The sequence below is a fragment of the Parapedobacter sp. SGR-10 genome (assembly GCF_011030405.1).
Taxonomy (GTDB): Bacteria; Bacteroidota; Bacteroidia; order Sphingobacteriales; family Sphingobacteriaceae; genus Sphingobacterium.
On the sequence record NZ_JAAJTJ010000024.1, the window covers coordinates 1 to 57,671 of the forward strand.

Genomic DNA, 57,671 nt, shown 5'->3' on the forward strand with positions numbered 1-57,671 from the left:
TGAGTTTTAATTTCTGTATTTCCAATGTTCCCGAATTCCTTCTATCCTTTAGATCTTGGCTCCGAATGAAGAAGACCTCCCATGGCCATCTCCTTCTTTACTTTCGCGTAAAACAGTTGTCATGTATACTAATTAAATACGGATTTATACCACAATTGTTTAGTAAAAGTATCCTTTTGTTCATCTTTGAGCCTCTTGTTTTTAAAAATCTATAATCACCTCACCACTCTCCAAAACAACCACCGGTAACGCTCCATCGCGGATCACGTGGATATCGACTATCTCCGCATTAAATAGTAAGGTTCTGCTATTTGTCCAAAATAATATCAATGATACCGGGATATCTCAATGTCCGGTTGGCATCTTCATTGACCACGCTATAGCCTGCGCCTTTGTAATCAAATGAGGCGTATGCAATATTCCGTTCTTTCAAGATAGCTACGATATCCTTATACCAGTTGGACCGGGCAGGTTCGGGAGTCAGGTTTGCCGTTCCAAACTCACCTACGTATAGCGGCACCCCCAACCTGTCGGCTATATCAAGGCCGCTCTGCATTCTTCTTATCTGCTCGGTCTTATCGTATGTATTCCTGCCTGTCGATTGCCAGTTGGCAGGCAATGCGCTGATCCATTCTTCGGGTACCAGCTGTGCGTGTTCGGGGGTCGGGGTGGGATAATGGATAGGTATATCCGTACGCCCTCCGGTAGTAGAGGAAAAGCCATAGTACGTCAAAAGGAAAGGCCCGTAGTAATGGAATGTAGCTATGATCCGGTGCGTAGAAGGCAGCGTAAGATCATTGTACCTGACACTTCCGTTTACCGTACACACGCCGACGATGATCACACGGTTGGCTTCCTTTGCCCGGATCGCGTTGATCGCCGATGCAGAGACCCTATTCCAGTTTGCCGCACCACCGGCAGATACCGGTTCATTGAGCAGCTCGTAGGCGACCAGGGAATTAGGGTAATCTTTCAATTCGTCCGACAGATCTTCCCATAGCTCGACAAACTTAGCCTCTTGGGCAGGGTCGGTAAACAAGGTGTTTTCTGTATTGGTAAACCGATGATTGCGCGTGACGTGCATATCTACGATCACCCCCATGTCATACTTGTCGCACCACTTGATCGCGTCGTGCAGCAGGTCAAAGCCATAGGACCTTATCTTATTGCCAGATTCATTCCATAGCACCACTTCATCGATGCACAAGCGTATGTGGTCAAACCCCAGCTCGGAAAGCAGCTTTACATCTGCCTCCGTAAAAAATGCCGTTCTTGCTGTCCCCGTATATTTGGGCGTAGACAGCCACGAAGCTATGTTTATACCTTTGGAGATACGGAAATTTTCCGTGTCTTTCTGAATGTTTGCCCGTATGCTGATCTCCTCGGTATTACCGTCGACATTTTGGATCTTGACGACAAACGGGTTCTCCAGGTTGACCAAAGCGGGGATAGCAGTGACTACCTTGATCCCCTCGTTGAAAACGATATCCAGCTTTACCTTTGACAGATCTATTTTTTCGTCGCTCTCTTGCGGGAAATACGAGGGAAAATTGATAAGAATATCTTTTGATTTCAAGGTCGATCCTTCTGCATAGAACTTTTCTTCCGAGCCGTCCAATGTCGCCATGACGCTCAATACAGGGTCTATTCTCTCTGTTACAGTATCGGTCTTTTTTTCCTTTTCGCACGAAGGTGCAAGAAAAACAACTGCGATACTTATTAAAAGTACGAAATAGCCCATATTAAATTTCATTTTCATATCTTTAAGTCTAAAAATCTATAATCACTTCACCGCTCTCCAAGACAACCACCGGGAGCGTACCATTACGGATCACGTGAATATCGGCTATCTCCGCATCAAACTGTACCCACCTTTCCTTTTGATGGGAATCTGTCAATTCGCACAAGCGACCACCGGCAGTCCCGGCCAGATATCCAGTCTGCTTGTCCCGAACAAAGCTGTTTAATGACAACACCCTATTATCCAATGTCTTTCGGAAAATGGTCTCTCCATCGGGCGAAAGGACATAGAATTGAAAACCTTCGGTACCCACCAGAATTTCCGAACCGTTTTTGCCCACCGACAGATCCCGTTTTAACACATTGACTTCGCCTCCTACATTCTTTACCCATCGCTCCAAAACTTTACCTTCGTACTGCACGAGCATGACTTCCCGTTGCTTTGTCCCCAACAGTACGCCCGGCAACCCTTTATCGCCATAGCTGTCGACAAGCTTCGTAAACTTCCATCCCGGCCCACGCAACCTGCCGAATCTCGTTTCCTTTTTGCCTTTCAACACCACAAAATTGTAGTATTCCATGGCTATTACCCCCTCATCTTTACCGTCTCCGTCAAAATCGGCAAATGCCATATCCTCAATACCATAGTAGTACAATAAAGAACGCCCCTTACGCTTACCAGCCAGGTCCAGCTCATACACAAACCTGAACTGAGTACCGACCATCACCGACGGATCGGCATCTTTTCCCTGCAAATATGCTATTCGGACATGGGTCAGCCCCAACAGGTTGCCTTTATACTCGGTTTCAGCCCCTCCACTCGGAAACTGATGCTGCCAAAGCTCGTTCCCCTCTATGTCCAGTGCGTGCAAGTACCAGTTTTCGGTGGCAATGAAAATAAACGACCTGTTTCCCACACGCTGGAACGTAATCTCGTTGACCCGCCCTTTTGCCTTAAACGTCCACCATGTCTTGCCCTTCGCATCGATTGCGGCCACATTACCATTGATACCGGCCAACAAGACAGATTCTTCTACCCCATCACCATCCAGGTCACCTGTGCAACTGCTTGTCACCTGCTCATGCAGACCGCGAAACTTTTGACTATTCTTCACACCTACGGCAGACCTAGCAGACACGATCTCATTGACCGGGAGCGTACCCCTATCCAGAAAACTCTTTGTCAACTGTCTTTGGTCGGACAGGTTCCAGCTCAATTGCCCACTTTGAAGTGGTTTTGCTTCCACCGGATTGCCGGTAGCGTCATAACGCGTTTTGTTCTTCAACACGGAGTAAGCTTTCCATTCACCATTGGTGGCATTCAGCTTAAAGAATACAGGTTTTTCAAAATTGAGCTCTTTCGAGCCGATACGCAGTTTGCTGACGGCTACAGCTATGAATTCTTTCTCTCCGATCAGGTGTAGGTTTCCATTGCTGAAAATCCCTGGCCCCTCCAACCCATCCCGAATAGCCACCCAGCTTTTACCTTGGGAACGTACGACTACCGATCGTGCATCCAACGCATATGACTCGACTGGCGCAGTATCTTCACGATGACTTGAAAGAACATTCACAAACCCCGTACGCTCTCCTTTTTGGTATTCCCGTTCCAATATATCCTGTGACAGTACCGTCTCGCTGTCTGCATGTGGATAGTCGTACACAAGCTTCCAGTATTTTATAAAATGACCATAAATATTCTTTAACCGGTGAATGCCCTGCCCCAAATTCTGAATGAGCATGGTCACTCCCTTTTGCTCCACGTGAAAAGTATTGCCTTTGGTGGTCGCTGTACCCAGAGATTGCCATAGATTTCTCAACAGATAGTGGCCCGACTCTCGGAAGGTCAGATCATCGTATATAATAAAAAACTGACCATCTGGCGAAACAATCGTCCGGTCCCAATCCGTGCCGTTGTAATCCGGCACACTGCTTTTGCTGATGGCCACCCCATCCATGTCCCCTACCCATTGCAATTGGGCAAGTGCCGGCTTTGGATGCTGTTCTCCGTTTTTGACAACCACTACGCCTGTATGATTTTCAGGGGACTTCTGTATATAGTCCCTGTCCACCAGAAATAAACGGCGGTAAGCACTATAGTCCAGTATCGCATTGCCATCGTCATGTCCGTGCTTGCCCGCGGAAAATCCGTCAATGACCAGATAGCTGTCATCCAATCCAAATCCGGCACGAAAAGTCATCTTATGAAAGGTAGTATGTTGCTCTACATTGAGTTCCTGTGTTTTCTTCAGGTCATCGTACACACCTTGCTCCACTTCCAGAGCCTCTACCTTCGCATAGCGGGATGCATCCATCTGGTCAGCCTGGCTGTGTGTTGCCATGTACCGACGGATCGGATACTGCAGATCACTCATTGCCTGTTTAGGGAACGGGCCTCGGTATGCGTTTTCCAGCAAATAATTATATTTTGGATCATTATAGTACCAAGAGGCTGCATACATCACTTGAGAATGCCCCCAGGAATATGCACTGCTTCTACCGAAGGGATAGGTATCCCCTCCCCCCGCCATAGTACCCAGATTGTCGATCATCATGGCCTGCAGATCCGCACTGATACGAAGGGTCTTTTGCAGAAAGGATTCCTGCCCCGTAAACATAGCATAATCTATGGTGACCATCGGGACGTGTACCAGATAATCTGATCCTTCATCCAGTGTCAAGGCTGTTGTATTCCCTACAAAGATCCTATGCCCTTTGTGGCGCCACTCCGCAACTTCGGGCAGATCGTAGTAGGTCTCAAAATAAAAAGAGGAGCCCACCAAAGACATCGCCGGAAATATCTCATGATTCCACCGGGAGGCCTTTTCTTTTGCCCCCTTTAGGTAAGGATCCTGTGCATTGGCCTCACAGGTCAGGTAAAGAGCCGATACGATCTCCTTTCGTTCCTCATCGCTGAATATAGCTGCTCCCTCCAACATCGCATACAATTGAAAAAATTTCTCACCCGCCGACCACATGTTTTTCCAGACCAGCTGATTGTTTGCTTCTTTCGGATAACGGTTGAGGAATCTGGCATAGCCTAACAGCAATTCCCTGTACACGTCCCGATAGCCCGGAGCTCCGGTCAGCACGTAGTACTCACCAAACAGGTTGATCTGCGCACGGACTCTCAATAAGACATTTTTACTCGGCTCATCATACATTACAGGCCGTAGATCGTTCAGCAGTTTTTTGGCTCCGGCAAAAAAGGCCGGATTACTTTTGGGTTTAAAAGACCTTTCATAGTCCCTGAAATACTGCGTCGTAGCCTCTGCAAGGCGTCGTTCCATCAGCCAGGGTATGGAGGGATCCTTTTGTTGCTGCAGCACTTCAAGCAATTTCTGGACGCCCAACTTGGCACCCTCCAGATCACTGGCACCAATGACAATGGTATTGCCTCCATGTCCGAACGGATCGATCACTGTCTGTAACTGATATCCCGCTTTGCCCGGATATACTGCATCTGCGTATGCGTAGCGCATACCGTACAATCGAGCCATCTGTTTATTATTCGCCAAGTTACCCAGCACAATCACATTGCCGGACCAGCCTGTAGCAAACTTTGTTTCGTCCGGCTCGTGGACTTTTACGTCCTTTTTCCAATACCGTTTCAAGGCGCTCGCTATTGCTGTCCCAAGCTTATGCCACTCTTTATCCTTAGGTACGACGATCGTCAGACCATCCGCCGAAGTCGTTCTTTCTATCTTGCGGAGCGGCAATGATTTGTACAGCACGGATTCACCTTTATTTACGTTTTTTAATTGCTGATACTTTGCCAGTTGTTCCGATGTCAATACAGCTTCATAAGCTTTTTGTCTCTTTACATAAATCTGCGATATTTCTGATTTTTTCTTGGACTCGGCGAGCTTTGGATTCTCCCTTATCTTCTTTATATCTGCGGTTGACTGTTGGGTTAACGCCGTGATTTCTGCCTGTTGCTGTTCATTCAACCCAAGCTCATTCATGGTCGCCTTTCTATGGAGGACCACGGTGGTTTTCTGCTGCGCATCTGCTAGCAGGCACACACACAGCAATCCTACCACAAAGAGTAATTTTCTCATTATATTTCTTATCATACTTATTTTCTTTTCAGCCATTTTTTGAAGAACCGCAGGCCTTCTTCTACATGGGCCTCGTGTCCCCCCTCGTTCAGGCTCAGCTCAATACGGTCTGACAGTCCTAAACGATCGTAATGTTCCTTACTGCGTTCAAATTCTTCTACCACAAATGGCCAATAGGCTATACCGTCGTTCTTCCCGTGCTGGATCTGTAGCGGCCGGGGACAGATCAGCGAGACTACGTCGTGATCCGTAAACTCCGTAAGCCAGCCCGTGAAGAAAGCATGCTCTTCTTTATTTCTGACAAAGCTGCTGTACCGTGTATCGGGCACAGCCATTTTATAAATGCGATTGTTGAACCAGCCGGCAACAATACCCGCTTTTATCCGCGGCTCCAACGGCATCCAAAACATCGTAGCCATCCCTCCAAGAGAAACACCCCAGGCACCGACCTGATGCTCATTGATACGCTCATCTTCCAGTATGACATCTAGCAAATGCTGTAGACGTGCCAGCTCAATTCCCGGCAGGCTGACATCGGCCAATCTGGCCAGACGTTCGATATTATTGCGGCGCTCTTTGGTACGCAAGTTCAGCGGAGCCAACACAGCAAAACCAGCATCCAACAAGGCCTGTGCATACGCATGATAGCTCTTACCGTTTTCAAAAGGGGTCTCCGGCCCACTCCCGATTCCATGCAGTGCGATGACCAATGGCACGGGAGATTCTTTTCTTGCCCCCTTGGGATAAGCAATGACTGCCTGGGCAGAGATCCCATCAAGTGGAAGCTCCAACCACTCACCTGGAGTACCCAACAGATCATATGGCTTGCGTGTGAGCGTCCCCGTTTTGCGGAGTACAGGAGGTTTTATTACAGCTTTCTCCCAGCGCAACCTATTGGGATCTACACTACGCAAAAACGCACCTACACTGCTGTAATCTCGATTCCAAGCTTTTGCAGCTCGGGCATCGTATCCGTCCACAAGGTAGTGCGTCAGATATTTTTCCAGTTCTTTTTCGTAGGCATCGATCCGCTCATCATTAACCTGGTCCGTCAACACTTTGGCATGCTGAGCATCAGCAAAGTGAAAACAGACAACAAGCCAAAAAGTTACGGCCAGAAGCATACGGAATGGTTGAATAGTGTTCATATAGCAAATGATTTACACAGGCATCCAACAATGGCCTATGGCGTTACCTTTACTCGCATTAATGAAGGACCATGAGAATAGTAAAGATAGCCATCTGCCTGTACCTCAGCAAAGCGCGCTCCTTTGAGTGAATCGTGCTGGGCCAATATGTGCACACTATGGTTAGACGGATTGATCGCAATCAGGTTTCCTCCAGCACTATCTACCACATACAACAGATCATCGGCTCCGGCCTGTTCGCTCACCACTACTCTTACCCGGGCTGATGCGTCACGACCTTTTACCTCTCCTTGAAAGACTACCTCTCGTTTTACCGGGTTAAAGACATAAAACTTGTTACCAGAGAAACCATAGATGTTGCCATTCGAAGCCCGTACTGTTTTTGAGTAACTTGTCGCTCCACGAATAGGCTGGGCTTTATAAGTCATTTTCTGCGTTTTGGGATCCCATAGAAAGACCCAAGCTTCTTTTTCTGTGGGTTTCGCACTCGTTCCGCCCTGAATGGAAGAAGTAACAAAAATCTCATTGGTCTCCGGAACCGAAGTGACCGAAGTATAACTTTGATCTGGAATAAGATCCTCATGCCGGAAAATAGCGGTCTTCATAGCGACCGGATCGATCTGAAGCAGGGTTCCCCCTATATGCCCTTTGATCGGTGCTGTCGGGGAATATATTTTGCCGTCAGGTCCAAGCACAAGCTGCACCAACCGTTCCTGTTTGGCCAGTCTATGCAGATGAGCCAACAAACGGGGATTGTTTGCAGATCTAGGACGACCGGGCTCAAAGTACTCGATATAGCCTCCCGTATAGCTGCTGACAAACAGTCCTTTGCCATACGACAGCAGGTCATATATTTGTGTAGAACCACGGGCGACACGTCCCATATTGGTGAGCTCGCCGGTCTTGGTATCATAGGAAAACATATTTCCCGGTTTCATACTACTTCCATACAATTTTCCATCATGAATATCACTGATACTAAATACCAATTTGGCTGAAGCTTCAAAGGTACTTTTGATTCGTGTCTGTTCTTTTGTCCGTTCATCTTCCAAGACCAGACTTCCGTTATCATCAATGTGCAGAGCCTTCTTCCCTTTCAAAACGGGGCTATTTTTCGTAAGTGCAGGCTGTGTTTGCCCAATTGTTATCTCGTCTGCCGAACACAGAAATACGGTATTTCCTTTCTTGCCGTACACCTTTCCATCCTCGGCACGCCATATAGACGGCACACCGTAGGTTTGTAGATTTTTGGGCAACAACTGCTTTTTTTCTTTTGTCTTTGGGTCAAAAGACCATAGTTCGCCATGATGCATGCCCATTGGACAATAAATAATCCCATCCGCATCACTCTCGGGCTTAATGATATATTCTATACCGGCATTGGGTGAAATACGGGTCAAGTGCTCCACCTTTTCGGTGGCCGGATCAAAGATCGATAAAGACCCCTGTGGAAAGGTACCTACATAAATCTTACCATCCGGAGCAACCGTAAAACTTCCCCTTACCCAATACGTGGCGATACTGGGCTCGCCAATCGTTGAAAGCTTTCCGCTTGGAATGTCATACTTTAGAAACCTGCCTTTGACACCTGCAAACAAATACAGTACCCGTTCGCTTTGCTTAAACAGCAATACACTATTTGCCTTACCGTAAGGCGTAAGATCTACCTGGGTGAGTTGCCCACTCTCCATATGCACACCTACCAATGCGCTTCTGTCCGCATCGGTAAGGCCTGCCCATGCTATAGGACCGGTTTCAGGAGCATCGGTCACGAGTTCAATAGGAAGGTTCATCCGTATCGGTTTTCCCAAGTCCTCAAAAACAAATTCTTTTCTTTCCTGGGCATAAGCCGCTCCAACCATACAGATGATGAAGCTCAATGCAATTATTTTTTTCTTAATCATTTTATATTTAATTCAGCTAAAAACTTTAAATGTATCTGCTATTATAATTATTCCTTCTCCCATGAAAAAGGCTCTGTACTATCGTTCAACAAGCTTGTTATGTCCCCATAACCGCCACCAAAACCTTTAGACACTGAACAAACATATCCGTGAAAAGTACCCAAAGCAACTTTAGTCGTTATTCGGGAGGAATACGTATTCCCGCTCATCCTTACCTTATCCGTATCTATCCCAAAATTATTCAACAACAAAGCTTTCTTTGCCGCATCTAATCCGGTCTGTAATGTAGTTCCTTCCGCAGCGGTCAGCAAGTAATTCCACCCCGGAGGATCACAACCCATGTGGTAAAACATGACAGCCCTATCGATATTGCTAGATGGATCATTATTGGTGAAAGAATTATTGGTAAAAGAATAGTTGGTAGCGAAATATTCATCTCCCGGATTCACATCATTAAACAAAGGGACAGAAATAAATGGCCGGGGTTGAAAATGCGTGCTTGGATTTCTGACAAAAGTGGAACCTCTTACTATACCATAATCCATATTGTCCCGGAAACGCACATAATCGCCCGTACAGTCTTCAAAATGAGAATCAATAATATAAACATGAGAAGGGCCATACGCATTATAGATATGGTGCGAATGGCTGTCGATCCCGACCCGCTTAAAAGTACAATTCAAATAGGTCACATGGCTTGTGCCTGCATAATGTACACCAGACGCTCCATAAATAATCCCAAGCATATCCGTCCAGGAACAGTTTTCAATCACTACATCTTTGGTTGTTTTACCCGCATCAGAGGCAATCCTCATTGCATACCCCAATCGGCCGTCTCCGGTAAAAGAGAAATTTTTGACATGTACATTTTGTACGTTCCTAAGATCGAGCAAGTTTCCTTTCTCAAGAGCAAGGTCAGCAGGAACATTGAAAATGGTCTTGCCATCAACTCCTTCTAACGTCAATCTATTTTTAGCATTGCCGATTGTATTCAATACCAACGACTTTTCGCTGTATGCTCTTACGTAATCACCTTCGGCAAACCTCACCCGGACCGGAGACTTCAATATGAGCTGAGCTACTTTCCCCCAAAAGGTAGCATTCAGGAAGTCAGCCGCATTGCCGGGGGAATTTCCGCTTCCATCGCCTTGCTTGACATAGGACACATACTGGAATACTTCGGTGACTCCGTCACCTTCATCCAGCTCTACTAAAGTGTCTTGAGGCTGATCAGGACCCTTCGTACACGAAAGGACACATAACGCACTGAATAGGATAAGATATTTTTTCATAATACTTGGTATTAATTAGGCTATAAGTTGAAGCTGTTTTATGAATGGTGCATTAAGTAAATACATTATGGTTCCACCACCACTTTCACCTGCTTAACCACTTTTACCTCCCCTTCTGCATTGACATTGGAAGCCAAAAAAGTAGCAACATATGTTCCCGGAACATCGTACGTGTATTTAAACTCTGTAAGCTGAGGATCGGCATAGCTCTTGACGGGTTCTGCCAAATCGGGGCCTAAATCCTGATCCGTAAACTCGATTTTCTTTGAAATAATCCAGTTATCGTATGCCGGATAGGGTGTACTGCCGCGCGGGAACCAGACAGAGGTACCCGAAGCGTTTGGTCCACCCGGGTTTCCGGGGGCTCCCAATACAACGGATGACCAACCTGCGGTCTGTGTAGTCACCAGATCTTGTCTCCCCAGTACACTATTAGCCGTAATCAGAAACCTGCCAAATGTCCATTGCGTCGGCGCTCCACCACCCGCAGTCTTGTTCCGAAATGCAAAATACAGTCCTTTTTTCTCAGCTGTAATGATATCAGATAAGTTAAAGGGCCCGTTTGGCACACCTTGTTCTCTCACAGGCCCTCTTTCGGGCAACGGGAATTCATCCGTGATATCTATCCATTCACCCGCATCCAGACTAGCCCTGACATGATCAGCAGAAACATCCCCGTTAAATGCTGTAGAAACTAATATGGATATCTGTCCCTGCTCCGTTCCAAACCAGGCATCCGATGTAAAAGAAACCTGCGGATCATACAACTCTAAAGGCCTCCCCTCCCGATACTGGTACTCCTTGCCCATTTCTCCCGAATAAAAGGTAACGATATTGGCATGCCCCCTTAGATCAAAAGTAATTTCTTCTCCTGCCTTTACCTTCTCCTGCGCGAGGGAAGCTTCAAAATCCAATGAAGCGAGCTCCATGGTCTTGCTGCATGCACTGATGATACCGATCAGTAGCAGTACATAGATATATTTTATCCTGTTCATAATTAAATAGTTTTAATGATTAAGGAGTCACCGTCACTTTGAACTGGAAAACGTGTGCTGTCCTATCCTTATTGATTGTCGTGAATGCGACATTATATTCTCCTGGTACAGCATAAGTGTACTTGTATTCTTCTAAAGGGAGGTCAGTGACTCTTTTAATGATAGTACCTTTATCCGGTCCTAGATTAACTTTCGCCTGAAACGCTTTCGTGACAGCCCAAGTATCCATTGCTTCAGTAGAAGGCGAGTTTCTTGCTAAAAACAGACTTGTAGGTGCAGCAGGTGGAGCTGGACTTGGCCGGGGCCCTCTTGTACCGTCCAGCTCTCCTCCCAGATATCCATCCACCACAACCTTCCAATCCGCACCCGCAAATGTAGATATCTCCACAGACTCACCATTTACCCAGCCTGTAAACGACCATTTACCCGAAGGATTCGTGTTATTACTGGCATAAAAATAATATTGCGTTGGTGTGTTACCTGTGGTAGATTGCGCTATATTATTTCTCACAGCCAAATAGTAAGGTTTGTCCTCTTCAATAAACTCCGAAATATCTATCGCTGGAGATGCATAATGAATAAGAGTTGCCCCTGTAGGCTTAGGTATATTAAACTTTGAGGTCATGTCTTTCCAATTAGCCGCCGTAATGCTTTCATAACTGTAATCACCGTTAAAATCTTGTGATAGCAAAATCGACAGCGACTCTTGAGTTCCATAGTTAGAATTGGTGCGAATGCTCAATGTAGGACTTTCAACCGGCACTTCTCTTCCACCGGTATAACTATAATCCTTCCCAAATTCACCAGACCAAAAATACACCGTATCGGCATTGCCTTCCAACCGGAAATTAACCGGTTCACCAAGCTCAACTTCCAATGCATCGGCAGTCACCTTAAACGGGGTAATCTTCAGTGTACCCGGAGACATCCTTTCATTCTCCTTTGTACAGGAAAACAATGCAATGCTTAATAAACCAATATAAAAGATCTTTGTTTTCATAACATTTTTTTTATTAGTGGAGAATTGAAAGTTGAAAGTGGAGAGTTGTTGTCAGTCAACCCTTAAACTCTAAACTTTCAACCCTTAAATTTCCAAATTAACCATTTGCCCTACCATTCCGGATTTTGTGTCAATAGGCGGTTCAAGGCCATCTCACGAACCGGAATGGGGAACAATAAATGTTTTGGCTGCACATTCTGAAAGGCCCTCGAAGCATAGACGGGTGCATTACTGGTGGATATATCGATCTCCATGTCACTCATGACTTTTAGGAAATCTCCCCATCTGATCAAGTCGTACTTTCTCAAGCCTTCAAAACCAAGTTCTCTAGAACGTTCATCTTTTATCAAGGCCAGGAAGTCGTCATGATTCATTCCTGATACGTCCTGATCGGAACCCGGTGTAGTGGGAGGCAATCCAAAGGCCCTTCTTCTTACCTGATTAAAGGCTTCTTCAGCCTCCGGAGAAGGTGCGGCGTTGCTGGCCATGATGTCGGCTTCGGCAAACATGAGCAGCACATCCGAATACCTTAATAACGGGAAGTTTTGCGCACTCAGACTTGTGCTCTTGTCCAACTCGTATTCGCGTCTCCATTTGCCGATATCCCTCACATATATCTCAGTCGCTCCGTGATTGACCTTGCTCGTACCATTATATCTATACGGAGCAATCGTCCAGTCCCGTCTCAGATCCCCGGTCTCAAAGAGCCTATAATATTTCTCTGTCGTCCGGATAATACCATACGAATGCCCCAACGTCGTATTGGTGGTCGCGATACCCAACCGGACGCCGACCCATCCGGCCTCTCTATACGTACCTGCTCCGGTACCCCAGAACTCTACTTCCCAGATACTTTCACCGATATCGTATTCATCTCTGGCATAGTTGATAAAGATCTGTTTATAATCCGGGTTTAGCGCATGCGAGGACTTCATGACCTCAGCAGCCCAGTACCTGGCATCGTGATATTTGTCCACATCCATCAGCGGGTACCCCGCCATGTACAGGCATACTCTCGCCAACACTCCCTGTACGGCAGATTTACTGACCCGGCCCGAATGGCCGATGGCCTGTATGGTACGGACTTTTCTTTCGGCTTCTTTCATTTCCTCAAAAATAAAGTCGTAAACCTCACGGGCAGGGGTTCTCGCGACATTGTTACCGGTCGGCTCTTTGGTCGGATCCAACACCAGCGGTACATCTCCCCAATTGCTCACCAATATAAAATAATAAAAGGCACGCAGGAACTGCGCTTCTCCGATAATCACATTACGGGAGCTTTCGCTCATGTCGGGTTTATGGGCACTGGCCAGGAGCAGATTGGCACGATGTATGCCCTGGTACAGCTTTTGCCAGGGTGTGCGTATACGGGTATGGGCGGATGTATAATCGTATACCTGCGGCCCGTCCCCCGTCGAACGGGCATAGTACCCTTCGTCTGCCTCCGTGCCCCAAAAACTGCTGATATTGTACGAATACAGATCTGTCGACCCCAACGGGTCATAGACACCGAGCAAAGCGGTATTCAGCTGCGCTTCCGTTTCATAGTATTCATCCGGGGTATAGAAGTCTTCCGATGTCGTTCCCAAAAACTTTTCACATCCCGTACCGAATAAACAAATGATTGAGGCAAAAATTCCGATGGCTATTTTGTTTTTCAATATTTTCATCTTCCTAAAATAATAGTCCATAAATTAAAATGTAGTAGTCAGCCTAAAGGTCACTGTCCGTGCATGTGGATAGGCCGAATAATCAAATCCCGGCGTCAAGGCTGTACTTCTTATGGCCACCTCCGGATCCATGCCCGAATAATTCGTCCATGTAACCACATTCTGTAAGTTGGCCGAAAGGCTCAGCGTATTTAGTCCTATCTTGTTCACATATGTCGGCGGTACAGCATACGACAGGCTCAACGTTTTCAACCGTAGATAAGAAGCATCTTCCAGTACCCTCGAATTGTACACTCCATAATGCGACTGCCCGTTGTTGAGAGGGATCAGACTCTCCTGGTTATCAAAGCTCCACCGGTTTACATAACTTGCAAATTGATTCAGATGAGACCGGTTGCCCACATTCTCCTCCAGCATATGCCTGTTTGCGTTGTACACCTGCTGTCCATACGACCATTGGAAGAATACGTGTAGCCTGAATCGCTTATATGTGAAATTATTCGCAAATCCACCCATATGCTTCGGTACACCGTCCCCAAGGATGGTTGCATCTTTCGAGTCTATGGTACCGTCACCGTTCAGGTCCTTGAATTTGATATTGCCCGGTCTGATGGTCGACCTGGTCGCCCCGTTGGAAGGCACATTGGCTTTCAGCACATAGTTTCCTCCGACCTCGTCAAAATCATTGAGCGTATATACGCCATCCCATATATAGCCATAAAACATAGCGATAGGCCGCCCGATCTCGGTGATATACAGCGGTACCCCATTGTACCCGCTATCCCATATCATCGGCGTCAGCATATTCTCTTCCCCTTCGGTGAGAGCCAGTACTTTGTTGTTGTTAAAGCTTATGTTGAAGTTGCTCGTCCACCGAAAGTCTTTTTTTCTAACATTCGTCGTCGTCAATGTAAACTCTAATCCTTGGTTTTGTACTTTTCCGATATTTTTGAAAGACGTAGCAAATCCTGTCGTGTAAGGGATATTGGCATTCAGCAGCAGGTCATAGGTCGTTTTTCGGTACGCATCGACATTCAGTTCAAGCTTACCTTTGAAAAGAGAAAGATCATATCCTAGATTCAGCTGTGACGTATTTTCCCATTTCAGTTGTGAATTTCCCAAACGATTGGGCACCATACTTCTCTCCGGCGTTATCCCACCGAAAGAATATCCATCGGCAACCGGCATATTCATCGAACTCAGATAGCTGAAATCACCTACCCTGTTATTTCCGGTCACACCGTAAGATATACGCAACTTGGCATCATGGACAAAACTAATGTTCTTCAAAAAGGGTTCCCTGCTCATTCTCCAGGCGAATGCACCCGAGGGGAAATAACTCCATCGGTTATGGCGTGCGAACTTAGAAGAACCATCCGCCCGAAAGCTGGCTGTCAATAAATACTTGGATCTATAATCATATTCTGCACGGGAAAGAAATGAAGCAAGAGTAGATGAGCTTTCCTCCGCATAGGTAGTGCCGGGAGTCCCTTCCTCCAGGCCGCTCAGTCCAAAATCTTCATTGGGAATCAGTACGGATTGATAGCCATACCTGTTATAATTGTAAGCCTGCATGGTAAATCCGCCCAATAAAGTCAACTTATGCACACGGTTAAAAGTATTTTTATACGTCAGTGTATTTTCATTGACCCAGCTGGAGCGTTCACTATTAATGACAGAACCATTGACACCGTTGACATTGTTCGGTCTTGGCGCACCCCGTCTTGTCAGTGAATTGTGAAAATCCTGGTTGATATAATTGCGGAGCGTCGCGCCTCCCCTTACATTTAAGGAGAATTTTTTATTAATGTTATACACCAGGTTCAGATTGGGCGAAAACAGTCGGACCCTTCTACTTACGATCTCATGCTGTGTAGAAATAACAGGGTTCACCCGGAAATCAAAAGTTCTCTCATCTGTTTCCTCCGGGTCGTACACGTCCGGATCAAAAAGATCATCTTCCAGCTCAAGGCCGATCGAACCCGTGATCGGACGATATCCCCAAGCACTGAACATCAAGTAGTTGGAGGATTGAGAGGCATTCACTGCCGGAGACGGGCCATTCACCACGCCGTCGCTATAGCTCAGGTTCAAAGAGGCAGACACTTTTTTACTTAGTTTTTGGTCCACGACAAGCCTTCCCTGGATCCGGTCAAAAGCAGAGCTTATGATCACACCATCCTGGTTATACAAAGAAGTGGAAAAAGCATATTTAGTGGACTCGTTTCCGCCCCTCACCGATAAGATATGGTTCATCGTCGACCCTCTTCTGAACAAGCGGTCCTGCCAATTATAACCTGCTACTCCCTGATAGGACTCCAGTGTCCTTCCGTTGGTCAGATACGACTGTGCCGCCGCAGCCGCATTGCGCTCCATTTGATATTTTACAAATTCATACGGACTCATCACTTCCATCTTTTTCAATACATTCTGCACTCCAAGCTGACCGCTATAGGTAATCTTTGGTGCGGAAACCATTCCTTTCTTGGTCTCGATGACAATCACACCATTGGCACCACGGGCACCATAAATAGCGGTAGCTGAAGCATCTTTCAGCACCGTGATGGATTCAATATCGTCCGATGAAATTCCTGCAGCCTCAAAGTCTTCCATCGGAAAACCATCGACCACATATAGCGGATCGTTACTTTGCGTAATAGAATTTTGCCCCCTAATGACGATTTTCATCGCAGAGCCGGGTTGGCCTTCGTCAGCACTGACCTGCACACCGGCAATCCTTCCGGCCAGCGCTTCATCAAATGACGCTACCGGGGCCTCCAGGAGATCTTCCATATTTACCGTACCGACAGAACCGGTAAGATCTTTTTTCAATGTGGTGCCATACCCCATGACGACAACCTGTTCCAGATTTTGGATGGTCGACATCAAGGTAACATTGATGGCTGTCTGGCTACCGACCTTGATCTCTTGCAGCTCATAACCTACGTAGGAGAACACCAATACCGCGTTTTCTCCCGGTACACTGATCCGATAATCCCCACGCGAATCAGTCGTTACCCTACGGTTCACCCCTTTGACATAGACGACAGCCCCCGACAAGGGTTCTCCCTTCTCGTTCATGACCTTTCCCGTGACACTGATGTTCTGGACATCGATTCCGGGAGGTCTCTCCTTGATCACCAAGAAGGCATCGCTATTGTTTAGTGACAGATCTGTTCCGGAAGAATACTCCACAGCACCGACCTGTAATGTCCCTGCCATCAGAAACACTAGACTAAGCTTCACCCCTCCATATAAATATCTGTTACTAAATGCATTACGCATGTAACACGATAATTCATTACAAAATTTCATACACTTGAATAATTTAGGCATAAGTTTTAGATTCATAATGTGAAAAACATAACTTGTGGGTTTTTCGAAAAACATTGTTGGTCATTTTTCCTGTCTGCGAATGCATTGGCATCAAGTTAAGCGTTTTCTTGTCATCCTGAGGCCTGGCCGAAGGATCTTCTAACTGTATAATTTTTAGATCCTTCTATTCCCGAACGTATTCGGGACAGGCTGTTAGGATGACAAAAAGAACAGTTATCCCTCTCTCAGGTCTTTTACAGACCATTCTGTGCATTCTCCTTCTTTGCAGCCTCTCTCATTTCGGTCAGCTTTCCCCACTGCTCCTCGGTCAAAACCTTCTTGAATTCCGCCTCCCTATTCTTGTAGATGGCAGCTCTTTTGGTTTTTTGCTCACGTTCGGAAAGCGAAGTATCTTCTTTCAGTGCTTTGAGGTCACGAGCCGATTGTTTGGCCAATGCCATGACCTTTTTTTGTTGTTGCTGATCAAGACCCAACAGATTCATCGTCTCTTGCCTGTGTAGAATGACAACTTTCTTTTCCTGTGCGCTCAACTCGGCAACCATCCCAAACATAAGCAACAGTCCTACTAAAATAAATGATCTTTTCATGATTAATTGATTTATGGCACAATACTGAAAAACGGTCGCCAAACCACCCAAACCACCGGTATCGGCTCTATTCCACAATGTCACAGACGCCTCTCCACTATTAATGCCTTGTTCTACGTTATGGTTTTAAATTTATATTTTCTTCTTTTATAAGTTTTCTGTTTTGTTTACGTTACCGTAATTATATTATATACTTTGGTAAAGCAATTTTAAACGAATTTTCTCAAGCAAAAGCCACTGATCATCATAACTCGGCACCCGTTAACGTTTACGTTAACGCTCTACTAAAGTAAAAACTTATTTTAATATATCAAAATAAAAATGACGTGAGATAAACAAATTTTATTTTTCTGGATCACCCCTTGTAAGTAGTGTATGTAACACATTCCCAATTTCGGCAATCTGTTAATTACAAAACACTGATACTTAAAGATAAACCAAATATCAGTTCAATATAAGGGGGATAGGGCCATCGCCTGATCGTATCTACAAATTACAGCTAAGCGATGACCCTATTATTTTATTAATTCTGTTTATTGGGCTGTAATTTTTAACTCACCAAGGTCAGTATATTTCGTAGAGAGATCGGAAGTACCCTGATTTCTAAAGCGTATGTACTGTAAGGCTTTATTATTCTCTATAGTAGGGTATCCGTCAGCATCTCCGACTTGACTTCCGTTTATATAAACTTTGTATCGATTTTCAGTGGATGAATGGGCTACTATTTCAACACGGAAAGTCACCCATTGGTCGTAAAGATCAAAATTCTGTGTAACGATGTAAGAATTGGCGTTTCCGTCTTGTGGATAGCCTCGAAGAATAGTATTACCGCTAGAAGTGGAGAGAATCAGGCGCATTACGGCATCGCCAGCACCAGTAGTTGCACCATAGCCCGTCACAAGGAAATTGCTTACTTCGTCTACTCTCACTTTCCATTCTACGACAGCATGGTCAGTTGAAGGGAAAGTCGGGGTAGTCAAAACATCAGCTCCGTTTCTTATCTCCAAATATTGATTACTGTCTTCAGCCTTTATCGTATAGACGGTACGGTATGTGCCGGAGTTGCTTATCACCCATGGAGCAAGAGCAGTTCCGGTCTTCGTTCCGGTTGCGTATGAAGCAAAGTTTTCAAAAAAGACCGGCCCTGCCGTGAAGTTAATGGTCTGTATCTCGCTTGCCAATGCAGAAGCAGTCGCTTTGACACGTATCTGTACAACTACGCTCCCGCTGAGATCGGGCGCGGTTGTTCCCACCGTCCATTCGCCTGCATCGATCTTGTACTCGTGGATTTCGGTAAGGCCGGTGATAGTATTGGTATCATCGTCCCCCACTAAGGTCGGAGCTGCTGCTACCGGCTCTATCGTAGCGACCAGGAGCACGTTGCTGTGGTCTTCCGCTTCGCGGACATACACATGGCCGGCCACAAACTCAACGGCTGTCTGGTCTGCGCTCGCCCGTGTCCAGTCGCCATCCGTTCCATTGGTCGAATTCAGACTGTATTCAAGGTGGGTCGTGGTCTGTAGTAATTGTCCTTCGGCAACATCTATGCCTACGGCCTCAAGGTCAATGATGATAATCATCCCCGGACCGATGGTCTTGACCAAACGTACATTGGAAGGGTTGGCTGCCTCACGAACATATATCCTACCCTCGGCCAAGGTGACAGTCGTACTGCCATCGCTCGCAGCTGTCCAGGTACCATTCGTGCCATTGGTCGAATTCAAGCTGTACTCCATTTCAGCAGTCGTTCCGGTAAGTAAGCCATACCTCAGGTCTACATCCACCTGACGAAGATCAAAATGTGCTGGCTTTGTGTCGTCTATCGTGGGGTCATCCTTGGAGCACCCAGCCAAACCAGCTAAAAAGGAAACGGCCATAACAATGGATAACAATTTTGGAAATACAAGCAGAAGACCTTGCCTTCCTACCTTGGTTTTGTGATTTTGATCCATAATATTTGTTTTTAAAGGTTAGTTTAATCTATTTTACGGTAACGTTAACAAAACAACATTTTCTATATATACTGTCCACAATAGCACCAGTCTGACAATTAACCGTAGTTATAGAGAGTTTGATTCGTTTACGTTAACGGTAACACTAAATTATAAAAATATTTTTTATGTCAAAAAAAATAAATGAAATAAAAAATTATATAAGTATCTTTTACTCAAAACCTTAAGCAAGATCATGATATACTCTTTGAAATAGCTGTAATGTTGTTCGTATTTTAATGCTCATTTTGTTTTTTAACAAGATGAGATCGTCTGAAATAATCGTCCACGGCCTCAATATCAAACTCTTTCAACATTTCTTTGACTCCGACATGTTCATTTTCACTCGTTACCAGTACCACACCGAGTCCGCCCGGTTCTGTAATCTGTACACTGTGGCCATATTTCTTCTTTAGGTTTTTCAGTTTACCACGGTGATAGTCCAGATGCACAAGTTTATAGTCCAGATTTATATTGGCAACTGTATAATTAAAATAATTCGTTGAGCTGGCAATAATCTCTCCCAGAGGATCTCTTACCTGAGAATGAGTTCCCCGGCCACTGATTGCTCCTATAAAAAAAGCTCTGCAGGAATAGGCCCAAATGCTTTCCACAAACCCTCCGTGATAGGCAGAAGGAAAAACAATCACATCCGGATCTAATGCCACATATCGTTCCCTGAGTTTGTCAAAGTTGAGATCATAGCAGATGGCAATGGCTAACTTTCCGAAATCACAATCAAAAACCGGCACGCTTGTACCCGGCATAATCCCTCCCTCTATTTCTCCAATGGTGGGGTAATTCTTGTCATACATTCCGACTGTTTCTCCGTTACGCCCAAGCAGCACACCTGTATTTCTCAATACACCGTTTTCGTCATATCTATTCATACTATACACCAGATAAGAACCTGTTGACTTTGCTACCGATGCAAAAAAAATCAAGTATCTGATTTTCACGCACTTTGATGTATTCATTTTTTTCAGCACGTGTCAGTCCCCATGGAAAATCGGCATTCTCAGGTAAAACGATCAGATCAGGATCATCGTGAATGACCTGATCCAGTTCCCGTTTCCAGAAGGCGATCATTTGATCGACCATCTTTTGGTACCCTACATTTTTATCCAGCGTTGGGGTTCTTTCACCAATAGTAGCAACCCGTATCCGATTGGCTGCATTCGCTGTATTAAAAAGGAGCATACAACACAAAATGTAGAACAACGGTACCCGTATAATACCTATTTTTAGTTTTTCTTTCATTTCACATATTGTATTGTTCTCAATCAAACATTTTAACAGGATAATAACTATCCAGATAACTGTCGGGACGGCATAAAATTCCTCTGTTCTAGATATACGCAATCAGCTCTATGCATCAAAGCCTTTTTTTTATTTAACCTCTTTGACCGTATAGGCCACTATTTTATTGGCCAATGTATCCTGTTGGTTCTTTGTAAATATCGAATCGATTTTGATTTCATAGACAAATCCTTTCCTGATTTCATCCAGGTGTAAGGACAATCTGGTATTTCCGGTCCCGGCGGTAAGATCTTTTATGCTGATCTCTTGTTCATCGACTCTTTCGGAACCGTATTTGGCATGATAATGATAATAATACCTTTTGACTTTTAGCAAGGAGGCCAAATCCGTTCCTGTCGGAATGGAGAGTGCTTTCGTAAAGGTCAGTTCAAAACCATCATTTGCCAATTTGATATCTTTTACATCGAAAGGAACTTTATTGGTAGCGGTGATTTTTTGTATCCCCCGATCTCCCAGCCACCCATGATCAGACTGACCTATCCACAAACTTCCGTCCGGAGCAATAGCCAGCCTATTATTTCCTTTTCGTAAACCCTGTCCATCAATAAAAGGTGTCACTGCGCCTTGCAACACACCATTTACTTCTTCGAGCATGACCCGTACCAGCCGCTCCGTGTTCATCTCTCCTATGATCAATTGCCCTTTAAAATGATCCATATTCATCCCTTTGCGAACGGCAATCGGTTGAGTTGGTGAATTGGCAATAATATCATGGGGGAAAATTACGGTAGGCTTCTCCCTCTGCGCGTCCAATGAGTCCACCCCCCATTCAAAAGGATTGCCTCTATGCCAATTTTTGTCCCATACCAAACTTGCGGGATGCCCATAAAAATTCCCTTCTCTTACATAGAATAAAGGACTAGAGCCCACCCAATCTCCTTGATTGTCCGTCACAAACAATCGGTCTTTGTCGTCTATGAACAGTCCATTGGGCGAACGAAAGCCCGAAGCAAAAGGAATAACCGTTCCATCCGGTGTCAGTTTGATGACCCAACCTCTATACGGTACCGTAGAGAACATCGCTCTTCCCTCACCCTTACCGTCCATGTTCAACTCTCCACGCAATTCCTCTCCCATACCTCCACCGGAAGAAGACGAATTGAGCGCGATATACAGATTCCCTTCTTTATCTTTTACAGGACCATACGCAAACTCATGATAATTTCCAGTCATACCAAAACCATCATACACCGTTTCATAAGAATCAGCCACACCATCACCATCGGTATCCTTTATGCGGGTCAGTTCGGGGAGCTGCATCACCAACAGTTCTTTTTCATTAACAACCAACAGGCCCAACGGCTCATGCAAACCATTGGCAAACAGCTTCCATTCACTTTTTTTCGGATCATAGATCATGATTTCACCACGCATAAAAGCAGCGACCAATCTTCCATCCGGCAAAAAATCCAAAGCTGCCACTTCGGCCGTCAAACCTTCGGGCATGGATATGGTCTCGACAGTATAGGATTGCTTAGCTTCTTTACTGTCGGATTGACATGAAGCCAATAAGAATACGGGAATTAGTAACAAAATAATCTTTTTCATCAAATCAGTTTTTTTAACGTGAGGGATATTGATTATAATAAGGCTTTTTAACAATCTATATAGACCTTATTTGATTATCCGGGCTTCTACTGTAAATTGTTTTCCTTCGTTTACACCCAGTTCCAAATGGTCTGCCGATAGTTCTTGTCCATTAAAATAATAATGGACAGCATCTGTATGTGTAAAATCAAAACGGACCTTATCTTTTAGCTGAGGAATCCTGAAAGAACGGACGAGGCCTTTGCCATCTTTGCTCTCCTTGATCAGTTCGAATACCGATATCCCATTGATGGTATAGTGAAATTCGGGATATCCACCGTCTACTATTTTATAACCTTTGAAATGAGGCTTGCTTTCCGACCCGGCATTTCCTATGCTAATGACAGCCTCTTTTGTTTCACGATAGAAAATATCCCCTAAGATCACAGCACGCGCATCTTTATGCCCTTTCCACAGATCCGTATTGTCCACAAAATCTCCTTTCCATGCAAATCTGAATCTACATGCTCCGGCATCCCAACAATACGAAAGTTTGTGCGGCAAGTGTACTGCAATAGCTGCCGGACCGGCCCCTTCTATGTACAATCGATACAGATAAGGAGGTTTTAACGGATAAGGATGGGATTGATGATGCACATGTCCCTCTTCTGGTTTCTTTCGGGTCGGAGAGATATGATTATCTTTCTCTATAGGGGGCATTTCACCGGAGGCATTGACGTACATCGCACCATACATCACAAACCCATGTCCGGGCAGTGTACATACATACGGATAGATACCCTCTTCTTTAGGGGCACGAAAAGTCAGTAACTCAGAATCGGCATGATGAAGAACAGCAGTATGCCATAATACATCACCACCAGGTGGCACATACTGATTTTTTAGACCTTTTGCCGTCATCTCCGTAGCCTTACGCACGACATCTTCTCTTTTTCCGGGTTTAAGAATGAGAAGATTGTGATCCATATCATCCGTATTCGTAAACTTGATCTTGACCTGCTGGCCGGGATATACGTGAAATCTCGGCAGGCTAAACTGTAGACCAGGCAATACCGTCATCTCTATCATCTTCTCCTTTTGTTGCCCTTGCGACATCTTCGGCAATAATACACTTACAAAAAGTACCAGGATGGCAGCCCATCTCACCCTCCCGAAGGCAGCAACGGAGTTAATTCCGAAAATAGATACGGCCATATATGTTTTGTTTTTTTTCATTTCTTTTTAAAAAGGTTTTTATAATATTCAGACATCGTAAATATTCCTCCTGCACATTCATAAAAATGGGAGTCCAATTCAAATACGCCATTTGAAATCTCTGCCCACTTTTGGCCCACATATGGATGCCTGTTTTTCATGGTTTCCCAATTTTTATAATTCATATCTCCATTTGTCTCCATGAGCCCCATGCCTATGCCCGGAAAAGGGGGAAGTGCTGCCGCAATGTTTTTATTCCAGTCTATCAAGATAGGATTGACGGTGAGATCTGCACATAAACAAGGGATTGAATGTTCATAGGCTATTTTTGCAATCTTTAATGTTGCACTTAATGTCTTCGCGATACCTTTAAGGACGAAAGCCTTGTATCCCTGTTTGATTTTTTTGTAGGCGTCTCCTTCTGTATGTATGCTTTCGTCCGCACCGACCAATACCCCCAGATCAGACACATTCTCCTCATTTTCTTCCACAAAAGGCTCTTCATACAGCAATATCTGAGAGAAGGCACCTATTTTTCTGGCGTGGTCCAGGTATTGTTTAAGCAGCGCCTTGTCGGGATACCGTCCATTAGCATCCATGGTGTAGTACACTTTTCCACTGCTTGTTTGGGTTGTTTTCACATCCTTCAAAACCTCATGAATCTCGGTCAATCGATCTATATCCTTTTGCAACATCTCTTGATCATCGCCCGGAAATCCTGTTTTTATCTTAAAGACAAAGTATCCGTTTTCAGCAGCCTGTTTTACATATGCTATGGGCATATCATAGGATATCTGGTACATTACCGCTATTTTATCATTTTTGGAGGACAAGGATTCCCGGTAAGCTTGAGGAATGGTTTCGGAAAAAGTAGATAACCCATTCTCCTGTGCATAGAGCATCCATAATGCATTATCCACACTGAGTAGTGCATTGTAGACAAAGTTTATATTCAACTGATCGATACCTGTCAGTTGCTTACCCTCGTCATATAATTCGGGAATGAGCTGATCCATCAGTTGTATAGGGTCATTGAATTCATGGTTTATAATTTTTTGCAACGCCTTGTTTGTCAGCGTATACATCAATGCATTGCCCCCTGCCTCGGATGTGGAAGAAAATACATTCGCATCACCATATAAAACGCTTTGCGTAGCCATACCAAGAGCTTCAAATCCGCCTTTACTTTTTATATGAACGATATTTTGCCACAGTTCGGTCAGATAACCACCTTTAAATCCAAAATGATATCTTAGCTCTTCTCGCTGAAAATCAGAGTCTACGGAAATTATTTCTATGTCTTTCATCATATGTTTTTTTAAGGTTACGAAAGTGACGTAGGTTAAAAAAGTGATGCTTGTACATACACATTATAACTTCATCACCGCCATAACTATCATAACTTTATAACTATTATAATTTTACCATTAAAACGAGACTTTTGTCGTGAGGCCATATCGGCGTGGTTCGCCCAGATGAACCGCTCCAAAATCATAGGCATAACCAATATATTTTTCATTACCTATGTTTTCTGCCCAACATGCTATCTCCAGACGCTTGTATCGATAAGCTATCCGTGCATTGAACAGGCTGTAGGCGTCTTGATCGATCGTATTGGATAAATTAAAATATTGTTTACCGATATTTCTATAAGTGACCCCTCCTATCAATCGCGAATCCGATCCGGAAGAAAGATTTTGTGTGTACCATAAAGATAAGGCGGTTGTAGTACGAGGTGTAAAGACCGGTTTATTTCCACTATAATCTTTATTTTCTTCCTCATCTACTATTGTCAATCCTGTATACTCTGCATCGGTATACCCCATGTGACCATTCACTTCAAGTCCCTTGACCGGGATCGCCGAAAGTTCGAGTTCGGCACCTTTACTAGTCAATTTCGCACTGTTATGGATCAGCGTCAAGGCTTCAGGCATGACCAAAACCGGAACCTGCCCATTCCTCATACGCGTATAAAACAGCGTAACATTCAATTTTAGCTTTCTATCCGCAAACATGTTTTTACTGCCTATTTCGACATTGTCGCTATACTCCGATGCGTAGGTAGACAATGGCTTCTGCGAAGGATCCGATGATAGCGGACTGATACCTCCAGCTCTGAACCCTCTGCTATAGGACGTATATACATGATGGAACGTCGAGAAACTATATCCTAATGCAATCTTTGGGCTTACATTGCTATACCCTATAGAGGTTGAGGTATCGGACCGGGTGACGACCGCTTCTCCTCCATCCGGTACAAAACGCCCCTCTATCTGTTGTCTTTTGTGTTCATAATCATATCGAAGGCCAGCTGTCAATGTCAATGATGAAATGGGTTGATAATCTATCCCTGCAAAAACAGCCAGACCGGCACTATTCAGCTTGTTGATACTTATATCCGTGAAATTGGTCATCGGCGCACCAAGCATATCCGCATCTTTTCCATAATATGTACCCTGTTTGACCGGATTATCTTGTACAAAACCATAGATGCCCGTATTCCATTTAAATTTTGAAAACGTATGCAGAGGAGACGAAAAACGTGTTTCGTGCATCAAAACTTTATTACGATTCCAATCCTTGCCATAATTATTGACGATAGCGATCATGTCATACGCTGAAAAATCGCCATCTATAGGGTCTTCATAAAAACGATAATTTTCCTGATATGAGGTCTGTGTATTCAACAAAAAACCATCATGTAGATACCTCGCAGATAAAGATAGGTTAAGGCTCCGATCCTGCATCGTAGTATTACGGTTCTGCGTGATTTGAAACGGTTCACCAAAGGCCTGCTCTACACTCGAAACAAGAGGAAATGCACCTCTGTTCAACTGTTGCTGATGTTTCACGTTCAAAAGAAAAGACAATCGCTTATTAGCCTCATATTTCAGAAAATAGTTCCCTTGCCCCAATTTCAAGCCATCATAAGAAGAATCGGTAAATTTGTTGAAAAAAAAGCCTTGCCGAACCGAAAATAAACCTGCCGCACCAAAATAGAGTTTGTCTGCTACCAATGGGGCTTTTATACCTGCACTATAGCGTTGCAAATTATAATTGCCATAATCCAGCTGTACGTATCCTTTCATTTGGTTGTCCGGTTGCTTTGTGATAATATTTATGACTCCTCCACTGGCATTTCGGCCGTATAGTGTACCCTGCGGCCCCCTCAATACCTCTATCCTTTCTACATCATTAAGTTGTGAAATATACGAATCCAGACTAAACTGGTTGACACCATCGATATAAGTCGCTACCGTAGGTTCATAGGAGGTAGAAGCAATCCCCCTTATGCTCACCACACTTCGCAGATCTCCCGGATGAGCCGCATACAAATTCGGAACTAAAGCACTTAGCTCAGCTATATCCCATAGCTTAAGCGCATCTATCTGCCGGGAGTCCAGTACATTGAGGCTAGCCCTAGTTTTTTGAAGGATTGTCTCTTTTTTATCGGCCGTGACGACAACTTCAGGGATGTATTGAGCTGTCTTTTGCAAATGGATTTCTTTGTAATTGGAGCCAGGATTGACGACAAACTCTTCTACAAAATCCGTAAATCCTCCTGCTTGAACCTGTAAGATGTATTTCGCCGGAAGAATATCTACTATACTAAAATTGCCCTGTGCATCGGAAGATATTCTATAAGGTGTCCCGATCAAAGAAACAACTGCACCTTTCAATCCAGAGCCTTCGCCCATCACGCTCCCTTTCAACACTGTCGCATGCTGTGTCTGTCCATACCCAAAGGATAAAAAAGTGATCATAAAAGCTACAATAGCAATTTTCATCTTAACCGTTTACGTTACCGAAATATTAAAAAAAATATATTGAATTATTCCAACATTAAAATCCTATTAAAAAGGATTGTTCATAATTTTGGTGTACTAAAAAGACTAAATAACTCTTATCTCTTTATCAATATTAGACTAAGGTAAAATTTTAACATTATAAACACAAATATTTTTTGGTATTTAGTCGGCTCTTTATTAAGATTTTGATCAAGCAAACCCTCAAAGTCATTCCGACAGCCTGTCCCGAAAGCATTCGCATTAGCGTCAAGACAAAGGGTATAACCGTTCTTTTATGTCATCACCGAGTTTCCTCGGTACAGGCTCTGATGCCTGCCGACTGCGTAGCAGGCATCAGGGACGTGTTGGTGGCTGTGGGGCTGATGCAACATTGGATCTTTCAACTATATAGTTCTTAGATCCCTCCTATCGTCGGGATGACAAAAAAACGCTTAACGTAACACCAAGCGCACACGTACCGCGTGTGCCTAAGTCTGTGGAAAAAATCAGTGTGCAAAATCAGGGGTCACTGCATAAGTCCCTACGCCTGTCGTTTCAAAATAACCAACATTCTCTTTTGCCTGGATATCTAATCTTTGAACAATCTTATTATTTTTCACCACTTTCCATTTTCCTTCTTTCAGTCCCGGCATGACAACTCTTGTTGCCCCTTTATTTTGTACCTTAATAGAAAATGACTGATCGACACGACTATTCCTACCTTGGGTTACAATGTTGTTGTCACCGATATAAATCACATCCCCTACTTCATTTTGGATATGTACCAGCGCTAATGGTGCATGATCCCCATCGACCATCTGGAAAACGGTAAGAAAACGATTCGTTTGTTTTTTGTCCTTATAAGATACAACCACCCGATGTCCTTTTCCCTCAGCATGATTGGTTGCCGGAGTTTCCAATTGTACACCAAATACATTTGTTGCGGACAAATCAGACAATACTTCTTTTGTGTAGCTTAAAGAATCCGGTGTCAATATGGACACGTGTGTCTTCCCTACCCTTCCGCCTAACGTATTCTGTAGTACAAATCCATCTTTTTTTACTTCCGGAAGATGATGGGTATTGATCTGCCAATATTTGGCTATCTCTTCATCTTTTGTTTCCATATCGTCTGCCAGGACAATAACTGCCGGAACATCCTGTCTCTCTAGGTTCAGAAAGCAAAAGCTTCGTGTATAATGTTTCACTTTATCCGTATAAGCACTTTTCAAATCCACTGCAAAGTAGCTATAAAAAGGTTTCTTATCGTTAGTCCCCATACCTGTAGATAGCACTTCTCCGTTATGGAACCAAGGATCGGATTGAACCTGTTGGGGTGATACAGGAGCACGTTGGTTAAGACGTGTTCCCCCATCGTTGACTTTACTTCGGGTAAATTCTTCTTTCGGATCCACGGCCAGCATCATGCTATGGGCTACCGAACGTTTGTTGAATCCCATATCATAAGGTGTGCCGTAGAACCTGTACAGCCCGATGTCTCCAACCTGGAACCCTCGATAGTAAATCTGCAAGGATCCTGCATCAGCATGTTGATGATTCCCGAAATGATAGCCTCCACCTTTTATTTCGGCCACGACATCATCACTATCCTGTCCTATATTCCATCCTGTACGGGCTACCATGGAACCTAGCACTGGTCCGAAATCTTTTGTAAGCGGCAACGATGCCAAACTTGGTTCTGCTTGCAGATCCGGATCATTTAACAATAAAAATAAAACCGGATTATTTAAATTGCCATGTCTCAGGAATTCTCCTTTCACTATAGGGTCTTTGCTGTAGGTGTACATCAAGAACATCACCATTGGAGACTTCCAATAATAGGGCTGCCCGGGTTTTCCAGAACCAAAGCCATCACCATCGCGCAGCATTTCGCCGCCTGCTGTACGCATGTACAGCCAAAAGTACGGTAGATTCTTAAGGTTATCATCAAACACGCGTTTGCCAGTCATCCGATAGTAAAGCCACGCCGCGTGCATCTCCCAAGCAAATCGATAGGAACCGTATCCAACTCCCTGATTGTGCCGAGGCGATTGATATTCGAACCGCCGCATGGGAACCAATTCTTCTAAAATCGCATAAGACACATATTGATAAGGAAGTGGATCTTCGTCATGGATAGCTATACTCATGGCCAAAAAATCTCGGTTGACCATCGCTTCATTGCCGTGGCCATTCAATATTTTTGTTCTAAAAGGCGGCCAACCTATTTCCATATCCATAGACAGCCTCATCAAATGCTTGATAAGTGTTGCTTTCTCTTCCTCTGATAGCAAGTCGTACGTCCAGTCATATACCAAAGAAGCGGTATAAATTGCACGTCCAAGTTCTCTCGTGATATCCAAGATATTTCCAAACTCTACATTTGCCAGATAATTAACCGTAAGATCAATAGCCTCCCGACCGATTTTCCGGTCACCCGTCATCAGATAGTAGAAAGCCTTTGTCTCTGTAGCCTTTTCCAAAGCCACATTATGGGGCATTTCCTCTTCTGGGTTAAATGTAAAAACAAAAGGGACGACAGCTTCTTTCTTTAGTTTTTCCCAAACGGCACGATTTTCTTCTTTTGTCAGATTTTCCTTCACCAAAGGCAACGATTCCCGGTTCACCCACAGGCGTGGATGACCCGAAGGGGGCTGTACGGTTGGTTTGTAGTTTACGGCACCTGCAGGTACTTTCGGTGGGGTATATTGCCGTACCTCCATATATTCCAAACGAACACCTCGGGGGAGCCAAATTTTTATTTCCTCCTCTTCACCATTCAACTGAAAAATACCGGTACGCTGCAATGGTCTGTCCCACGGCACATACACAACCCGCTTCGTAGCTCTATTATTCCCGATCTGCATACGCATAAACAAGGACTCAAATTTTGTCTTCGCCTTCTTCATCAGTGCTGCACCTTCTTCATCCGTGACAGCGTAAGTCTGCATAAGGTAATGTCCGGCTTGCGGAGCTTTTAGTACGAAGCTCATGTCTTCTTCTTCCCGTTCACCATTAATTGCTTCGCGAATATCCGGTTTCAATGTAAGACCGTTTTTATTCGCCAGCCGTTCGTCGGTTACGATGTGAGTGGTCTTTGGATTTAATCGCGCACTCTCGAAATCCAGACGCAGCGCTTTGCCTCCCTGAAAAGTCTTGACCTGTGCATGTTGCGCGTACACACCACCAACGCCTATAATCACGATGATGAACATAAAGGAGAAAAAATGACGTACCATAAATTTTATATTTGATTAGTTATTCATATTGCTCAAACTCATTTTATCCCGAATAGGATGTACACGACCTTATTCCTGTGATAGTTGCTGTACTTCCTCATCGGTCAATGCCCGATTATATATTCTCAAGTCATCCAGTACACCTTTGAAAAAAGAGGCAAAATCCCTCGTCCCAATACACAAAGGTGCATCTCCCATCTGCGGAATCACCTCATAATCTGTAAAATGTCCCGTATTCCTATGCGTCCCGTCTCTATAAATCTTGATGGTATTGTTAGCAAAATCATACACGATACAAATGTGTATCCATTCCCCTATTGAGAGCGCGTGTTGAAAAGAGGCTCCAGATCCTAGACCGCCCGAAAGGTTAAACGCATAGCCGGATATCCTATTGGGTCTGTAGCTATCCTTGTTATAGATCCTGAACACATATTCATGCTTTCCGCTCCTACCTTTTCCCATCCAGTGCACGTAAGGTTCAGAAGTTTGCGTACGTGAGAAATTCAGCGTCTCTATCCGCATCCACACCGAAACCGTAAATTCTCCCGTAGTAGCAATGCTCAGATAATCTTTGTGCTGTATATCTATATAGCTGTTCTCCCCGTTGAAACGGGTAGCAAGACCATATACCCCGTGTCTATTCGAAGCGGCTGTCACATGATGACTCACGCCATGATTGCCATTGGTTGTATGATCTTTGCTGTCACCTCCATCGAGTGGATACCAAGCTATCAATCCCTCTTGTGGAACGACAACAGACGAAGTTTCCTCTGTATGTTCCTCTTCGCCCTGTTTATCCTCCGCTCGCAATTCTGAACCGCTTTTTCCGCAGCTGCCGAGACAAATTGCCACACATACAACAATCCTTGAAAGCAATCTATTTTTTTTCATAAGGCCTGTATAGAAGATACATTCATAAGCGGCATAATACTATTCGGAACCACTAAAATCCATTCTCTTTTATAGCTTCAGAATATTTCTTATCAGTTTTTCGCACGCTGCGGCATATTTTAGCATCCCGATGTCTGTAGGGTGTGTACCATCTACCGAATCGTTCATATCCAGTCCGATATCCTCCTTTGCCAGATAGTACAGTCCCTGCACTCCTTTGGATTTCAACTCTTGATAGGCTTCGCGGGACAGACTGTTTGTCCGCAGAATACCTTTGGTTCGGGTAGCATTAAGCCTCCCTTCTGTAAAATGTGACCCATCAACGAGGATGATCGGCGTATGTGGATGCTTTTCCCGGATCGTATTGACCGCATAGGCGATTTTGGATTTTATATTGGCTGTCTCACTTCCCAGATTGGGCAAACAATCTAAGACGAACACCTTGGCTTCCTTTTCAACGATCATATCTACCACTTCTTTTTCCAGACGGCCATTGCCCGAAAAACCAAGATTGGCTACGGGCATGTGTAGATTTCTGTCCAGGATATTGGTCCAGCCCATACCCGCTCGGGAGGCACAGCCGCCCTGCGCAATGGAAGTTCCGTATACCACAATGGGTTTTTCGGCAGAAGCCGGAGTAAATTTAAAAGCCTTATCAGAGGGAATACCTATTTCCATCCATTGCACGCTATTGTACAGGGGTAGATACAGATGAAATGTCCTGCCGTCTTTATACTTTTCCTTATCCAGATTTAGGCCGGTATAGGTATAGGTGACGGTATCCTTAAATTGATACTTACCATATGTCCATGCCCAAGACCCATCGCTATTCTCCGCAAACAAATCTACACCTGAAACGCCCGTCGCAGGAAAATGGTTCATCGCATAATTCTTATTGCTCAGCACATACCGTATAGTAATCTCCTGGGCGTCTGTCTTAAAAACCAACTTAAGCCCGGCAGCATTTCTCGATAGTTTCCATACCGGGCTTCTGACCACACTTTCCGCTTTAGCAGGCAGCCTGTCATAAAAAGAACGGACAGCACTCCCTGTCCACAGTTGGTTGTGCACAGTCAGAAATTTTTCGGAAGCAGGATTGTACCAGACAAAATCTACTCCCTTTTTCGCTTGGGCAGAGGCCATAGCTCCGGGAAAGAGCAACAGCATTAAAAGTAACAGTTTACTATAATTCATATTTTATATTCTTTGGTCCAACAAAAAAAGGTGCAAATATACACTATCCAATGATACATGCAATATTAGCACCCTCGGTATTCTCCGGTTATCGTAACGAAACCAGTATTATGCCTATACCTACTATTTTTTATTGGCTTCTTTTATTGCTTTGGCTTTATCCTTTAGATATTTTGTCTGCTCAGGATTCAAGATTTTCCAGTATTCCTTGGCTCTTGCACTGGTCAGCTTTTTCCTTTCAGCCTGGGCTTCTTCTTTCGACAAGGATTTATCTGCTTTTACTGCATCAAACTGAACCTTGTACCGAGCTACCAATTCCTTCACCGCCGCACGTTGCTCATCAGTCGCGTTGATCTCATCCATTACCTCGGTAGAATAGTATTTAATCGCCTGCCCATAACTTTCAGCGGAAAGCACGACCAACCCAAAGACAAGTGCCACCATCAACATTACTTTTTTCATGATTTTTAAATTTAAAAGTTTATATAATTTGATTATTTAACACATTATGCGTTTACGTTAACGAAAATAAAGAAAACACTTCAGAATACAAAGCTTAATTTTCATCTGTCTAATTTTTTCTTCAATGGCTGATGAGACCTCGACGTAAATAACCGATCCGCCACCGCGGAGAGCTCATCGCAGATAATCATTGCCCTGTGTGCCAATAATTATTTACATCTCGGTTTCATTTATAAATTTTTTAAAGCCTCTGGAATAAGCATCCTTTACCCTTCCATCATCATCCCTATAAATAAAATAAGCTTCCATCTTTTTACCTTCCAAAAACCGCAAAGCTTCCTCCACCCCCATCCCCATCAATACATTGTCGTAGGCATCGGCCGTGATGGCATCTTCTGCAACGACTGTCACACTGATCATATTGGTCTTGATCGAAAATCCTGTCCTTGGATCCATCAGGTGAATGATCTTTGATCCATTGCTTTCTACATACTTTCGATAATCGCCCGAAGTCGTGACAGCACCTCTCTCCAAAGTCAGCACCTTACCTATGATCGGCTGCTGATAGGCAAAATCTGCGGGCATTTCTATACCTACTTTCATATATTCGCCATCCGGTTTTTTTCCTTTCACCCGAAGTTCCCCTCCGATCTCGACCAAATAGCAGGATATCTCACGGCTCTCCAAAAAATCTGCTACACAATCCACACTATATCCCTGTGCTATACCATTGACATCGATCTTCACACAAGGCATACTTTTGATCAAGCTGTCGTTTCTCAACATGATCTTGTCCGAACCTACACAAGTGAGCAATTCCTGTATCCTTGCCGTGTCCGGAAGAGATTCAATGGTCTTCTCTGCAAATCCCCAGGCACGTACAATCGGATATATCGTGATATCAAACGTACCTTGCGAGCGGACATAAGCTTCCAGGGACTTTTCCACCACTTTTTTCAAATGCCCATCTACCTTGGTTCCCTTATCGGAATCGTTAAATTGACTGATTGTCGAATAAGGTTTATATATAGATAGCGAACTGTCCAAACTAGCCAACATATCTTTGATCTCATGGACCGAAACGACACTATCCTGTGCATAATATATCACCGTATAATCCGTTCCCTGCGCATACCCTCGAATGGTGAACTTACGTGGCTCATTGCTCCATACCCATAGAGGAAGCAGTACCCCTATTAAAATATATCCAATCTTCACTTTTGATTTTAACATTACTCTTTTTTCTCTCTACTGGATACTAGGACTACAGAACAAGAAACAGGGTTTAAAAACCTACACAACCACACAAAACTGTTCAGTATACTTACTTCCAGTACATGAGATTTTAAATTTTCACAAATATTTTGTTGCGGTATAGGAAATACAAAAACAACCATACCAGTGCTACCGTTCCCAATGACTGGTAGAATGCGTGCCACTCTTCAGGAGCATACATATAAAAACCTTTAAAAAGCCTTTCAGATGAATATTTAAAACTTATCAATGAAGTACCCAAATAGATAACCAATGAGTTGACACCGATCACCTTAAAGAAAAATGCCCATTTTTTATAGCCCAGCACATCAATAACCCAGTAGAAAAATGCCATAAACAGAAATGCCATACCCCCTGTCAGCAATATAAACGAACTTGACCACATATGTTTATTGATCGGAAAAAATGTACCCCATATCAATCCCAAGAGCACTCCCAAAACACCCATAACAGCCAATTTTAACACTTTGCTATATTCTCCCGTGACAGACGATCTTAATGTATCCCCTGCTATGAGTCCAAATATAGTAAGGCAGGACGCGGAGAAAAATGTTCCCAACGCCAGTTCGTCATAAGTACCCTGTAAAAGTCTTCCCGGCATTATCGTACGATCGATCCATCCGGGCAGGTTGCCTTCAAAAGAAAGGTTACCGGCACCATATCCCGGCACCGGAATCAAAAATACGGCAGCACAGTACACCACCAAGATACCAGCGGAAATATAGAGCAATTTTTTGGGACTAGGAAAGTTCAGATACAATACCGTAGCAAAAAAACAGGCTACACCTATGCGTCCCAATACACTCCCAAACCGTATATTTCCGGGTTCTAAGATGGTAAGGGGATTATTTTTGTCCAATATACCCAGAAATACTAAAATCAGCATGCGTTTAAACATACTTTTGTATATCTGCGAATGGGTAGCCCTACCCTTCAAGCTATTGTTGATGCTATACACCATAGATACCCCCGACATAAAAAGAAAAAGGGGGAAAATAAAGTCATAGAAAGTAAAACCATCCCACTTTGGGTGTTTCAACTGATCGGCAACCATGTCTATCCATCCCCAACCTGTTTTGCCCTCCAGCAAGAGCAAAGGTGCTGCCCCCCCGGTAATCATAAACATATCAAAACCCCTCAAGGCATCGAGTGATTCCAATCGCTTTTTTTTAAAAGATCCCCGTCCATCATTGGTCTCACCAGCTTGGACCTCGGTCTGCTTATGTGGCTTCTCTTGCATTTTTACAGATAAATCAATGGATGAATATATTTTAAAGCTATGTGAGTTAGGAGGTTATGGAGGCTTCAAACCTACTTAACCATTGTAACCACCATCACCTCTGTCACTTTATTTTATTTCAGTAAGACAGGAGCCATTTCCTTTTGCCAGATAGCATAGCCATCGGCATTCATGTGCAGGCTGTCCTTTGTGAATATAGCTCCTATCGGTTGACCATCCGACCTCAGCATTTTACTGTAAACATCAATAAATTGAGCATTTTTTTCCTTTTTCAGAAAGTTTTCAATCATGGCATTTACCTCTGCTGTACCCTCCAAAAACCGCCTTCTTCTCGGACTTGGCTTGATGGAGATATAGGTCACGTTGACCTTTTTTCCCAAATGCTGACGAATGCCATCATACACCGTCTTAAACCTGTTGAATATGGTATCAGGCGTAGCACCTTTAGACAAAAAATCGTTTTCTCCACAATAAATAACAACTTGCTTCGGGTTATAGGGATAGATCACATCCTCCGCATACCGAATCAGATCCGTGAGGTGAGCCCCTCCAAATCCTCGGTTCAGCATGGTGTGGTTCGGAAAATATGCCTGCACATCTTTCCATCTGGTGAAAGACGAACTACCAACCAGCAAAATAGGATCCTTTGGTGGTGGGGTAATGCTATCTTGTTTTTTAAACTTTTGAATATTATCATAATAGCGTGGCTTCTCCTGCGCAAAACCATTGTGGTATTGCAAGAAAAGAACAATTGCTAACGTAAAATATTTCAATGCTTTCATATTGATTTTATTTTCTATACATACTGTTTATTTAACCTCAAACTTTTCTTTTCCATCAGAAAAGCAGAGTCTAGCTGTCGTTTTCAATCCATTTGCTGCTATCTCCTTGCCTGGACGTTGCTGTGCCACAAAAGTCATAGAAAAACCATTAGGTCCAATAAGCTGTCCTCCTATACCACCTTCAACATTAAATGTCTTTACTTCATAAGCAGAAGCCTTGGTACCTTTGCCGGGGACAATAAAGTAGGCTTGCACCGTATTTCCGGTAGCTTTATGACTGACCGTACCTGTGGAAATAGGGACATTCTCTTTTTGATCGACTTTATAAATCCAACCCCTTCTGATCGGTTCGGTCTGACCTTTAATGACACCAGTCTGCATACTTTTATTATCCTGACGTATCGGCAAAATATGGAGATTCGATTTTTTACCCTGCACGGTCAGCTTGTTGTCCGAAACAGCAATAGGGTGCTCACTTTGAAACAGTGCTTCGTACAAATTCTCGTTGGCATTCGCAGTTCCCAACCAATCGATCATCAACCACAGTCCGGGCTTGACAAACAGAATATCCCGTTGATGGGTGAATGCTACTAACGTGTCTGGCCTTTTTTCGCCAATATACTCAAAATCCGCATAGCCATTATTATATACAGCGCTCAAAAAATCAAATTTATCATTACTCGTCCAGGCTGCCTTATTCTTTACCCACTCCGTCTCCTTAGACTTCTTGTTTTCGTACAGTTCCTTCCGCCCATGCCTCATCTGGCTCAGTCCGTTGGGGATCACTGTATTGTGGGCTAGGGATGACCGATAATATTTTCTCCATACACTCGCTCTGTTGTATATGTAAAAACCGGGATCTATCAAAAAGAGCTCTCCATCCGCCGCCAATTCAAAGCTGAGCTTATCTTCCTGCTGATGAGCCGTGCCATAAGGTCCAGCCTTGACCACCATATAGTTGTCCGCTTTGGCCCAGCCCGACCGCATGACATAATATCCTGCCCAATCAAAGGAGACGGAAGTATAATCCGGTTTGGTCCCTTGCCGTCCATCACTTCCATACCATTGCAGTACACCGGTATCTCCGATCGTTCTGGTAATACCCCTTATCCTTTTACGGATGTCTCCACCATTGTCACTTCGCTGCCTCATCTCGTTAAATGCAGGAATCGTACCGTCCGGCCTTGAAATATTCACTACGAACTCTGCCATCTTTTTCAACCTTTCCCTGAACTCCGCCGGAACTTCCTTTCCCGCATCATTTGCAGTGACCATGAAAGAAGCAAACGAGCTCATTACGCCTTGATGATAGCTTGGGCAAAGCTCTGTTTCCACCCCGTCCGGATAGACCACACCCTTCATCTGGTCCAGCCCTCTTTCCAGTGCCCAGTCCGTCCAGGTTTTTGACTTGGTAAATTCGGGAAGACATAGCGATATCCTCAAGAGTACACCTGCGTCTGCCACCCCCATATTGTGGTAATTGAGATACGGGTATTTTTCCATCCGTAACATGTGGTTATATATCCCTTGCATAATAATAGTAAAACTTTCGGGATCCAGGCTGGGGGATTCTATAATAGAGAACAAGGAATACACGGTATTGCTTAGTCTGGAAGAAACCGACAGCTTACTATACATCAACCGATCAAACTCTGAAGGGATATTGCTATTGTTTTGTGATGGCCTCTCCTCAAGTGGTACGGGATACTTCTCTATAAAATCACGCATCAAATAGATCAGTTCTTTTGCAAACCGTTCGTCTCCGGTAGCCCTATAGGCTTGTGCCAGCTTAGGTAACCCTCTAAATCTGACCGTATTGACCACCCATTCGGGATTTAATTCCAATCCATTCCTGCCGGTCGGATTATACAACCAGTCAATTCCATTCTCAAAAGTATAGGTCACCCCTTGATACGAATAAGTTCTTTTGAGTAATCTTTCAGCCTCAGACTGTTTTTTGGAGGCATCTTTTTTCAAATCCCCTATTTTAAGTATTTTTTGCGCCAATCCTTTGTTTGCCACAAAATAGGTAAACAAAGCTTTTCCTGCCCCCTCATAATCCTGTTTTGCCACGGCTGTCCGTACCGTATTTAACTTGGAATTTCCTGCATCCAGCTTATCGTAAAAATCTTGTGGATCCAACGAAAAAACAGGGTAATCGTACACAGGAGAAGGTTTTAATCTGTCTGTATCTGTCTTGCTATGCGCAAGAGGAATGCGACCTTGAGCCACATGGCCCAACGATACAAAAAACAAAACGATGGTAATAAATCTTAAATTCATGTACAGTGATTTTTTATATATGCCAATCTATTTCTGCAGGCTCATTTAGGTGAAATAATCAAAATATACTCGTTTACGTTACTGAATATAACGTTTCTCTCCATCCCCACCAAGCTTTCATTCAACTTTTTATGCGCATACCTATTTATCTTGTCCTAACTACACTTTTAAAACTTAGGACGGTAAGCGCTAATTTCTTTTAAGGGTAAAAAAACCTTGCATTCGTTTACGTCGGCCTTTATCCAGGTATTCCAACTTGTAGAAATATGTGCCATCCAAAGTGCCCTCACCAGAGAACACATTCCTTCGGTTGTCATATCCCACAATCTCTGCCCGAACCTTACCGTACTGATCAAATATGATCATTTTGTTGTCCGGATAACGGTGGATGCCCTGGATGACCAGTATGTCATTGATCCCATCTCCATTCGGAGATAGCGCGGAATTTACCTGAACCGCTTCAACCTTGTCATTGACTACCTCAATCGTTGCTTTGACAGGATCGGCAGGCTCATGGTTATCATCACCTGCCTGCGTAGCCGTCACAACGATCAAACCTCCTCGGTACAAAACAAGGCTATGGGCTGATACCGTAGCCACCGTCACATCATCTACCGCCAGTGTCACCGGGAGATTGCTATTGGACGAAACAGGCAGCTCCACCACGCCATCACTCAGCAAAACCTCCCCTGGTGCCGACAAACTGATCTGTTGTCCGGCTTTGGTTATAGAAAATTCTGCTCCGGTAAAATGGATGGTATAATTGCTCGAACTCAGTGTACCCTGTCCAATCGCATACACGCCTACGTTCTCCCCCTCTTCCCGGGATAGCGATCCGCTGAATGCTGTGGATTCCGTATCATCGTTTATCAGTCCGACTGCCGTAAAAGTCAGCTCCGGATCATCTTTACCATATACTTTGTGTTGTATGGCTGCAGTCACCACTACCTCTACAGGATCTACCTGTATATTCAGCACCTGCTCTACACCTTCAAAGAAATCCGTTTCTTCCAAACTGACGATCAATGTGCTTTCCCCGCTGCGGATGGCCGTGGCATCGAAAGTACCGGGAGAAGGAATTGAAAAATGAAGCAATGGCTCAGGCTCAGGATTCGATACCACACTCACTACCGGAGCTGGTAGATCAGTATTACTGTGGATGACTTTCAGTATCCCGGTATCGCCATAACGGAGCTTTATCCCAACTTCGGGCACCTCATTTTCATTCCACAGCACGTTCAGCACAGGGATTTCCCGGGCGTATGACCGTTCAAAAGCCCCGATATCTACCTTTGCCCCCTGTACACGCCGATTGCCGTCCAGATCTGTACCCCATGCAGCATCAATGCCTTTCGTAGGCATAGGGTTCCCTTCTCCGCCTCCTGAGGATTGCAGGGCAGACCATAGTACTTCGTTGCTACCCGCATCGATAGCCGGACTACTTTCTCGTAAGAGGTAAATTCCGGCCGCAGGGGCTTCAAAGAGATTCCCTACCGTCAAGCCCGAAGGGATATCAGCGATATTACTGCCTCCGTCGTTGCCATTAATGAGGTTGTTGTTACTTTTGCCACTGTTGACCCCGACATTGATACCGTTGCTGGCATTTACATTACTAACATTAATGGTACTATTTTCAGTCCCCGATAAATTAGTATTACCCCATATAATGGAATTGTTTATTATAGGCAGCGCATTAATACCGGTACTGCCCCGTACTTGGTTTCTGATTCCTGCCCCCGTAGCTGCTTTATTGCCGGAGATGGTCACATTCGTCAAGCTCAAAAGGTCAGCTCCATCGGCACGTATGCCCCCACCGGTCCCACTGGTATGGATAGCCTCATTGCCGTAAATAAGCACATTCACCATTGTAGTCGATGTTGCTCCCCATGTGTGGAAACCGCCACCATAGCCCGCCACGTTCTTAGCTATCTCGGAATTAGTGATAGTCATCCTACCTGCATTGAATATTCCGCCTCCGAGACTGGATGCTGCCGTGACTCTATTATTTCTTATCGTTACATTAGTCAATACAGTATGTCCCGTCCCGTTGACAACATACAAACCTCCACCCCGACTATCAGCCTGGTTTCCGGAAACATCTAAATTTCTCAGCAAAGGGCTTCCTCCACTGTTGTAAATACCGCCACCTGTTCGTTCTTTGTCAGTTGCTCCGGTGAATGTTATATCATCCGCATTGCCTCCTGTAATGGTAAAGCCATCCAATATTGCGGAACTGCCCATACCGGACACATTAACCACATTATAGCTATTCTTGCCTTTGATCTGTGCAGTCGGGGTGGTGATGATGATGGCCTCATCATTTCTGTCAATATCCCCGGACAATATGGTAAGATTATTTTTCCAGTCGCGTTCGTCCAAATTGGTCTCAACACCGGTAAAACCACCGTAAACGGCCACCCCGTTTGACAAGCGAAAGCTAGCCTGTCGCTCAGCAACGGTCACATGGACCGGATCTACCGGAACTATTGGTGTATACACACCTTTGGCCACCCATATTTGATCGCCGTATCTCGCTTTATCCAATGCCGCCTGCAAACCTGTATGAGCTCCCTCCCAAGTCAGCCCATCTCCAGGGGCAGTATTTTCGGCATTGACATAATGAACCTTCTGGTCCTGCTCTACCTCCCATTGTTCATCGCCCTCTACAATACAGATCCGTTCTTTGGTGACCAGGCCATTGCCGGAGATCTCATTGCCCGGTTGTTGCTGTGCAATAAAAGTCAATGTCTTGCCGTCCGGGCCGGTCAGCTGTCCACCAATTCCCCCTCCTTCTACTGCAAATGTCTGTACGGTATAAGCGGAAGATCCTGTTCTTTCCCCTGGAACAATAAAATAAGCTTGTACGGTTTTACCGATCACTCTTTGAGCAACTGCTCCGGCGGACATCGAAACCAGCTGATCACTGTCCGCTTTATATATCCACCCCCTTCTGATCGGCTCTATCTGCTCCGACACCACATTAGCTTGAAGCTCCTGCCCTTCCTGCTCTATCGGCAAGATATAAAGACCAGATTGATTGCCTCGGATAAAAAGATTTTTGCCCGATACAGTCATAGGATACTGGCTCTGAAACAGGGCTTCATACAGATTCTCGTCCGAGTTGCCCGGATCCATCCAATCGATCATCAACCATAGCCCCGGCTTGATAAATAAGACATCTCTCTGATGCCCAAACTCATGCAGCACGCTAGGTGTACTCCCTGCTATATGAATGATATCCGCATATCCGTTTTCATATTTCGCACTCAAAAAATCATATTTCTCATTGGTGAGCCATATCGCTTCATTCGGCCTGTCATTTTCCCACAGACTGCGCTGATGGTTTCTCATTTGGCTCAATCCATTAGGGACAACCGTATTGTGCGCTAGGGATGATCTAAAATATTTTCTCCAGATACTACCGCTGTCATAGGTATAAAAACCGGGATCGATCAAAAAAGGTTCGCCGTTGGCAGATAGCTCGAAGCTCAACTTATCTTCTTGCTGATGAGCCGTGCCATAAGGACCTGCCTTGATAGCCATATAGTTGGCATTTCTGTCCCAACCCGACCGCATCACATAATATCCGGCCCAATCAAATGACATCGACGTATAATCCGGTGGTGTTCCCTCACTTCCACTACTCCCATACCACCTGAGCACACCATTCTCGTTCGTTGCATTAGCGATATTCCTCACCCTGCTCCTCACGGCTGTACTGGCTCCATCGCTCTGCTTTACTTCGTTAAATGCAGGCAGGTAGCCATCCGGTCTGGCAAGGTTCATCAGAAATCCAGCCATCTTTTGAAGCTTTTGTACAAATACGGACGGAACTTCATTTCCCGCAGCGTTAGCGATTTCCATAAAGCTTGCAAAATTATTCATCACCCCCGTGTGGTAGCTTGGGCAAAGTTCTTTCTCGACTCCATCCGGATAGACCACACCATTCATCTGGTCAAGCCCCCTTTCCCAGCCCCAGTCCATCCATTCTTGGGACTTATTCAGTTCCGGAAGGACAACCGCCATCTCCAGGATTACCTTAGCATCCGCCACCCCCATATTGTGATAATTGAGATAAGGGAACTTTTCCATTCTCAGCAGATGGTTATAGATACCCTGCATAATGGTGACAAAGCTGTCGTCATCCAAGCTTGGGGATTCTATAATGGCAAACAGCGAATACACCGTACTTCTCAATCTGGAAGATACCGAAAGCTTGCTGTACATTAGATTGTCAAATTCTGAGGGAATACCTCCCGAATGTGTTTCATTTAACGGAACAGGAAATTTCTTGATAAAATCCGTCATGAGGTAAACCAGTTCCACGGCATAACGTTCATCCTTGGTCGTCCGATAAGCATTTGCCAATACGGGTAACCCCCTAAACCTCACAGTATTCACCACCCACTCAGGGTTTAGTGCGATACCATTCCTACCGGTCGGGTTATACAGCCAGTCTATTCCATTTTCAAACGTATGCGTGACTCCCTGAAAGGTATACGTTCTGTTCAGCAGCGCTTCCGCAGCAGCCGGTTTGGTACTGCTGGTCTGCTGTGCAGGTATACCCAGGACATTCTCCCGAAGCGCCTTGTTTCTGATGAAGTACGCGCGCAACTCTTCGCCGGCTTTCGGGTAATCTCCTATATCTACGGCATCTTTTACGTCCTGCATATCCAGGTACTGCAGATTCATGCCGGAATAAAAATCCCCGATATCCGTAGAAAAAACAGGATAATTGTACACCGGAGTGGTCGTATACACCTTTGCTTCAGCATATAGGCCTGCTTCCCGTGACCCTAAATAGCCTCCGTACAGACTATTCATCAAAAAACAACCGATAGAAAAAATCAGCATTCTATATCGAAGGGATAAACCTCCTGTTATCCTACCTTTGTCGCTCACCATATCTAATTTATTTTAACAGGTTGAGAAGTCATGTTGTAGGGGGAAATCCTCCAGGTAGCGGATGCCCCTACAACATCTTCATGCCTCCGACCCGGTACCGCAGTCCGATCTCGTGTGTACTGTTGGTGATACGCTGATTAGCAGATCTGCTGCTCACATTGAACTGGTAGCTGTAACCAATACCGAAATCTTTGATATTGAATTGCAGCAGCCCCGACAGGTCTCCTTGGTTCTGTACCCCCATCCCTACTCCAAATCTTTGTGCAAAGAAAGCCAACGCATTGACATCAAAGCGGGTCTCTATCCCTTCCATGTGACTCAGCATAAGAGAAGGTTTGATATGAAATCCTTCATTGACTTGAAACAGGATACCCCCTGTAGCATAATATACCTGGCGAAAATCGTAATCCTCTTGTTGACGTTGCTTATCCAATACCAACCGTGGAATAGAAAAACCTATATACCACTTATCTTCCTTAAAATAGGACGTCCCCAGACTCATCATACCCTGAAAGTTACGGACATCATCCCGGAAAGCAGGATCGGTCATGTCCAAATCGAAAAAATCGGACTTATGGAAGAGCAGACCACCACCCACGGACAAGCCTAGGTATTCATCCTTGGACAATCGTACCTTTGAGGCTATATAGCCCCCTACCTCACTGTCACGAGTAGCACCGAGCCTAACTTGTTTTACATCGACTCCAATCGTGATTCCCAAAGATTTGACACCTACATGGCCACTCGCCCAATACGCCCGTGGGGCACCATCCATTCCAATCCATTGCAGACGACTCAGTACAGCTGCCCCTCCCTGGGGATCCATCATACTCAGCGAACCATTGAATGAATTTCGAAATTGACCGAACTGGTTGTAGCTCAAGCCGTGTTGTCCTTTCCCCACATACGGCAGAGAAAGCAATATACCTACAATGATAAGGGTTATATGTTTTTTCATTAGAATAAATTGTTTTTTTGAAGTTATCAGTGATCAGTTTCTTAGGACTGACCACTGACTACTAACATCTAATTTTTCCTTTTCAGTTCGAAGAATCCCTGATAATTTCTCCGCTCGCCATTGACTGTCACACTCACACGATAGAAATACGTTCCGTGACGGAGTTTTTCTCCTGTGAATATATTCTGGTGATTGTCATATCCAAATATGCGATCCAGCACCTTGCCCGTACGGTCAAAAATTGTAACTTGATTATCCGGGAATTTCTCAATGCCTTCAATCCTTAGGAAGTCATTGATACCGTTTCCATCCGGCGAAACTGCAGGATGTACACGTACTAGATCATCTATTATCCGGATTGTTGCCCGCACAGGCTCCGCAGGTTCATACATACCATTGCCTTCCTGTGTAGCCGTTACAAAGACTGTACCGATAGTATGCAAATTCAAGTTGGTTCCCGACAGGCTCGCTACACTGGCATCATCTACTACCAACGTGACCGGAAGCCCACTGCTTGAAGATACAGTCAATGCAAGTACACCTGTACGCAACTCTATCAGCTCGGGGGCATCAAAGGTGATCTCCTGTGACAATCCATTGATGGTAAAATTCTCTTCCACATAACGCAGCGTGTAATTTTCGTTGCCCTCTACTATAGCCAGTGTACCTTGTTCTATCGGATAGGTTCCTTTATCCTCTCCTACCTGTCTGGTCAGCGTCCCGGTCAGTATATCTGCTGGCTGATCATTGTTGACCAATCCTTCTACCGTAAAGGTAAGTGGTGGGTCATTTTCGCCATGTGCTTTGCTAACGGCATCGGCCGTCACGATCAATTCTTTAGGTACTATCCGTACATCCAAAACCAATATAGCCTCTTCAAAATCATTTGTTTCCGCAGAAGTAACCGTCAACTGCCCTGTTCCAATAGTAAGAGCAGTCGCTTCGGCAGGACCGGTTGCAGATGATAAGCTCAGCAATGGATCGGAAACCATCGTCGGCACTGCGTCGCCGGTGGTGGTTACCGTCAAGGTACCTTGATCACCATAGGAGAGCTCCAGTCCAGTAGACGGCACAGCGTCGCCGTTCCAGAATACCCGCAATGCAGGAACAGCAGATGGTATGTGCTCATAAGCACCCAGATCCACCGTATTGGTCAATATCCGGGCTCCACCGGCCAGATCTGTACCCCAAGCGGCATCCGCCAGGTTGCCGGGCATAGGATTGCTATGGCCTTCCGCGAGCTGTATGCCTTCCCACAATCTCTCATTGCTTCCTGCGTCGATGGCCAAGTTGCCTGCCAGCAACGCATAATTCCCGTCTGAGGACGCAACGAAGATATCGTCTACCGTCAATCCCGATGGGATACCGGTAATATTACCAACACCGGTAGCTGTAGTCTGGATCAGGTTATGACTGCCGACATTGACCGTACCACTGTTTGAATTAGCCACAACAACGCCATCAAGATCTAAATTGCCCCATACAATACTGTTGTGAACGGTAAGATTATGAGTAGCAGGGCTTTGCAGCCCCGGCCCGGCACCAGCGGCTCTATTGCCCACGATCGTCACATTGGTCAACGTAAGCTTACAGTCCTGACGGCCACGTACCCCTCCACACCCGGCACTCCCAACTGCAGTATTGCCATACACCAAAACATTGGTCAATGTGCTTTCTGAGAGACCCCAATCCTGGAATCCACCTCCATGAGACGCCGTGTTGTTTGCTATTTCAGTATTGACAACAGCAAGTTTACCTCCTGTTATATATATACCTCCTCCATAAGCAGCAGTGGCACTGATACCTCTGTTATTTCTGATCTTAGAACCGGTCAGCTTGGTGATTCCTCCCGATATATATATACCTGCTCCGTGCCCGTCACTTTGGTTTCCACGAATGTCCAGATTCCTCAATGTAGGGCTTCCTGTACTATTGTAGATCCCTCCGCCTGTTTTTTCTGCGGCAGTATTACCTGCCGCTGCATCATCAGCGCTACCTCCCGTGATTACGAAACCATCCAGTACAGCCGTGCTACTGACACCGGAAGCTGTTACCACAGTGTAACTATTACCACCCTTAATCTGATTTACCGGATCGGTGATGATACCATCTGTGCCCGTGTCGTCGCCATCGATATCTCCCGATAAGACGGTCACATTGGTTTCCCAGTTTCGTCCGTCCAATGTAGACTCCGTACCGACAAAGCCACCATACACTTCTACACCATTTTTGAGTAGAAAAGTAGCCTCACGATTTGCCGGATCGGCCGTAGGCTTGTACACACCTTTGGAGACCCAAATCTGGTCACCACTAGAGGCTACCGCCAACGCTTGTTGTAAATCCGCAAAAGCTCCTCCCCAGGATAGACCGTCCCCAGGGCTGGAATTGGAAGCATTTACATAATATGTGTTCTGCGCTATTGCAGACAGGCCAGAGCACAATACCATGATCACCAACAATACGACCGAGACAACAGCATTGCAACGCTGTACACCCAGCCAACGAATAGGTCGGTAAATTCTTGGGTAATTGGTTTTCTTCATATCAGTTAGTTTTTATTTTAGTTATCAGTGGTCAGTTATCAGTTGGCAGTATTCTCAAATGACCCAATTTTCAACTCTCCATTTTCAATTATCAATTAATCTTCCAGCTCATGATGAGCCTTCAGCCGGACGATAAACTCCGGTGAAAGCTGCACGCTTTTGTTTTTAAGATAGCTCAACACATCCTGTCCCAGTCTTGTCCCCAAATGGTTAAATCGGACTTTTCCATTGATTTTCATAAAATCACTATATAAAGTAAGCAAATCCTCCGGAGCTGTATCCGAATATTGGGGTAGAAACAGCTGGCAGTTCACAAAACTGGTACCTAAAACTGTATCCAGTCTCAGTACTTTGTCTTTTGCATAATACGGCCGGAACTTGCAGTTTACAAAAGTCACTGATCCCTGGTACTTTTCCTCGCCTCCCAAGCTCACATGGTCGATAACACTATCTTCCAACACCAGTTCTCCTAAGTTCCTTCCCATATTGCAGATCACATTGTCACAATCCTTGATCCTGACAAAAGGCACCAGGCTTTTTTCATCCGGTGTTCCATTCAACGGATCGAAAGAAATATGCGAGCCACCGAGAGAGGTATGCTCCAATTGGATATTCTCCAAAAGAATCTTCGCATTGCAAGACAAAAAAGAACCGTCATAAGAAAACTTCTTTGGCAGCAAAAAACTGTCAGGAGAAGGTACTCTCATGATCCGTACTCCTTTTTCACGCCCCTTCACAGAAATGTTCTTCAGTACAATATGATCAGGAAAGAACAGCTTCCCACTCTTTTCGTATGACTTTATCGAGGACACAGCGATAAGCCAAAAAACGGTACCTGACGCTGCATTTTCCTCGTAATCAATCTTCACATCCTCAATCGTGATACTTCGGCCATACCCTATATTGTACATATAATCTACATCTCGAGTTGCATACCTCAACAAGGCACCTGCACTTACTCCCGCGGGATAATAGGTACAATTTCTGACCAGTATATCACCGTCCCATCTGGAACCATAATCGCTCCTGAATGTGATGATAGCCGATCCACGACAAGAACTATTTTCTACACGCAACTCCCCACCTCCAGTCACTGTAATGCCTTTTGCCCCGATTTGCGAATCTAGAATATGAATATTGTACCCATAAGAATGCACATCAAATCTATTTAAAGTACACTTTTCCAAACGGATATTTTTCGTATAATTGGTACCAAATACTCCCCAGTGTATCCTTCCCGCCTCTGCTGTGATATTGCTAAAGAGCACATTCATAATGACATTGCCCGAAATGCCATACGTACCCTGCGGTACATTCGTTTCTTTTGTTCCTCTCGTCTTTTCCCAAGGAATCAAGCGAACATTTTTTAGCTGTAGATCGTAAGCCCTCGAAAAGGAATAAAAACCGCTCCTGGAGAGCATAGCAATATCTTTGTTTCCAGGCTCCACACCCACCCACTGATTCTTGATAATGGTTCTGCTACGCTGTACCTGTATACCATTGGACATATAACCTTTATCCAATACATCCGAACTATGTCCACTGAGAAAAAACGTACCGCCTTCTATGGTCAGATAAGATCTTTCAGCAGGGTAGGCCGTCAGCGAAGTATAGTCTTTGAAATCCAGAAATACCTCTCCCAAAATCCGTCCATCTTCTTCTACCACAAAAAAGTCTTGCTTATTTCTACCGGGATGAGCATTTCCCCCTTGACGAGCCCCTACCTTATCATTAGCATCCACAATGACGATCAAGCTATCTGCATATCTGGTCAATGCCGGGATGTTGGTATCTTTGTTTTTCAGCGCTTCCAGCACGGCTTTTTTGTCCGTATCAGATAATGTTATCTTTACACTTTCCCGTCGTCCGGTGACCTTGAACCGAGCTGTGCGTGTATTCTGTCTTTCATCAATATGAAAAATGGTCTTACCCCAATGTACATCCGTCTGTATGACGATGTCATCCGTTTTTCCTATCCAGAAATCCCCTCTTGTATTCTCAACAGGAATATCGTTCTCATTGGCATAATGGTGTGCGGCTTTGATCTGCTCACCATCGTCATTCTTCCCATCCGATCTGGCGCCAAACATCTTGTAGTTTACCTTATCCACATTGATGAGTTCTGCCGCCAAGCCACTGCGCAGCGCAATAATCCCTCCTTCATCGGCCTTTTCCGGTGATTTGATCACCTGGTACTTGGCATGTCCTCCATCTCCGGCTTCATAATAACCCTTGGTCTCTATATAGTCTCCTTCTTTGAGCGACCGGTCTTGCTTCATTTCCACGACACTGTCATAAAAAATACAAGGGCTCTTGTCAGCTTTCTTTTGTATTTCCTTCTCACGGGCAACAGCCGTGGTAGACATGCCTGATAGTCCTGCGACTCCCAGTACGGACAGCATTTTGCGACGGCTGAACAGCCCTTCTTGATCTTGATTATGGAAAGAATGCTTCTTCATCTAATTATTTTTTATATCCGTCAAAAAAATTAATGACTGTCTCTAAGGTTTCTGGTGAAATCCAATTGATGTCCCGAGGACGATACAACTGTAAGCCCGCATCTTTGCCGTACAAAGCGTATACATTTTTCGCTTTTTCTACGGATTGTATAATAGATCCGGTATCTCCATAACGGTCTAAGGTAGGTGCCACCACCATCACCGGCCGAGGAGCGATACAGGATAAGATCTCTTCCATATCTACCGGAGCTTTTTCAGGTATATCCGCAAAGAGTCCCAAGCGCGGAATGAAGCCATGCAAATGCGACATACTACGGAGGGATTCATACTGGCTGTTGGATGTGCGATAGGGTGAAAAACCCGATACCGAGGCCAAGGCCTTTACCCTTTCGTCCAAAGCAGCCGTATACAGGCCTACGGTGCCACCAAGCGTATTGCCCAATACGAAAACATTGTTTTCATCTACTTCGGGGATTTTACTTAGCCCATCTAATACGGCCTTCACATCATCCACCATCTTACCCATCTTGGACCAACCGGGAATCCGGTTATAAAACCCAACCGCCTCTTCCATTCGGGTACCAAACCCAAATTGATCAAAAGCTACTACCGCATAACCTTTGGCCAACAGTTGGCCAAACAGTATATGATTGGATGGACCGCCATTCAGTTTGTTATATCCTTTGGAATAGCCTGTAGAATGGGCATATTGATGGAGATATATAACGACGGGGTATTTCTTTTCTTCGAGTTTTCCCTGTGCGTTTTTTGGATAATAGATCCTGACCGGCAAATGATCGCCAAAAGCGGTATAAGGACCATAATATTTTGCTATGCCGTTTTTCGGTTCTGGTCGGCCAATAATAGATTCCAGCCAGTCATATCTGGACTTGATAGAAATATCTACCCTATCCGGCAGGACACTTCCCGGCCTGTCTCCCAGTAACCATTGAAGATTCTGTTTTGCCGCTGTCCTGTCCCGTTCAAACTCCTCCATATTTTTATATGTAGGTTTTACCGCGACCGTTTTTAGATTCTGGGCCTCTGCACGTAATGCTTTATTGCGGGCAAACCATGCATCAAAATCATAAGCATAAAACAATCTATTGTGCCAAACTATATCATTTCTTTTGAAATGTTTATCTAAAAAATCTAAAGTAAACTCCACATCCCGGGCTGCTACCGCATGTTCTCCTCTACGGGTATGGACGCCGACCCGATCCCCTTCACCAAAAAAATCGTACACTTTCTTGACCGAATAGTAGTTTTGTTCATTTGCCCAGGCATTCAGTCCCCGTTCTGTCACCGAATAATGAAACAGTAAAGGACGTGGTGCAATGAGTGCCGCCAAGGAATTTTGGTCTACCGGCAATTTATCTTCATGACCAAAGAAAAACCGTAATCTGGGGTGAAACCAATGTACATTGGCCGCAACGACCAGATCCAGTGTCTCGCTGGCGTACTGCGGATCTCCAAATCGCCAGGGAGCATCCCCTCCGGTACTTGAGCTGCTGCTCACGACAGCCCCGATACGCTCATCAAACGCCGCAGCCCAAAGCGACTGTTTGCCGTTTCGGGAATGTCCGGTGATGGCAATCTGCTCTTTATTGATTTCGGGTCTTGTATAGAGATAATCCACCACACGTGAAGCTCCCCAGGCCCTCCGCATCAACATGCTGAAATCATAATCGGGATAGATAGCTTGAAATGCTTGCGTATCATCCCAATTGTCACTAGCTGCATAAGTACATACAGCATATCCTCTTCGCAGGGCCAAGCGCCCCCAATCCAGGTGTGTATATTGGGTCATGAAGACAGGTAGATTTTTTCCACCAAGCGGTAGCCACAGTTCCATATGCAATTTAGCCGCTTGGGATGGCCCAAAATTCAATCTGATTTTTTGAATACGAACTCCGTCACCGACCGAATCCAGCAGGATTTCGCTACTCATGTTTTTCGGAGCTTCTGGAAAGTTTCCTGAAATCCAGTATTTGTACTGTTCCCTGATCCATTGTTTTTTGTCCTGCCATTCTTCCTTAGTCTTGATGGGATACTCCTTTCCGTCCTTTTCATAGACCAATGGATCGGGCAAAAAAGGTGTGGATTTCATCTTGGAGAAATCGGGTGGCAGCTCCCCACTCCTTTCCAACCACTCTACCCAGGTACTGTCTTGATGGGTAGCCCTACGTGTATTGGCCTGAAACCGTTGATCAATAATAATATGTTTCAGATCGGATAAATATTGCTGTCTGATCGTACGATCTTCCTGCCCATGCACATGATTGACAAATGAAAACGCAAACAACATTAAAAATGCATAATAGATCTTTCTCATTACTTCCGTGTATTTTTTATATTGCTTTTTCCATTAATGAGGATACATGATTTTTGTTTCTTTTCCCATGAGACGAAAGCTTATTTAACTAACCCATAATCTATTCCTCCGGCAAGATAGTGATCTCCAATTCCTTCACAACCTGCTTTGTGTCTGATATGGTCGCATTGGTTGCAATAAAGACCACCTTATACACCCCTGGCTGTTCATAATAGTGAGTGTGTGATTCCATCGGAAAGTCAGTATATTGTTTGAGCGCAACACTATTGTCCGCTCCAAGGTTAATGTCTGTACCGATCTCAAATTTTCGGGACACCCCCCACATTTCATAATCTTCCCGATAATATGGACTCGCCGTACCGTAATAGGCAAATAAGAATATGGAACTGGTAATGACCGTCCCACTATTTTCAGCGATCTCAGCCGGAGTCAGAAAAGGATGCACCAACTGCCATTGCATGCCTGCATAATTGGCCAAAACGATATAATTCTGTCCCAGAGTTTCTACCATAAGGGAATGTCCTTGTACCCTAAAGTTTCGGGATACAGATCCCGTAAACCCTCCGGGGGAAGTCACCCTATAAGCAAGGTAAAACGGCTTGCCCGACTCTAGATCAATAAAATCAGTAATTGCCTGCGTACCCGAGTGAGCCCACACGTTTTGCCACGTACCTCGCTCTCCCCAATAATACAAATCAGTCAGTGGCGTCCAGGTAGCTGCGCTCACACTGGCATAATCGTAATTTCCGTTAAAATCCGAGGAAATAAAGAGGTCATGGTTTACGTCGTTTTCAGCACCAGGGGGTGTATTGTGGGTACGGAAAGAAAAATGCACATCTTTCACTTCGTCTACCCGGTTCTTGTCTCGATACTCATAGGCATTGCCCAACTCTCCGGAGTAAAATGAAATCTGGTTCGCGTCGCCCCCGGTAATCGTGAAAACAACGGGCTCTCCTACCTTGAATGTCGTCTTTTCTACCGATACATCAAAGGTAAGCGCCTTTTCATAATCAAATTTTTGACAGGACATTATCCATGTCAGTGATATTACGGTCCATGCAAAAAATATCTTTTTCATAATTGATAAATTTAATATCCATAATTCTGCGGCGTCAGCCCTCTGTTCCAAGCCATTTCGTTAGATGGCAGAGGCCATAGCAGATCTTTTCTACCCGCATTCTGATAATATTTCCGGAAATTATTTCCATTGGTAGAAAGATCGGGAGCAATCCCAAGGATAGGATCCCCAAAAACAAAATCAACCCTTATCCTCTCCATATACTCTTCATATTTGCCCCATCGCACCAGATCTCCTTTTCTCAACAGTTCGAACGCAAGTTCACGCGTACGTTCTTCTTCGATCAGTTCCTGAAAACCTTCATAACTGCCGTATTTGGCCTCATCAAACTGGTAGTCGGAAGTGCCTCTGCTACTCACATAAGCGGTAGCCCTGGCTGTAGTACCCCCCGAAATCGTAACGGTAGGTGCCGAAAAATAGCCACTGCCGGGGTTGGTCACTTTGATATGCGTCAAAGTTCCATTGGTAGGATGTACGAATGCGATCGCCTCAGCACCGGTTCCTCCGCCCCCTGTAAGTGTAATCGTAGGAGGCCCCGAAGGGAAAGCACCGGTCCCGCCATTTTGACCTGAAGCTGTACCTACGATGATCATCCTGACCTGCTCCCCGGGCAGGTCTTTTCCATAAGCTCTCCTTCTCACCTTGTTTACAGCATCTTTAGCGGCTTGGGTCGGCATACTATGGATTTGGTTTTCGGCCTCGGCAAACATCAATAATACATCCGAAAACCGCAACAAAGGAAAATTGATTGGCCCGGCATTCTTAGCTTTCGGAAGTACGGTTTCCAATTCCCGGCGCCATTTGGCACTTGTTCTTGAGGCTCCCCACTTGACACTGATATTGACCCTCGTTTCGTAAGCCGGCGTACCTGCTATGGTATAGTTGGAAATGGTCCAGTCCCTTCGCTCATCGGGAGAAATATACGATTCAGGTTCCGGATAGCTATACCAGGTACGGGCTGGAATGTTATAGTAGCCATAACTGTACACATGCCCCTTGTCGTCATCTCCTGTGTACCGTATTCCGTTGTTGCTACCTACCCTTCCGGTCTCTGAATAACCACCGTCGTTAATCCCATTGCCGTAAAACTCTACTTCCCAGATAGACTCCTTAATATCATATTGATCGGTACAATAGTTGATAAATACCTGCTCAAAAGAAGGGTTGAGATCATGCTGAAACCCATCATCGGGATCGGGCTGCATCACCTTGTAAGCATAATCGCGGGCGTCCTCATATTTTGTGCGGTCTCCGACCGGATAGCCTGCCCAATGCAGGTACACCCGGGCCAGAATGCCTCGCACAGCAGACCTGTTGACTCTCCCACCATGCCCTACTTGCGCAGCTGTCTTGACCAGCTTCTCTGCTTCTTTCATATCGTATTCGATCTGTTTATACACTTCTGCAGCAGGGGTACGCTCTGCATAGACTTTAGAGGGATCCTCGATGGAAGCGGTCATCAGGGGTATGTCTCCCCAATTCGTGACCAGAAAGAAATGATAATAGGCTCTTAAAAACAAGGCTTCTCCACGGATCACTTCCCGTTCCTCATCATCCATATCCGCCCGGTCTATATTTTCCAACAAGAGATTGGCTCTGTTGATCCCATCGTACCAGGTACGCCAATTGGCAGCCACTAAGGGATCTCCCGGAGAGGCGAGGTTGTTCTCCACAGCATTTGTGTTATGCGCTCTGTAGTGGGATTGGTCTGCATCCAGTCCCATCCGGCCGAGCATATAGTTCCCGTAGGTTTCCGTCTTTCCCAAGACGTCGTAGACGCTCGCCAACGCGGATCTGACCTGGGGGCCATTGCGGTAAAAATTCTCCCTTGCATTGTCGGAAAGGGGTTGCTGATCCAAAAATTTACTACACGAACCAAGCACAGATACGACTAAGATCGCTATGAATACATGGGCAGTTTTTATAGTCTTCATAATGTCCATCATTTATTTTCCTAAAAATTCAATCTTGCTCCAAATACAACTGTCCTGGCCTGTGGGTAAGCCGAAAAGTCAAAGCTAGGGGTCAATACGGAGTTTCTGACAGACACCTCCGGATCAAACCCGGTATAGTTGCTCCATGTCAGGAGGTTTTGGGCCTGCACATTGAGTGTCAAGCCGGATATCCTGTACCTGTCCAGATATTTCTTTGGAACACTATATCCCAACTCTATTGTCTTTAACCTCAAAAAAGAGCCGTCCTCTATTGTCTTCGACGAATACCGCCCGCCCGGACCCCATCCTCCTGCACGATAATGTTCATTGGTCTGGTAATCCGGTGTCCATCTATCCGCATAAGAAGCGAATTGGTTCAGATTTCCCGTCGACCCACCTTCGAAAAGCATCCTATTGGCGTTAAAGACATCCCTACCCCATACCCACTGCAACAGCACGCCAAGCCGAACCCCCATATACTGTACACTGTTGTAAAAACCACCGGTATGTATAGGTGTACCGCGCCCGATAATGGTCCGGTCGCTATCATCGATGATACCATCGCCGTTGAGATCCCTATATTTGATATCACCGGGCTGTACAGCCGCTTCTGTAGCATTGTTGGCCGGGATCCCAGGCAGCAGCTGAGAATGATCGCCTTCTCTTCCTCCTACGAAATCCTCGTATTGATAATTGCCTTCCCAAATGTACCCGTACATCTGACCGGCCGGCTGTCCCACTTCTGTGATATAAAGAGGTATGGAGGTATAGCTATTGTGCCACGAAACAGTCTCCAGCCATATATTTTCTCCTTCGGTCAGGCTCAAGACTTCGTTCCTGTTAAAAGTAATATTGAAATTGGATTCCCACCTAAAGTTCTTTTTTCGGACATTCTGGGTAGTCAGTGTGAATTCCAATCCACGGTTGCGCAAGGCACCGATATTCTTAAAAACAGTATTGTACCCTGTATGGCGAGGCATATTAGCATTGAGCAATAGGTCATGTGTAGTACGGGAATACCAATCGAACACAAACTCAACCTTGTTTTTGAGCAGCGAGAGATCTAATCCTATGTCAAATTGCTCCGTAGCTTCCCATTTGAGGTCAGGATTGCCCAGTCTAGCAGGAACAGCACCTATGATAGGGCTGTCATTTCCCCAGGAATAGGATCCACTCTGTTGAAAAGACATGATGTCGTAAGGTGCAAAATCACTCACCCGGTTGTTTCCCGTCATTCCCCAGCTCACCCTGACTTTGGCATTGTGTATCTCCTTTATATCCTTCATGAAAGACTCTCGCTTGAGCTGCCAGGCAAAAGCGCCCGACGGAAAATATCCCCACTGGTTTTTCTTAGGGAACCGAGATGAACCGTCCGCCCGTAAAGTTGCCGTAAAGAGGTATTTGGAACGATAGTTATAGTTAGCCCGTCCGAAGAACGACGACAGGGTATACTGTGAAGAAGTACCGGCAATGGTATAAGCCTCTGCCTGTCCAAGACCATCAATCCCCAGACTCTCATCCGGCGAATTGATCCCCACAAAACTACCGGACTTACTGCTGCTTTTCTGATTGGAAAAACCTAACATTCCTTCTACATTATGTTTTTTCTCAAAAGCCCGCTTGTAGGTCAGTATATTCTCATTGGACCAGGTCAGCCTTTCTGACCAGCTTTTGCCACCCCATTGCCCACGTACATTCTGCGGATTTATCTCATTTCCCCGACGGGTCTGGGAATTGTAAAAATACTCTCGGTTGTCCGTTCGGGTGTTGATGGAGCCCTGTGCTTTAAAAGTCAGGTACCGTCCTATCTTGTAGGAAAAATGAGCATTGCTGACCAGATCGTTCATTAACCTTTTGTTATACTCGTTTTGTGCATCCAATACCGGATTTACACGATAATCGTTAAGAAAATCAATATCATCATCCAAAATATCATTCACCAGATCATCCTCATCAAAATCGATCCGGGTCGTAACAGGCCTATATCCCCATAACGAGAACAGCAAATAAGCCGTCTGCGAGGATGTACCCGCCCCACCCGCCGCGGCACGGGAACCGTAAGAAGACCTGCTGCTGTAATTCAGGTTGATACCTACATCGGCCCTTTTATCTATTTTTTGGGTCAATGCAAAACGTCCCTGATATCTATCCTGGCCGGTGTTGATAATGATCCCGTTATTGTTGAATACTGAACCGGACAAAGAATAGTTTGTCCCTTCGGAGCCACCTCGAATAGCCAGTTGATGGATATGGGTCTTACCCGTTCTCAGTACCTTGTCCTGCCAGTCAATACCCTTGACATTCCGGTAATCTTCTAATGTCCTGCCTTCTGTGAGGTATCCCGCGCCATTGTTCCGATCTATCTGATAACGGACAAATTCGTAGGGATCCATCACATCCACCGATTGCACAATATCCTGCATACCGAAAGATGCTCTATAAGATACTTGAGGCTTGCCGATACGTCCTTTCTTGGTCTCGATCACGATGACTCCTCCCGCTGCCCGTGCACCGTAGAT

The 57,671-nt window shown here is 44.9% G+C and carries 34 protein-coding genes (1 of these 34 running past the window's edge); 1 reads left to right on the top strand and 33 read right to left on the bottom strand.

Features of this window, described 5'->3' with window-relative positions; all coding sequences use genetic code 11:
* Positions 1–307: 307 nt before the first annotated feature.
* The 17 genes from G5B00_RS14405 to G5B00_RS14485 form a co-directional block, all read right to left on the bottom strand.
* Positions 308–1,759, bottom strand: coding sequence for a glycoside hydrolase family 5 protein (locus tag G5B00_RS14405; RefSeq protein WP_163876870.1), 1,452 nt, complete (start codon positions 1,757–1,759; stop codon positions 308–310).
* A gap of 10 nt (positions 1,760–1,769) precedes the next feature.
* Entirely contained in the window at positions 1,770–5,801 is a 4,032-nt protein-coding gene (locus G5B00_RS14410; RefSeq protein ID WP_163876872.1) for a hypothetical protein, read from the bottom strand.
* A gap of 17 nt (positions 5,802–5,818) precedes the next feature.
* Complete coding sequence (locus tag G5B00_RS14415; protein WP_163876875.1) at positions 5,819–6,949, bottom strand: dienelactone hydrolase family protein; 1,131 nt, start codon at positions 6,947–6,949, stop codon at positions 5,819–5,821.
* A gap of 35 nt (positions 6,950–6,984) precedes the next feature.
* Positions 6,985–8,853: a hypothetical protein gene (locus tag G5B00_RS14420; protein WP_163876878.1), complete on the bottom strand. Its 1,869-nt coding sequence runs from the start codon at positions 8,851–8,853 to the stop codon at positions 6,985–6,987.
* Positions 8,854–8,900: 47 nt separating this feature from the next.
* Positions 8,901–10,145 carry a hypothetical protein gene (locus G5B00_RS14425; RefSeq protein WP_163876881.1) on the bottom strand — a complete coding sequence of 415 codons (1,245 nt, stop codon included), beginning with the start codon at positions 10,143–10,145 and terminating at the stop codon, positions 8,901–8,903.
* A 65-nt stretch (positions 10,146–10,210) separates the two neighbouring features.
* Positions 10,211–11,140, bottom strand: coding sequence for a DUF5017 domain-containing protein (locus tag G5B00_RS14430; RefSeq protein WP_163876884.1), 930 nt, complete (start codon positions 11,138–11,140; stop codon positions 10,211–10,213).
* Between the two features lie 19 nt (positions 11,141–11,159).
* Positions 11,160–12,140, bottom strand: a complete 981-nt coding sequence (locus G5B00_RS14435) for a DUF5017 domain-containing protein (RefSeq protein ID WP_163876887.1) — start codon at positions 12,138–12,140, stop codon at positions 11,160–11,162.
* A 110-nt stretch (positions 12,141–12,250) separates the two neighbouring features.
* Positions 12,251–13,810, bottom strand: coding sequence for a RagB/SusD family nutrient uptake outer membrane protein (locus G5B00_RS14440; protein WP_163876891.1), 1,560 nt, complete (start codon positions 13,808–13,810; stop codon positions 12,251–12,253).
* A 24-nt stretch (positions 13,811–13,834) separates the two neighbouring features.
* Positions 13,835–17,095, bottom strand: coding sequence for a SusC/RagA family TonB-linked outer membrane protein (locus G5B00_RS14445; RefSeq protein ID WP_240894515.1), 3,261 nt, complete (start codon positions 17,093–17,095; stop codon positions 13,835–13,837).
* A gap of 284 nt (positions 17,096–17,379) precedes the next feature.
* Positions 17,380–17,733: a hypothetical protein gene (locus G5B00_RS14450; protein ID WP_163876894.1), complete on the bottom strand. Its 354-nt coding sequence runs from the start codon at positions 17,731–17,733 to the stop codon at positions 17,380–17,382.
* 533 nt (positions 17,734–18,266) lie between these two features.
* Positions 18,267–19,685: a hypothetical protein gene (locus G5B00_RS14455; RefSeq protein ID WP_163876897.1), complete on the bottom strand. Its 1,419-nt coding sequence runs from the start codon at positions 19,683–19,685 to the stop codon at positions 18,267–18,269.
* Between the two features lie 275 nt (positions 19,686–19,960).
* Positions 19,961–20,614, bottom strand: a complete 654-nt coding sequence (locus tag G5B00_RS14460; RefSeq protein ID WP_240894517.1) for a carbon-nitrogen hydrolase family protein — start codon at positions 20,612–20,614, stop codon at positions 19,961–19,963.
* A gap of 1 nt (position 20,615) precedes the next feature.
* Entirely contained in the window at positions 20,616–20,984 is a 369-nt protein-coding gene (locus tag G5B00_RS14465) for a hypothetical protein (RefSeq protein ID WP_163876901.1), read from the bottom strand.
* A 129-nt stretch (positions 20,985–21,113) separates the two neighbouring features.
* On the bottom strand, positions 21,114–22,592 hold the full coding sequence (locus G5B00_RS14470; RefSeq protein ID WP_163876902.1) for a PQQ-dependent sugar dehydrogenase: 1,479 nt from the start codon (positions 22,590–22,592) through the stop codon (positions 21,114–21,116).
* A 66-nt stretch (positions 22,593–22,658) separates the two neighbouring features.
* Positions 22,659–23,807, bottom strand: coding sequence for a plastocyanin/azurin family copper-binding protein (locus G5B00_RS14475; RefSeq protein WP_163876904.1), 1,149 nt, complete (start codon positions 23,805–23,807; stop codon positions 22,659–22,661).
* A complete protein-coding gene (locus G5B00_RS14480) occupies positions 23,804–25,096 on the bottom strand; it encodes an enolase C-terminal domain-like protein (protein ID WP_240894519.1) in 1,293 nt (430 codons plus the stop codon). The genes G5B00_RS14475 and G5B00_RS14480 overlap by 4 nt, the downstream gene beginning before the upstream one ends.
* A gap of 117 nt (positions 25,097–25,213) precedes the next feature.
* A complete protein-coding gene (locus G5B00_RS14485; RefSeq protein ID WP_163876906.1) occupies positions 25,214–27,574 on the bottom strand; it encodes a TonB-dependent receptor in 2,361 nt (786 codons plus the stop codon).
* 206 nt (positions 27,575–27,780) lie between these two features.
* Here G5B00_RS14485 and G5B00_RS14490 point away from each other — a divergent pair, with 206 nt between their 5' ends.
* The gene (locus G5B00_RS14490) at positions 27,781–27,993 is read left to right on the top strand and encodes a hypothetical protein (protein WP_163876908.1); all 213 of its coding nucleotides are present in this window, start codon (positions 27,781–27,783) and stop codon (positions 27,991–27,993) included.
* Between the two features lie 87 nt (positions 27,994–28,080).
* Here G5B00_RS14490 and G5B00_RS14495 read toward each other — a convergent pair whose 3' ends face one another.
* The 16 genes from G5B00_RS14495 to G5B00_RS14570 form a co-directional block, all read right to left on the bottom strand.
* Positions 28,081–30,813 carry a hypothetical protein gene (locus tag G5B00_RS14495; protein WP_163876912.1) on the bottom strand — a complete coding sequence of 911 codons (2,733 nt, stop codon included), beginning with the start codon at positions 30,811–30,813 and terminating at the stop codon, positions 28,081–28,083.
* Positions 30,814–30,882: 69 nt separating this feature from the next.
* A complete protein-coding gene (locus G5B00_RS14500; RefSeq protein ID WP_163876915.1) occupies positions 30,883–31,704 on the bottom strand; it encodes a LamG domain-containing protein in 822 nt (273 codons plus the stop codon).
* 69 nt (positions 31,705–31,773) lie between these two features.
* Positions 31,774–32,898 (bottom strand): SGNH/GDSL hydrolase family protein, encoded by a 1,125-nt coding sequence (locus G5B00_RS14505; protein ID WP_163876918.1) that lies wholly within the window; start codon positions 32,896–32,898, stop codon positions 31,774–31,776.
* A gap of 123 nt (positions 32,899–33,021) precedes the next feature.
* Positions 33,022–33,360, bottom strand: coding sequence for a hypothetical protein (locus G5B00_RS14510; protein WP_163876919.1), 339 nt, complete (start codon positions 33,358–33,360; stop codon positions 33,022–33,024).
* Between the two features lie 213 nt (positions 33,361–33,573).
* A complete protein-coding gene (locus G5B00_RS14515) occupies positions 33,574–34,593 on the bottom strand; it encodes an FAD:protein FMN transferase (RefSeq protein WP_163876922.1) in 1,020 nt (339 codons plus the stop codon).
* A 112-nt stretch (positions 34,594–34,705) separates the two neighbouring features.
* A complete protein-coding gene (locus G5B00_RS14520; RefSeq protein WP_163876925.1) occupies positions 34,706–35,875 on the bottom strand; it encodes an acyltransferase family protein in 1,170 nt (389 codons plus the stop codon).
* Positions 35,876–35,988: 113 nt separating this feature from the next.
* Positions 35,989–36,657, bottom strand: coding sequence for a GDSL-type esterase/lipase family protein (locus G5B00_RS14525; protein WP_163876928.1), 669 nt, complete (start codon positions 36,655–36,657; stop codon positions 35,989–35,991).
* A 27-nt stretch (positions 36,658–36,684) separates the two neighbouring features.
* Positions 36,685–38,940 (bottom strand): alginate lyase family protein, encoded by a 2,256-nt coding sequence (locus G5B00_RS14530; protein WP_163876931.1) that lies wholly within the window; start codon positions 38,938–38,940, stop codon positions 36,685–36,687.
* A gap of 189 nt (positions 38,941–39,129) precedes the next feature.
* Positions 39,130–43,845, bottom strand: a complete 4,716-nt coding sequence (locus G5B00_RS14535; protein WP_163876934.1) for a heparinase II/III family protein — start codon at positions 43,843–43,845, stop codon at positions 39,130–39,132.
* A gap of 67 nt (positions 43,846–43,912) precedes the next feature.
* On the bottom strand, positions 43,913–44,803 hold the full coding sequence (locus tag G5B00_RS14540) for a PorP/SprF family type IX secretion system membrane protein (protein ID WP_163876938.1): 891 nt from the start codon (positions 44,801–44,803) through the stop codon (positions 43,913–43,915).
* 68 nt (positions 44,804–44,871) lie between these two features.
* Positions 44,872–47,346 carry an MBG domain-containing protein gene (locus G5B00_RS14545; protein WP_163876942.1) on the bottom strand — a complete coding sequence of 825 codons (2,475 nt, stop codon included), beginning with the start codon at positions 47,344–47,346 and terminating at the stop codon, positions 44,872–44,874.
* 95 nt (positions 47,347–47,441) lie between these two features.
* Positions 47,442–49,805 (bottom strand): hypothetical protein, encoded by a 2,364-nt coding sequence (locus G5B00_RS14550; protein WP_163876945.1) that lies wholly within the window; start codon positions 49,803–49,805, stop codon positions 47,442–47,444.
* A gap of 4 nt (positions 49,806–49,809) precedes the next feature.
* Positions 49,810–52,140: an alpha/beta fold hydrolase gene (locus G5B00_RS14555; RefSeq protein ID WP_163876947.1), complete on the bottom strand. Its 2,331-nt coding sequence runs from the start codon at positions 52,138–52,140 to the stop codon at positions 49,810–49,812.
* 100 nt (positions 52,141–52,240) lie between these two features.
* Positions 52,241–53,218, bottom strand: a complete 978-nt coding sequence (locus tag G5B00_RS14560; RefSeq protein ID WP_163876950.1) for a DUF5017 domain-containing protein — start codon at positions 53,216–53,218, stop codon at positions 52,241–52,243.
* 11 nt (positions 53,219–53,229) lie between these two features.
* Positions 53,230–55,152 carry a RagB/SusD family nutrient uptake outer membrane protein gene (locus G5B00_RS14565; RefSeq protein WP_163876953.1) on the bottom strand — a complete coding sequence of 641 codons (1,923 nt, stop codon included), beginning with the start codon at positions 55,150–55,152 and terminating at the stop codon, positions 53,230–53,232.
* A gap of 20 nt (positions 55,153–55,172) precedes the next feature.
* Positions 55,173–57,671: the 3' portion of a SusC/RagA family TonB-linked outer membrane protein gene (locus G5B00_RS14570; RefSeq protein WP_163876955.1), read on the bottom strand. The gene runs 666 nt beyond the window's last position; the window shows 2,499 of its 3,165 coding nt (coding positions 667–3,165); the start codon falls outside the window, past its right edge — the gene reads right to left on this strand; the stop codon is at positions 55,173–55,175.

Excerpts from the sequence above, each read along its gene's own strand:
- G5B00_RS14405 (WP_163876870.1), bottom strand. The coding sequence starts at position 1,759 with ATGAAAATGAAATTTAATATGGGCTATTTCGTACTTTTAATAAGTATC.
- G5B00_RS14410 (WP_163876872.1), bottom strand. The coding sequence starts at position 5,801 with ATGAGAAAATTACTCTTTGTGGTAGGATTGCTGTGTGTGTGCCTGCTA.
- G5B00_RS14415 (WP_163876875.1), bottom strand. The coding sequence starts at position 6,949 with ATGAACACTATTCAACCATTCCGTATGCTTCTGGCCGTAACTTTTTGG.
- G5B00_RS14420 (WP_163876878.1), bottom strand. The coding sequence starts at position 8,853 with ATGATTAAGAAAAAAATAATTGCATTGAGCTTCATCATCTGTATGGTT.
- G5B00_RS14425 (WP_163876881.1), bottom strand. The coding sequence starts at position 10,145 with ATGAAAAAATATCTTATCCTATTCAGTGCGTTATGTGTCCTTTCGTGT.
- G5B00_RS14430 (WP_163876884.1), bottom strand. The coding sequence starts at position 11,140 with ATGAACAGGATAAAATATATCTATGTACTGCTACTGATCGGTATCATC.
- G5B00_RS14435 (WP_163876887.1), bottom strand. The coding sequence starts at position 12,140 with ATGAAAACAAAGATCTTTTATATTGGTTTATTAAGCATTGCATTGTTT.
- G5B00_RS14440 (WP_163876891.1), bottom strand. The coding sequence starts at position 13,810 with ATGAAAATATTGAAAAACAAAATAGCCATCGGAATTTTTGCCTCAATC.
- G5B00_RS14445 (WP_240894515.1), bottom strand. The coding sequence starts at position 17,095 with ATGCGTAATGCATTTAGTAACAGATATTTATATGGAGGGGTGAAGCTT.
- G5B00_RS14450 (WP_163876894.1), bottom strand. The coding sequence starts at position 17,733 with ATGAAAAGATCATTTATTTTAGTAGGACTGTTGCTTATGTTTGGGATG.
- G5B00_RS14455 (WP_163876897.1), bottom strand. The coding sequence starts at position 19,685 with ATGGATCAAAATCACAAAACCAAGGTAGGAAGGCAAGGTCTTCTGCTT.
- G5B00_RS14460 (WP_240894517.1), bottom strand. The coding sequence starts at position 20,614 with ATGAATAGATATGACGAAAACGGTGTATTGAGAAATACAGGTGTGCTG.
- G5B00_RS14465 (WP_163876901.1), bottom strand. The coding sequence starts at position 20,984 with ATGAAAGAAAAACTAAAAATAGGTATTATACGGGTACCGTTGTTCTAC.
- G5B00_RS14470 (WP_163876902.1), bottom strand. The coding sequence starts at position 22,592 with ATGAAAAAGATTATTTTGTTACTAATTCCCGTATTCTTATTGGCTTCA.
- G5B00_RS14475 (WP_163876904.1), bottom strand. The coding sequence starts at position 23,807 with ATGAAAAAAAACAAAACATATATGGCCGTATCTATTTTCGGAATTAAC.
- G5B00_RS14480 (WP_240894519.1), bottom strand. The coding sequence starts at position 25,096 with ATGATGAAAGACATAGAAATAATTTCCGTAGACTCTGATTTTCAGCGA.
- G5B00_RS14485 (WP_163876906.1), bottom strand. The coding sequence starts at position 27,574 with ATGAAAATTGCTATTGTAGCTTTTATGATCACTTTTTTATCCTTTGGG.
- G5B00_RS14495 (WP_163876912.1), bottom strand. The coding sequence starts at position 30,813 with ATGGTACGTCATTTTTTCTCCTTTATGTTCATCATCGTGATTATAGGC.
- G5B00_RS14500 (WP_163876915.1), bottom strand. The coding sequence starts at position 31,704 with ATGAAAAAAAATAGATTGCTTTCAAGGATTGTTGTATGTGTGGCAATT.
- G5B00_RS14505 (WP_163876918.1), bottom strand. The coding sequence starts at position 32,898 with ATGAATTATAGTAAACTGTTACTTTTAATGCTGTTGCTCTTTCCCGGA.
- G5B00_RS14510 (WP_163876919.1), bottom strand. The coding sequence starts at position 33,360 with ATGAAAAAAGTAATGTTGATGGTGGCACTTGTCTTTGGGTTGGTCGTG.
- G5B00_RS14515 (WP_163876922.1), bottom strand. The coding sequence starts at position 34,593 with ATGTTAAAATCAAAAGTGAAGATTGGATATATTTTAATAGGGGTACTG.
- G5B00_RS14520 (WP_163876925.1), bottom strand. The coding sequence starts at position 35,875 with ATGCAAGAGAAGCCACATAAGCAGACCGAGGTCCAAGCTGGTGAGACC.
- G5B00_RS14525 (WP_163876928.1), bottom strand. The coding sequence starts at position 36,657 with ATGAAAGCATTGAAATATTTTACGTTAGCAATTGTTCTTTTCTTGCAA.
- G5B00_RS14530 (WP_163876931.1), bottom strand. The coding sequence starts at position 38,940 with ATGAATTTAAGATTTATTACCATCGTTTTGTTTTTTGTATCGTTGGGC.
- G5B00_RS14535 (WP_163876934.1), bottom strand. The coding sequence starts at position 43,845 with ATGGTGAGCGACAAAGGTAGGATAACAGGAGGTTTATCCCTTCGATAT.
- G5B00_RS14540 (WP_163876938.1), bottom strand. The coding sequence starts at position 44,803 with ATGAAAAAACATATAACCCTTATCATTGTAGGTATATTGCTTTCTCTG.
- G5B00_RS14545 (WP_163876942.1), bottom strand. The coding sequence starts at position 47,346 with ATGAAGAAAACCAATTACCCAAGAATTTACCGACCTATTCGTTGGCTG.
- G5B00_RS14550 (WP_163876945.1), bottom strand. The coding sequence starts at position 49,805 with ATGAAGAAGCATTCTTTCCATAATCAAGATCAAGAAGGGCTGTTCAGC.
- G5B00_RS14555 (WP_163876947.1), bottom strand. The coding sequence starts at position 52,140 with ATGAGAAAGATCTATTATGCATTTTTAATGTTGTTTGCGTTTTCATTT.
- G5B00_RS14560 (WP_163876950.1), bottom strand. The coding sequence starts at position 53,218 with ATGAAAAAGATATTTTTTGCATGGACCGTAATATCACTGACATGGATA.
- G5B00_RS14565 (WP_163876953.1), bottom strand. The coding sequence starts at position 55,152 with ATGAAGACTATAAAAACTGCCCATGTATTCATAGCGATCTTAGTCGTA.